We start from the raw sequence: 57,671 nt of genomic DNA on the forward strand, positions 1-57,671 counted from the left end.
CGTTGATAAGCTGCTGGACAAAGTACTGCATGTGTACATGGCTCCCCTGGAATGTCGCCACGAAGAACGCATTCCTTCTTCTTGTTGCCCTTCGGGTCTACTGGACCAGATGGCTCGTCTTGTTCCTTATCAGCCGCACCAGGCTGAGCGCCGCCATCTCGGACGACTTCGGATTGTCGTCGAGTGGTTCGTTGTCGATCCGAAGCTCGAGCCGGCCAAAGGCCCCGGAGGCGACGACATGGTGACAGTTGCGACGGACTTGCGGATCGGCAACCAGCGTCATTCTGGTCCGGTCCAGGCCCAGACCGGCGAGAGCGGAAATAACCGCCACATTGGCATTCTGCGGGAAGCGCGCGGCCGCCTCCCGCGCCGATCCGGTGAAGAACGTCACGGCACTCTCGATCGCCGCAAGATCCACAAGTTGCTCAGCCGGGCTGCCTCGCCAGGCCTGCGGCGATTTGATGATGGCGTGCGAGACCTCATCCAGTGGCAACGCCGAAGCGGCAACGAGCGCTCCGATATCGCCTAGAGCGCCGGAAGGAACTATGAGTTGCGCGCCGGTTTCCCCAGCCACCCGCAGCAACCGGGACAGCAAGGCATCGTCACAGAGCGCGCTGGTCGAGGAGATCGCCACGGACCCGCAATGCCTCAGCCCGGCTTCGGCCCAGACCGGCACTGCCGCCCTGCCGGCCGCCTCTACCAGTAAACCGATATCCAACCCGGCGAGCTCGTCGGGACTGGATAGCACGCGACATCCCGTCGGGAGGTCGTGGCGGGGCCTTGCGCCATCGCGCACGGCGACCGCCACAATCTCGATGGCGGCGCTATCGCGCAGCAACTCAACCGTTCGCCGCGCGATGGCGCCCCAGCCGACCAAACCTATCCGCAACCGTCCCTGACGCATGACATCCACTTCACGATGCTTGGGCTATCCCGGCGGGAACTCCACCGGGACGGCCAGCCCGCCACGTCACAGTCGCACCCAGCCCTCGGGCGGCACCTTGCCCGGGTGCAATGCCTTGCAATGCGGACATGTCCGCGCGGTCTCGTCGGCATAGAACGCCTTGTAGATGGGCGGCAGGTCCTCGACGATGCTTTCGAGGTCGACCTCGGCACGGTGCACGAGAGACGTGCATTCGAAGCAGTACCATTCGACCGCGTCCAGCAGCCCTTCGGCGCGCTTCGGCTCGATGACCAGGCCGACCGAGCCCTCCTGCGGCCTTTGCGGCGAGTGACGGACATGCGGCGGCAACAGGAAGATCTCGCCTTCGCGGATCGGCACGTCATAGAACCTGCCATCGTCGATGACCTTCAGGACCATGTCGCCCTTGAGCTGGTAGAAGAATTCCTCGACCGGATCGTCATGATAATCCGTGCGCTGATTGGGGCCGCCGACGACGGTCACCATCAGATCTGCATCCTTCCAGACCTGCTGATTGCCGACAGGCGGCTTCAGCAGGTGCTTGTGCTCGTCAATCCATTTCATGAAATTGAAGGCTCTCAGTTGTCCTTGCATCGCTCCGCTCCTTCCCAGGCGTTTCGGTTGCTAGTCCTATATCGAACGTCGAAGGCCGCTTTGTTCCAGTGCGGCTTTTGTCGCTGTCTGTTCCTCGCCGGTGAGTTCGAGCAAGGGAGACCGCACATGGCCGCCGACCTGTCCGAGCAAACCCTGCCAGAACTTCTGATGAGCGTGCGGCTTTTCCGGCGGTCGTGTCGACTTAAGCGCCATGCGGACGGGCTCGATACTGTCCCGGACGGCGCGGGCGGCAGCGACCTCGCCGGCAAAGGCGAGGTCCGTATACTCACGCATCCTCAGATCATGGCCGGTCTGCAGCAGATAGGGCGGCGAAGAGCATAGATAGAGCCGCCATCCGAGCTCGACGATGTTGTCCAGCCACTCCTCCTCGGAAGCGGTGCTGACCAGGATGCGATCGCCGGCAAGCTCCTGCAACTGCACATACATCGGGCGCGGCACGCTGTACTTGATGGCAACCACGTTGTCCAAATCGGCGAGCCGGTTGCACAGCTGCGGGCTCATCAGATAGCCGCTGTCGGGATGGCTCCAGAGCGCGATCCCGATATCGACCTTCTCCGAGATCGTGCGGTAGTAGTTGAACAGCGTCTCGTCCTGTTTGTGCAGGAAATGCAGGACAGGCGCATGCACCACGATATAGTCCGCGCCAATTCGCTGTGCGTGCCTGGCAAGGTCGATGACCACGTCGAGGTTCTGGTCGGAGCACGACATGATGGTCTGGGCACGGCCGGCGCAGGCGTCGACGGCAATCTCGAAGCAGCGTTTGCGCTCTTCGACGGACATCGAAAAGAATTCGCCCTGCTTTCCGGCAACGAAAAAGCCGTCGATCTTCAGGTCGGTGATCCAATGCTCATAGTTGCGACGCATGCCGCCTTCGTCGATCGTCAGATCCTGCGCGAACGGCACCAGGGCGGCCGCCCAGATGCCGCGCATCGTCTCACGCGAGTGGCTTTTTGCGTCCTTCCTGGAGTAGTTCATACTGTCCTCTCGGTCCCGACGGGCGAACCGTCCAAATTTTCAAATCGGATCGCGGCATCCGTCTCGGTCGGACGCCTCAAATCATCCGATGCGACACGTTCTTGACGATCGTGTAATTCAGGATCCCTTCGGCACCGCCCTCCCGGCCGAGCCCGCTTTCCTTGACACCGCCGAACGGCGTCTCGGCGATCGAGGCTTCGAGTGTGTTGATCGACAGATTGCCGGCCTCCACCCCCTCCACGAGCCTGTCCGCATTGTGCGCCGAATGGGTGAAGGCATAGGCGGCCAGGCCATGCGGCAGCGCGTTTGCCTTCTCGATGGCGTCGTCGAGCGACGAGACGGGATTGATCAGCGCCAGAGGTCCGAAAGGCTCCTCGCGCATCACGCGGGCATCGTCGGGAAGCTCCGTCAGCACAGTCAGCGGGTAAAAATAGCCGCTCTTACCTAGCCTTTCGCCGCCGGCACGGACACGAGCGCCCTTCGCCCTCGCGTCGGCGACCAGCGTTTCCATCGCCTCGATGCGTCGGCCATTGGCCAGCGGCCCCATCTGCGTGGACGGATCGAACCCATTGCCCACCGTTACCGCACGAGCCTTTTCGACGAATGCCGCCACGAAGGCATCGTAGAGCGTCTCATGGACGAAGAAACGCGTCGGCGACGTGCAGACCTGGCCGGCATTGCGAGCCTTGCGGGTGGCCGACATGGTGGCCGCGGCCACGGGATCGACATCGTCGCAGACGATGACCGGGGCATGACCGCCAAGCTCCATCAGCACGGGCTTCATATGGCGCGCCGCCATCCCCGTCAGCAGCTTGCCTACCGCCGTGGAGCCGGTGAACGCGACCAGCCGGATCGGGTCCTGCGGGATCAGGTACTCCGAGACCTCGGAAGGGACGCCGAAGACAAGATTGAGCACACCAGGCGGAAGGCCCGCATCATGGAAAGCGCGAGCAATATGAATAGCCCCCGCCGGCGTCTCCTCCGAGGCCTTGAGGATGATCGAACAGCCGGCCGCCAGCGCACCGCCGATCTTGCGCGCCGGCTGGCTCATCGGGAAATTCCACGGCGAGAACGCCGCCACAGCGCCGATCGGCCGATGGAGCACGACATACTTGATGCCAGGCTCGCTGGGGATCACCCGACCGTAAGTGCGCTGGCCTTCGGCGGCGTCCCATTCGAAGAATTCGCAGCCGCGGATCACCTCCAGCCGCGCCTGGGCTATCGGCTTGCCGTGCTCAAGCGTGATCGCATAGGCGATATCCTCGATCCGCTCGCGCATCAGCGCGGCTGCTTTGAGCATGATCGCGGCACGCTTTGCCGGTGAGGTGCGGCTCCAGATCCTGAAGCCGTCGGCCGCGGCGGCCAGTGCGTCGTCAAGGTCTGCCCTGGTCGCCAGGGGGACTGTCCCGATGACGCTCTCGTCGGCCGGGTTGAGGACCTGCCATCCGTCCACTCCGCGTGTCCAGCGGCCGCCGATATAGTGTTGAAGGTCGGGATAGGACGGCATGAAAACCTCGGCGGCGCAAAGAACACTAGTCAAGAACGAAATCGGCGGGATGTCGCGACGGCGTTCCCGATGCCCGAGAAGACCACGCCGATCATCTATATGACAATGAGGTTTTATCGTATTAATTTATCGCAATTATCGATATATGAGACATCATGAAGATCACCATCAAGCAGATCCAGAGCTTTCTCTCGGTAGCCGAGTCCGGAAATTTTTCGGCGGCTTCGAGCCGGGTGGGCCTGGCCCAATCTGCGATTTCACAGGCCGTCAAAGACCTCGAAGACGAACTTGCGGTGAGACTGTTCGACCGCACGACGCGACGGGTCGAATTGACCGATGCCGGCCGGGAGTTCCGGAACTCGGCCTCGAAGATCATGGAAGAATTGCAGCTTGCGGTCAGGAGCGTGCATGATCTGGCCGAGCGACGGCGTGGCAAGATACGGGTCGCGGCTCCCCCGCTGCTGGCGGCAGCGGTTCTCCCGCATGCGATTGCCGAATTCCAGAGCCGTTATCCCGGCATCACGGTCGAACTCGCCGATGTCGGCACCGAGATGATCGTCGAAAGCGTAAGATCGGGAAAGGCGGATTGCGGGCTCGGTACATTCCCACCGGCGGAAGCCGGGATCGAACGGATCATACTGGTTCGCGACACACTGATGCTGTTCTGCAGCGGCAAGAGCACGCTTGCGAGCAGTGAGACCACGTCGTGGACGGACCTCCAGCACCATCCCATCATCACCTTGACGCGCGATAGCGGTATCCGTCTTCTGGTGGAGGTCGGGTTCGAGATGGCGCAACTCCCCCTGAAGCCGGCTTACGAAGTCTCCCAGATCACAACGGCGATTGCCCTGGTTGAAGCCGGGCTGGGTGTCTCGGTGCTGCCGTCCTATGCCCTGACGGCCGTTGGAACCCGGGGCGGCGCGGTCGGAAAAACGCTGGTCGAGCCGAGCATTTCGCGCGACGTGGTCATGATCCACGCCACGGGCCGCTCCATCTCTCCGGCCACCTCGGCATTTGCGGCGGTGGTCAGGCGGTATGCGCAGAAACTCAGCCCCGGAAAGCAGTAATGCCTTGCCGATCCGGTAAGGGCTGGCGTGGCCGTGAGCGATGTCACATCGGTTTTGCCTTGATAGACATAACAACAAATGACGTAGGGATCGCGCCTGCAGGTTTAAAGATATTCCGCGCGGGAAATCGTATAAATCGCTGAAACGGCATTTCGCGGTACAATACGGCTCACTCCAGATATATACGCCAGAAGTGGATCTGAATCCGTATTACCAAATGACAGCGGAAAAGTGCTTCCTCGAGAGTGGCTTGCGATGTGGGGGTCTCCCGCTACCGAAATCACATGAAGCCATGCTGAAGTCGCGCCGGCGACAGGCCGGCGACGCGCGCCGGCTGGCCAGACTGAATGGCCGCCGGAGGCGCCATAGGTGGTCATTTGCCTGTTTCCGAACACGTCTGTTCCCGAGACTTGCGATGGCGAGTACGTGTTTGCACTTCAGGTGGGAAAGTGATAGCGCCTCGGCATGACAGCTGCGAGTTTTTAGACTGTCATTCCGACCAAGCCTCGCCATATCAGTTGTTCGGCCTACACGGCATTCGGAAGCACGCGACAAAGGATTGAGGGACTTGGCCGATCTCGACACCCATCTTGCGGATGCCGCGCCTGATCGGAATTCCCCGCGCGTCGTCGCGGTGCTTACGACACGAAACGAAGAACGGTTCATCGCCGGATGTCTTGAGAACCTCTTTCGTCAAGGTGTGCAGGTCTATGTCTGCGACAATCAGTCGACGGACCGAACGCTTGAGATTGCCCAACGTCACAGCGGGGCCGGATTGGTAGGATTCGAAAGCATCCCGCATGGCGGCTGGTATCGCTGGGAGCACCTTCTTCATCGCAAAGAGGAATTATTTCAGTCGCTCGAAGCAGACTGGTTCATGCATGTTGACGCTGACGAGATCCACCTTCCGCCGACTTCCTACTCGTCGTTGGTCTCCGCCATTGCGGCGGCCGATGCACTCGACTTCAATGCGATCGAGTTTTCCGAATTCACGTTCATTCCCACCAGTGAAAAACCCGATCACGACAATCCCGATTATCAAGACACGCTGCGCACCTACTACCCATTCCGGCCGGCCTCCCCACATTGCGTCCGTGCGTACAAGAAACAGGACGGTCCCGTGGAGATTGCTTGGTCGGGCGGCCATCGCGTACGCTTCGGGGGTCCGGTGAGGCTGTCGCCCGAGCGTTTTCGCATGAAACATTATCTCTTCCTGAGCGCGGAGCACGCCGCCCGCAAGTATGGTGGTCGCCGCTACTTGAGCGAGGAGGTCGATGGTCTTGGTTGGCACGGATGGCGACCCCGACTGCGACCAGAAGATATCCAATTGCCGGATGCTGCTCAGGTGTGCACCACTGCAACCGACGACGACCTGGACGAGGCTAATCCATGGTCGGCGCACTGGCTTCAGCGGTACGCCTCGTGAGCGGTGCGCGCCTCCCCCGCATCCTTGCGATCGCGGATCGACCCGGTTGGGCGATCGATAACAAGACCCAGAATCTCCGGCGCGCTCTGGAAGGAAGATTCGAGATCGTTCAACGATTTCAGCATGATGCGGCAGAATCCGACGTGAATGCGGCGGACATCGTGCTCATTTTCTATTGGCTCCAGATCGCAAAGCTACCCTTGCCGGAATCGGTCCTCGCCCGGCGGTCCGACAGGCTGCTCATCGGAATCTGCAGCCACAGAGAGCTGGAGGGCGAATTCCGCGAGCCCGGGCTCGCTACCCTGCACCGGCTGGCGCGGGCTGTCTTTGCGAACAATCGGCGGCTCGAGCACGAATACCGTCCTCTGTTGCATGTTCCGGTCCACTACACGCCCAATGGGGTCGATACCACATTCTTTTGCCCCTCGAGCGATCCCCAACCCTATCCTGGCGAACTCCGCGTCGGATGGACGGGAAGTCTCGGCAATCATGGTCCGGCACATCGCGGTTTCCACAACGTCATCGAGCCTGCGGTCGCTGCCGTCCCAGGCGTGCGACTACTGACAGCGATTCGGGAGCAACGCTGGCGCAACCGTGAGGAGATGCTCGACTTCTACCGGGATCTTGACGTCTATGTCTGTGCCAGTATCAGCGAAGGCACGCCCAATCCTTGCTTGGAGGCGGCGGCGTGCGGTGTCCCCGTGGTGACGACCCGTGTGGGAAACATGCCCGAGTTGATCCGGGATGGCGACAACGGGTTGTTCTTCGATGGAACTCCGGAAGGGCTTGCTAGCAAGCTCACCCTGCTGCGGGACACGCCATCGCTCCGGTCGCGGATGGCCGTCCGCATCCGCGAGACGATCAGAGAGTGGGATTGGGGCGTGCAGGCGGAGAACTACGCGCGCATGTTCGCCTCGTTGCTCGCGCGGCCAGAGCGATCGGACCTGTGAGAGGTTCCGGCTTCAAATGCGCCCGACCATAGCGCTTCCCCTTGGGAATTGCGTAAGAACGAGAGTTTGAGCGGTTCGGCGTTGCTATCAAACGCTGAACCGCTCAAGACTAATGCCGGATCATCCCGGCATCGACATTCAGCGTCTGGCCCGTTATCCAGCGCGCGTCGTCGGAGGCGAGAAACGCCACGACATCGGCGATATGCTCCGGCTGTCCCTTGCCTTTCATCGCCTGCAGCATCTCGACGAAGCCGAACGCCTCATTGTGCGGACTGGCCTTGACGCCGTCGCTCTCGATCAGGCCCGGCGTCACGGCGTTAGCGGTGATGTTGTATTTGCCGAGTTCGGTGGCGAGCGCCCGGGTGAAGCCGATGACGCCGCCCTTGGCCGCGACATAGGCCGCCATGTTGGGCGTGCCGGCGAAGAAGGTGTTGGAGGCGATGCTGATGACGCGCCCGGCCTTGCTGGCGGCGCGCATCTGGTCGGTCGCCGCGCGGGTGACGATGAAGGTTCCGGTCAAATTGACGTCGATGATCTTGCGCCAATGGTCGAGGTCGACATCGTCCCAGGCGATGAACGGCACGATGCTGGCATTGTTGACGAGGATGTCGACGCCGCTGGTGAGCTTCTGGATTTGATCAAACAGCGCCTTGACCGATGCCGAATCGGAAATGTCGGCGGCGATCGCCTTGGCCTTGCCGCCGATCGACGCGGCCGCCGCCTTGGCGCCCTCGGCATTGATGTCGCTGACGATGACGGTCGCGCCGTCGGCCGCCAGCCTGGCCGCGATCGCCTTGCCGATGCCTTGTGCGGCGCCCGTTACCAGCGCCGTCTTTCCCGCAAGCCGTTCAGTCATGAAATGTCTCCCTCGATCCCGTGATCCGATGATGTTTGTTCAGGCGTCGGCGTCGATGACGGCCAGCGCCGCGTCTATGCCCTTGCCGACGGCCAGCTTCTGGCCGGCCGCGTTCATGGCGCCGCCAAGCGCCGTCAGGGCCGCGATGGCGTAGATCGGCTGCGCGGTCGGACCCATATGGCCGATGCGCGTCAGCTTGCCCAAGGTCTCGCCACGGCCGGAAGAGAACACCACGCCGTAACGGGCGCGGGCGGCCGCCCGCATCGCCTTCTCGTCGACGCCTTCGGGCGTGCGCACCGCCGTGGTGCTGGGCGAGGCTATTCTGTCGCTGGCGGCCCAGATCGACAGACCCATGGCGACGACGCCGGCACGCATGGCCTTGGCCGTCAGCGCATGGCGCGCCCAGACCGCTTCCGGCCCCTCTGTAAGATAGAGATCCAACGCCACGTCGAGACCGTTCACTTCCGCCACCGAGGGCGTGAAGGGAAACGGCTTGTCGCGCGACCAGGCGTTCTCCCAGTCGACGATGCTGAGCATGGAAGCTCGCGGCGCCGCCTTGTTGGCCTTCATCTTGGCCCAGGCCCGTTCGCTGACGCCCATCAGCGTCAGCGCCGGCGGCGCTCCCAGGCATTTGCCGGGGCCGGTAACATAGATGTCGGCCTTGCAGTCTTCCGGATGCGTCTTCATGCCGCCGAAGGAAGAAACCGCGTCGACGATCAGATAGCCGCCATGCGCCGAGACCAGCGCGCCGATTTCATCGATCGGATTGATGGTGCCCGACGGCGTGTCGTGGTGACAGACGGAGACGATGGTGATCTCGGGATGCGCCTTCAGCATGGCCGCGACCGCCTGCGGGTCGATCGCCTCGTTATAGGGCACTTCGATTTCGAGCAGATGCGGCGAATAGCGTTTCGCCCAATAGCCGAAGCCTTTGCCGTAGACGCCGGAGGCGAGGTTCAGCACGACATCATCAGGCGTGATCAGCGACGCCGCCGCCGCCTCGAGACCCAGCACCGGCTCGCCGTGCAGGATGAGCGGCTTGTTGGAAAGCCGCATCGCCTTTTGCGCCTTGTCGACGACCTTCTCATAGAAGAGCTGGAAGGCCGGATCGTAGTCGTAGAGTACCGTGCGGGCGAGGCCGCGCAGCACTTCCGCATAGGCATTGACCGGACCCGCGGTCAGGGTGAGGACCGGATCGGCGTGATCGGAATAGCGCATCGTCTTGATCTCCGGATTGGCGGCTCAGCCGTAGAACTGGGTGCCGGTCTTGTAGGTCTTGAAGTTGTCCATGTCGTGCGAGTACATCAGCTCGGCGCCATGATCCTCGGCGAGTTTCTTCACCTTGCGCATCGAATTGACGCCGGCGACCGGGTCGATGTGGAAGGCAGCCTGGCAGAGCGTTTCCAGGCTCTTCTGCGTGTAGGCCGCATCGATGGTGAACATGATCGGCTTGCGCTTGGGGAACTCGACCAGCAGGCTGTAGTGGCCGATCGAATGGCCTGGTGTCGAGATCAGCTTGACGCCCTTGGCGAGATCGACGTCACCGTCGATGCCCTCGAAAGTCGAGTTGGCGCGCGTCGTTCCTGCCAAAAGCTGGGCGGTCGCGCCGCGCGCTTCCGCCGCCTCGGCCGAAAAACTCAGATCCGAATAGCCGAGATGTTCGAAGGGCTGCGGATCGCAGGCCTGCGGCACCTCGGAGCGGTGGCAAATCTTCTTGGCGTGCGGGAAATATTTGTTGCCGCCGCAATGGTCGAAATGGAAATGCGAGTTGACGACGACGTCGATGTCCTTCGGCTCGAGCCCGAGCAGGCCGAGCGCGCCCGGAATGGTCTGGTGCTTTTCCTGGATCGGCTTCTCGAATGGCAGCACCTTCATGACGTGGTCGTAGTCGTAGCCGGTGTCGATGAGGAAGCGGCCCTCGGCATGCTCGATCAGGATGGAATAGACGGGGAAACGCACCTCGCCGCCCGGGCCGCGATTCCAGAAGACATGATAGCCGTCGAGGACGAGCGAGCCGCCGTCGAGCAGGTAGACCTTGGTATCCGACATTGTTGCCTCCTGTTTGGCGCGGGTCCCACCGCGCTTTCGTTATCTTCAGCGCGCGCCGCGCTCGTATGGAATGCCGAGTGCCGCAGGCAGGCTCGCCCGCCGCCCGAACAGTACCAGCATGATCATCACCGCCAGGAACGGCAGCATCTGGATGATGTCGGTCGGGATGTTGATGCCCGCCACCTGCATGGCCGTGGTCAGCGACAGGCAGACACCGAACAGAAGCGCCCCGAACAGCACCCAGACCGGACGTCCGCGCGCCAGCATGGCGAGCACGATGCCGAGGAAGCCTGCGCCGTTGGTGATAAAGGGAATGAACAGGCCCGCCCCGACATTGGCAAGGTAGGCGCCGCCGAGCCCGGCCAGCGCGCCGGTCGACAGCACAGCGATGGTGCGGGTCCTGACGACGTCGATGCCGGCGACATCGAGCGCGGCCGGCTTGTCGCCGGCGGCCTGCAGATTGAGGCCGAGCTGCGTGCGCCGGTAGAGATAGCTCATGGCGAAGACCAGCGCGACCGCCAGATAGACGATCAGATGGTGCTTGAAGAAGGCCGGGCCGATCACCGGAATGTCGGACAGCAGCGGAATGACGGTCGCGTCCGCCGCCGGCAGGCGCGGATAGCTGCGTGAAAATTGGAAATGGTGAAGCAGGGCCGTCAGGCCTTCGAGCCCGAGCGTCAGCGCGATGCCGATGACGATCTGGTTCAGCCCGATGCGCACGCAAAGCAGCGCCATGATGAGGGCCACCGCGACGCCGCCGGCAGCCCCCGTGAGAAAGCCAAGCCACAGCGACCCCGAATAGAAAGCGCCGACGAAGCCGAGATAGGCGCCGGCCAGCATCATGCCCTCGATGCCGATGTTGAGCACGCCGGCCTTTTCCGACATCTGCTCGCCGAGCCCGGCAAGCAGCAGCGGAATGGCGGCGGTGACGGCGCCGAACAGAAGCGCGCTGAGAAAGACTTCGCTGAAGAGCCCGGTCATGTCTCAGGCCTTTCTCGACTGATGATAGCGGTGGTCGACATACTCGGCCAAGGCGAGCACGATCAGCACGATGGAGACCAGCACCAGGGTGAAGTGATTGGGCACGCCAAGCCGCCGTGCGGCACTCTCGCCGCCGATCGACAGCACCGAGAGCAGGAAGACGAAGCCGATGGCGGCAAAGCCGTTCATGCGCGCCAGGAACACTGCGGGGATGACCGCCAGCCCGTAGGCCGGGTTCCAGTCGGCGCGGACATTGCCCTGCACGCCGATGATGTCGACCGCGCCCGCGAGCCCCGCGAGGCCGGCGGAGATGGCGAAGACGGCAATAGTCAGCCCGGGCACACCCAGCCCCGCATGAACCGCCGCGCGCGGATTGGCGCCGACGATCCGCAATTTCAATCCGAAGGCCGTGCGCGTCATCACCAGATGCACGATGACGATGGCCGCCAGGCCAAGCAGAAGACCGCTGGTGATGGTGGTTTCGAACAGGCGCGGCAACCGGTCTTCCACCGGCAGGGTGCGGGTCTGCGGCACGGTCGTGCCGGGATCGCGAAACACCAGCTTGACCAGTACATTGGCGAGCGACGTGCCAAGGAAGGTCATCATCAGCGTGGTGATGATCTCGTTGACGCCCTGATAGGCGCGTAGCAGCGCCGGCACCAGCGACCAGACCATGGCCACCACCATGGCGATCAGGAATGAACAGACCAGCGCGAGCCAGGCCGGCATGATCTCGACCAAGACGGGAGCGCTGGCCGCTGCCGTGACCGCGCCGAGCAGGAACTGGCCGTCTCCGCCCAGGTTCCACATGCCGGCGCGGAAGGCCACGATCAGGCCGGCAGCGAGGAACAGCAGCGGCGCCATGCGCGTCAGCGTCTGCTGGATACCGAGCGGCGAGAACAACCCCTTCTCCAGCACGTAGCCATAGTAGGCGAGCGGGTCGACACCGACGGCAAGCAGGATGCAGCCGGCAATGACGAGAGCGGCAAGAATCGGTCCGATCGTCATCAGCAGCCGGTGCAATATGTCGCGGCGCGAGGCGGTGCTGCTCGTAGCGTCGAGTGCGGTGGCGCCGGCGGCGGGTGCGGTGTCGATGCTCATGCGGCAAGTCCGATCATCAGGCGGCCGACCTTGGTGCGGGCGTCGTCGGCATTGGCGACGGTGCCGACCAGCGCGCCATTGGCGATCACCGCGATACGGTCGCACATGCTGAGCAGTTCCTCGAGGTCGGTGGAGATCAGGAGCACGGCGAGGCCGCGCGCGGCGGTGTCGCGGATGCGCTGGCGCGAGGCCAGCGTGTTGGCGAGATCGAGCCCGTAGGTCGGCTTATTGAAGATCACCACCTTGGCGCCTTCTGCCAGTTCGCGCGCCAGAAGCACCTTCTGGATGTTGCCGCCCGAGAGTCGCGCCACCGGTGTCTTCAGGCTCGGCGTGCGCACATCGTATTCGCGCACCAGTTCCGCCGCACGTCTGTCGATCTCGGCGCGCTGCTCGACGCCGCCGCGCCAGAACGGCGCCGCGCCGACCTGCTTGAGGAAGAAATTGATCGAGACCGGGAACGTGCCGACGGTGCCTTCGCCCAACCGGTCGTCGGTCAGATAGCGCAGCCCGCGCTGGCGGCGCTCACCGACACTCAGCCCTTCAATGGCGGTGCCCTCCAGCCGTACGGACCCGCCGGTCGCCACGCGCTGGCCGGCCAATGCCTCGGCCAACTGCTTCTGGCCGTTGCCGTCGATGCCGGCGATGCCCAGTATCTCGCCAGGACGGATCTCGAAGGAGATCGACGACAGGCCAGGCGCATTGTCGGTCGGTGCGACCGCGAGATCGGCGACCTGAAGCAGCGGTGCGGCTTCGGCACGGACCGTGCGGATGGGGCGCTCGACCGCCTCAGGGTCGTCCCTCTGCTTGCCGAACATCAACTCCACGATCTCGGAAATGATCTCTTGTTCGCCGAGCGCGCGAAACCGCTCGGGCGGTATTTCGCCGACCTTGCGGCCGAGCTTCAGGACCGAGATGCGGTCACCGAACGTCGCCGCCTCCTTGAGCTTGTGGGTGATGAAGACGATCGCCAATCCTTGCTCGACGAGGCGCCGCATCAGCGCGCCAAGTTCCTCGATGCCCTTCGGTGTCAGCATCGAGGTGGATTCATCGAGGATCAGCAGGCGGCTGTTGCGCACCATGGCGCGCAGGATTTCGACCTGCTGCTGCTCGCCCAGCGAAAGTTCGGAAACCTTGGCATGCAGTTTCACCGTGATGCCGAGGCTGCGGGTGATCTCGGCAACGCGGGCCTCGAGCTCTTCGGTCCGGGGACGCTGCCACCACGGCCCGCCGAGAAGCAGGTTCTCGGCCACCGTCAGCGTCGGCACCAGCATCATGTGCTGGAACACCGTTCCAATGCCGAGCGCCAGCGCATGGCGCGGCGAGGTGATCGGCGTCGGCTTGCCGTCGACGAGGATGCGCCCCTCGTCCGGCTGCTGCAGGCCAGACAGCATGCCGATCAGAGTGGATTTTCCCGCGCCGTTCTCGCCGAGCAGCACATGCACCTCGCCGGGGCGGATCGACAGGTCGATGCCGTCATTGGCGACGATGCCGGGAAAGCGTTTGGTCACGCCTTCGAGCGCGACGATGTCGCTGATATCGACGGGCGATGGAGAAAGACTGCTCATGAAAGCCCAGCACTGAAAAACGGAAAAATACCCGGAGGGACGAATAATCGTCCCTCCGGCAGTCGACTTCAGGTCGCCTTACTGGGCGACGCTGGTCATCAGCGCCCTGACGGCGGCGGCGTCATAGACCGGTTCGACCTTGATCTTGCCGGAAATGACGTCCTCGCGCAGCGCCTGGATTTCACCCCAGACCTTGTCCGGGATGGCGGCGGTCTTCAGCAACTGCACGGAATCGTCCTTGAGGCCGATCGCGTAGTGCTTGGTGCCGAACGTGTCGGCCTTGATGTCGGCGATCATCGCCGCGTAGACCGGCTCGATGTTCCAAACCACCGACGACAGCAGGAAGCCCTTGTCGATCGGCGACTTGTCGCCGATGACGTCGATGAAATAGACCTTGCCGCCATCGGCCGCCTTGGTCGTTTCCACCGCCTGCAGCATGCCGAAGCTGGAGCCGTTGCCCTGGCCGAAGATGATGTCGGCGCCGGACGCGATCACGCTTTCGGTGACGCGCTTGCCGCCGGCGGCGTCACTATAGGCGGCCGGTCCGATCACCGCATAGGTGATCTTGACGTCCGGGTTCTCGGCTTTCACGCCCTGCGCGAACGCCGCCGACTGCGAGTTCCATGACGGGGGTTCGCCCGACACGACGATGCCGACCGACTTCGAGCGCGACATCTTGGCGGCGAGACGGCCGGCCAGATATGCGCCCTGGTGGCCGCTCAGCGTGTAGTCCGCGACGAGGCCCTTCTCCAGCCCGTTCGGCGTATCGACGATCGCCACCGGAACCTTCAATTCCTTGGCGATTTCAGGCGCCGAGGTGTTGTAGCCGCTGGCATGCGCGATCAGCAGGCTGGCGCCGTCGGACGCAAGCTCGCGCAGCGTCGGACGGACATCGCCGTAGCCGAGGCCCTGGGCCACGACCACCTCGACGCCGGCCGCTTTTCCGGCTGCCTTGGCGGCGTCGATGCCTTGTTGGTTCCAGCCGTAATCCGTGCCTTCTTCGGGCGTCAGGATGGCGATCGACTTGACTTCGCCGGCAAGTGCGCCGCCCATCAAGACGCCGCACAGTACAAATGCACTCACACTGCTCTTCAGAATCTTAAACATTTTACCCTCTCTGTTTGATTTTCCAATCAATATTCTTATTGTTATTGCGCCGAAGCGAGATAGACTGCCTGAGCAAATTTTACCCTTGGAGCTCAGGCAAAGTGAAAATCCGTTATGTCCTCCCCGTGATGCTGGCGTTCACATCGTTCGCCAACGCGGTAGAGTTGCACCAGGTGATTGTCCGCAAGGGCACCGACGGTCTCGACATGGTGCCGTTGACGATTTCGAATGCGGGCAAGCAAGGCGTTTCCTGCAACGCCGACTTTGCCCACTGGTATTCAGAAGGGATCGCAACGATAGAGCCGGGCAAGAGCGCTCGTGTCGAACTCTGGTTCGATCGCAAGACCGGCACTTTCACCCTACTCAACGACAAGCGCGAGAACCTGCCGGTCGAGCGGCTTTGGTGCGGCCTCTCCGGCCGCGCATATGCCACCCGCGTGCAGATCACGCTCGACCGGACGGATGCCGCCAAGGGCGAACGCGCGGTGTCCTGCGGCATGGAGCAGGACACCTTGGCGTGCCGGTAGGCGCTCATTGATCCGTCCGCCAGCGACATCGGCCCTTATTCCTTGGCCAGGAACTTGTCGCTGAAGACGTCGTCGGCCGACAGCGCCGCCTTGAGCACGCCCTGGTCGGTGAGCGTCTTGAGGGTTGCTTCCCACTGCGTCTTCGTCATCCAGCCGAGGCCATGCTCCTTGGTGTCGGCGCTGGTGAAGGTCGAGGCGATATCGGCGTTGATCTGCGCCAGCAGCACATCCTTCTTGTCGGCATAGCCAGGTGCGGCCTTTGCCGTGATCTCGGCGGCTTCCTCAGGATGGGCAACGACATAGTCGAAGGCTTCCCGATACGCCTTGACGAAGCGGGCAACGACGTCCGGCTTGTCCTTGATCATCTTCTCCGAGGTGAACAGGCCTGAGCCATAGGCCTGCCAGCCATGGTCGGCGCCCATCATGATGCTGAGCGAGCCGGGGCCGCCGGCCTTGGCTTCCAGCTCAGGCACCTCGGCGTCGACATAGCCAACCACCGTCTGCACCCGCCCCAGAAGCAGATAGCTTTCATAGGGCGGCGAAACGCTGTTCAGCGTCATGTCCTTTTCGGTCAGACCGTTGGCGGCCAGGAAGCCCTTGAAGAAGATGTAGGTTGAACCAGCCGGATGAATGCCGATGGTCAGGCCCTTGAGGTCGGCGGGCTTTTCGAGTTTCACCGTCTTGGCGAGCGAGATGATGGCCAGCGGCGAGTGCTGGTTGACGGCGGCCACCGCCACCACCGGAACGTTCTGCGAGCGCGCGACGGCGAGTGTCGGAAGATCGCCGAAGCCGAAATCGGCGTTCTCGTTGCCGACCAGCCTCATGGCATCCGGCGAGCCCGAACCCTTGCGGATTTCGGCGACGTCGATGTCGTTCTTGGCGAAGAAGCCTTTTTCCTTGCCGACGAAGAACATGGCGTGGTTGCCGCGCACCACCCAGTCGAGCTGGACATTGACCTTGTCCGCCGCCAGCGCCGCGGTCGAGAAGCCAAGCGCGCCGGCGAAGGCCGCTAGCGTGGCTACCTTGATGAGTGAGCGTCTCAGCATTTTTGTTCCCTTTTATTGGCTTGGTTGATCGAGAGGCCCTAGGCCTGGCTGAATTTGGGCGCCCATGGCACCACGATGCGTTCGAGAATTTCGGCTGCGTAGTAGAAGGCGATGCCGAGCACGGAGACGAGCAGCAGGGCCGCGAAGACCAGCGCGGTGTCGAGCTGGGTCGAGGCGAACTGGATGACGTAGCCGAGCCCGTCCGAGGCGCCCGCGAATTCGCCGACGATGGCGCCGATGACGCTCAGCGTGGCCGCGATCTTGGTTCCCGCCATCAGGTTCGGCAGCGAATGCGGGACGCGGATCCTGAACAGGATTTGCGTCGGGCTGGCGCCGACCGAATTCATCAGCGACAAGAGCGAGCGATCGACCGATTGCATGCCGGCCAGCATCGACAATGTCACCGGGAAGAAGGCGATGACCAGGATCAGGCCGATCTTGGGCGCGAGCCCATAGCCGAACCAGAGGATGAAGATCGGCGCCAGCGCCACCTTCGGCACGTTCTGGAACAGCACCACCAGCGGGTAGAGCGCCCGGCCCAGCCAGTCGAAGCGCACGATGACCAGCGCGATGGCGACGCCGACCACGACGGAGACGAGGAAACCGAACAAAATCTCGCCCGCCGTCACCAGTGTCGCCTGCATCAGCGTCGCCCATTGCGCGACCAGCGACTGCGCGATCTCGGACGGGGCGGGAATGATGAAGGCGGAAATGGCGAAAATCCGCACCACCGCTTCCCAGGCCGCGATCGTTGCCAGCAGCAGAATGACCGCCGGAAGCCAGCTGCTCGTCGCGGCGGCCCAGTTCGAGGCAAGCCGCGGCTCTGAGAGATTGGTGAAGGGTTGATCGCTCACGACGCGCCTCCCGGTTGATGGCTGGCGCGCAGCATGGTGCGCAACTGAACCACGAGCCGGACGAACTCCGGATCTTCGGTCACCGACAGGTCGCGCGGATAGGGCAGGCCGATGTCGAGGCTCTCGGTGATCCGCCCCGGCTTGATGCCCAGCACATGAACATGGCGAGACAGATGAATGGCCTCGTCGATCGAGTGGGTGACGAGAACGATGGTCTTGCCAGTGCGCTGCCAGATCTCCAGCAGCGACTGCCCCATGGAATCGCGGGTAATGGCGTCGAGCGCGCCGAACGGCTCGTCCATCAGCAACACCGCCGGATCGAGCGCCAGGGCACGCGCGATCGCGACGCGCTGGCGCATGCCGCCCGACAATTCGTTTGGACGCTTGTGGGCGCTGTCGCCCAGGCCGACCAGTTCGAGCATTTCCTGTCCGCGCGCCCGCAGCTCAGCGCGCGACAGCGACTTGTCGGCGATGCCGAGCAGCATGGATGCGTTGTCGACGGCGTTCTTCCACGGCAAAAGGTTGGCGTCCTGGAAGACCAGGCCGATCATGCGCTTGCGCGCCGCCTCGACCGGCGAAAGCCCGGCGATCGAAACGCTGCCACTGGTCGGATTGACGAGCCCGGCAAGAACCTTGAGCAAGGTGCTCTTGCCGCAGCCCGAAGGGCCGATGAGGGAGACGAACGACCCCTTCGGTATCGCAAGATCGATGTTCTGCAACACCAGTTGCCTGGCCATGACAACCGAAACGCCCTTGGCGGCGATCAGGTCGTCATCGTGGCGAATATGGGCCGGTCGGCCGCCTGCTGCTCGAATGGGTTCAATGCGCATGGCTACTCCCGGCCCTCCAGGATGCGCCGCACCGCGACGAGTTTGCGGGCCCGTTGGCCCTGCAGCGCCTTCGTCTGTTCGGGCGTGTAGGAGAACATGCCCTCCCCCGACTTGATGCCGAACTTCGACGCGTTGGTCTTTTCCAGCACCATCGGCGCGACGTCGTCGCGATTGGAAAGATCGGCGTTGAGGAAGGACGAGACGGATTTATAGATGTCGAGGCCAGCCATATCGAGCAGCGCCATCGGCCCGATCACGGCGATCTTGTAGCCGATGCCCCACGACACGCAGGTGTCGAGATCCTCCGGCTCGATGACACCGCGCTCGACGAGGTCGACCGCCTCGCGCAGCAGCGCGTAGAGGACGCGGTTTTCGACGAAGCCCGGCACGTCTTTCTTCACCACCACAGGCAAAAGGCCGATCGAGCGGATCAGGTCGCGGATAACAGTCACGGTCTGCGGCGCCGTCTTCTCCCCGGCGATGACCTCGATCATCGGGATGATGTGCGGCGGGTTCGACCAGTGCATGCCCACCATGCGCTCGGGATGCGAGATATGCGCCTGCAGCTTGGTGATCGGAATGCCCGACGTATCGGACGCAACGATCGTGTCCGGTGCGATCAGGCCGTCGATCATGCGATAGACATCGGCCTTGATCGTGATGTTTTCGGGAACGTTCTCGATGACGAGGTCGGCGCCCGACACCGCGTCGGCGATGTCGTCCGTGAAGCGAACCGTTCCGGCGCCGGAAGCGGGCGGCGTGATGCCAAGGGAATCGAGGACACCTTCGGCAATACCCAGCATGGTTCCCGCGCGCTCGATCGCAGCCGGGGCGACGTCGTAGGCGACGACCTGCAGGCCGCCTTTGGCAAGCCTTGCGGCCATGCCCGGTCCCATCGTGCCCAGACCGATGATGGCGATACGTTGGATCATCACGCTGCCCTGCTTTCCGTTGCTTTTGATGCCGCGATGAGGTCGGCGGCCTTCTCGGCAATCATGATCACTGCCGCATTGATGTTTCCGCAGACCAGGTCAGGCATGACGGAGGCGTCCACCACCCTGAGGCCAGTGACGCCGCGAAGCCGCAATTGCGGGTCGACGACCGAGGCCGCGTCGGCGCCCATGCGACATGTCCCGGCCGGATGATGCACCGTGATGGAGGTCTTGCGGATATGCTCGTCGATCTCGTCGTCGCTCTGGCATTTCGGACCGGGAAAGAATTCCGCCGCGATGAAGGGCTGCATGGAGGGTTGCGCCGCCAGATCCCTCGCCACGCGGAAACCGGCGCGAAGCGACTGCCAGTCCTTCGGCGAAGCAAGGAAATTCTGATGGATCAGCGGCGCCGCGAGCGGATCGGCAGAGGCCAGTTTCACGGCTCCCCGGCTTTCGGGCTGCGTCGCCACGATCCGCGTGGCGAAGCCGTCCGGAAATGGTGCCTTGAACGGCTTGAAATAAGGCCATGCGGCCAGCGGCGCCGCCGTGAACAGCAATTGCACGTCCGGCAACGGCCGCTCCGGCCCGCTTTTCAGAAAGGCAACGACGCCGCCTGGCACGTCGCCCGAGAAACCCCGTCCTGTCAGGTAGGTCTTGGCGAAATCCAGGCCAATCCGATCGGCGCGCATGTTGCGCAGGAACGGGCCCGGCGTACGGCGCCGGTACATCAGGATGACCGAGACGTGATCCTGCAGGTTCTTGCCGACCGCCGGCAGGTTGACCCGGGTCTGGATGCCATGCGCTGCCAGTTCCTCCGGCGCGCCGATGCCGGACAGCATCAGCAGTTGCGGCGTGTTGATGACGCCGCCCGAGAGCAGGACTTCCTTGCGGGCGAGGACCGTCCGTTCGCCGCCGCCATGGTTGATCACCACTCCGGTGGCGCGTGTGCCTTCCAGCGTGATCTTCGTCGCCGTCGCGCCGGTCAGGACGGTCAGGTTGGGCCGCTTCAGGACCGGCCGCAGATAGGCGGATGCGGTCGAACTGCGGCGGCCTTTCGAGATCGTCATCTGGAGGCGGCCGAACCCTTCCTGCCGCTCGCCATTATAGTCGTCGGTCTGTGGGTAGCCGGCCTGGACGCTGGCCTGCGCGAAGGCCTCGATCAGCGTGTCCTTGTAGCGGCAGAACTGGGTGCTGACCGGACCATTGCCGCCGCGGAACCGGCTCTCGCCGCCTTCCCAGCTTTCCTGCTTGCGGAAATAGGGCAGAACCTTTTCATAAGACCAGTCGTGCAGCCCGCTGGCGGCCCAGCGATCGTAATCGCCGCGATTGCCCCGCACATAGGCCATCGCGTTGGTTGACGACGATCCGCCGATCACCTTGCCGCGCGCGCACTCGACCCTGCGTCCACCGACATTGTCCTCGGGCTCGCAGAAATACATCCAGTCATGGCGGCGCTCGGTCAGGATCTTGCCCCATCCGAGCGGGATGTGGATCATCGGGTCACGATCCCAGCCGCCCGCCTCGAGCAACAGCACCGAACACGCAGGGTCGGCGCTCAGCCGGTTGGCCAGCACGCAACCGGCCGATCCGGCCCCGACGATGACGTAGTCGTAATTTTCCACGTGCGGCATGGTGCGTTTCATTGCCTTGGTCCGGCGCTCTTGCGCCAGGGAACTATTGAAACCTGGGCTGGATCATCCCGGCCAGAACCGGGATGGACCAGATATTCCTCGAAGCGGCCGGCACTAGGCCAGGCCGGCCTCCCGCAGACGCTGCGACCAGTGGTTCCAGCCTCGATCGATCTGGGCGCCGACGAGTTTTCCGGCCGTCTTTACCTCGCCCGGCGACAGATATTTGACGTTGCCGATCCGCAGGCCGGCCGTGAGCGCCTTCGCTTCCTGCTCGAGATAGAAGGCGCGGAAAACCACCTCGCGCACGGAGTTGCCGACATTGACGACGCCATGCCGCGCCATGAGGACCACGGTCTGGCTGCCGAGACTTTCGGCGATATCGGCGCAGACGCTGTGGCTGCCGCCGAAGAGATCGGTCTCGTCGCCATGCTTGTCGCGGATCTCGTAGACCGGCACGGACTCGCCGATGAAGGCGCCCATATGGGTGACCGGCCGCAGCGGCGTATCGACGAAGCAGTACGGCAGGACTGCAGGAGAGTGGGTGTGGAGCACACACTGAACGTCGGGCCGCGCTTTGTAGATTTCGCTGTGGATGTAGCGCTCGAGATAGGACGGGCGATTGTCCGACGTCTCGCCATCGAGACTGAAACGCTGGATGTCCTCGACGGTTATCAGGCTCGGAGCAAGCTTCTGCGCCAGGAAGAAGCTTTCGGGATCCTCGGGATCGCGGGCACTGATATGCCCGAACGTATCCATGATGCCCTCGTTCAGAAGGATCTTCGTCGCCGTGACCAGCTCTTCGAAGACCGTCCGATGCACTGGGTTGGTGTCTTTCATTTCCAATTCTCCCGTTGCGGCGTCAGCGACCATTCTTGTTGTTGTTATCGGTCGCCGGTGCCGCGGATTTCACTTGTTTTCGTAGAGGCCGACGATCCGGTTCTGCTCGATGATGTTGCCGGCATATTTCTGCAGGAATTCTTCCCGGGTGGGCGTGCCTTCGACCTTGGTGTCGAGGGCATAGACCCAGAAATAGTAGTGATGCTCGCCATGACCAGCCGGCGGCTGGGGGCCGTAGTACTGCTTGTGGCCGGCACCGTTGGGGCCGACGCGGAATTTCTCCTGCGCATCCGAAAGATCCGTGGCCGACGGATCGATGCCATAGACGACCCAGTGTGTGAAACCGTTGGCAAGCGGCGCATCGGGGTCATGGCAGATGACGGCCAGTTCTTTGGTGCCCGAGGGAACGCCGCTGACCGTAAGCCTGGGCAATACGTTGCCCTTGTCGCCGGCATGTTCGTCGCGCAGTTTCCCGAGCGGTTTGAAATCCACCGACGTGATCTTGAGGTCCTTGATATTGAGGGGCATGAAATTCGTCCTTCGCCAATTTCGATCGGATTAAACGCCGGCCTTGAGGTCGGCGACGGATTTGCCGCCGACGCGTTGATGCACGCGCGGACCCGAGGCGACGGCGACACAGATCAGAAGCTCGTCAGGGCGCGGGCCGTCCGGCACGGAGAAGGTGACGGCGTCATAGTGGGAACGGATGTAGAGTTCGTCCTTGTGGGCGAGCGGGATATCGATGGATGTGCCGGCGGCAGCGACCTTGCTGACCGACGAGATCCAGGCCTTGCCGCCCCCGACCTGCTGCCGCAGCGGATCCCCGAACACCGTTGTGATGCAGGCAACCACATGTTCCTGTTCGCCTGATGTGCCGGCAATACCGCCCTTGCCATAGCTTTCGACCGGCCTGTTGCCGAGCAGCGCCACGGCTCGCTCGCCGAGCGCATGACCGATAGCCGAACTCGGGTTGGTCAGTTCGGACAGTTCGGCGACGAACTTTCCGGCGAACGGATTGCGAATGACAACGCCGGTCGCGACCTTGACGAGGGTCTCGCCGGGCTGACCGCCATCATGCCGGCTTTCCTGGACCGAAGCGTACCAGCCCCTGACATCATAATCCCGTTCGACTTCACTGGAATAATTCATCTTTATCTCCTGAAGGGAGCGTGCGGCCTCCGCACGCGCCGATTAATTCGTTGATCGCCTGGCTGACGCTACTGCGGCCATGAAAAGACGCGGCGCAGCGGGTCGTAACGGGCAGCTTCGAGTGCTGCCGGCGTGAACATGTTTCCCTTCGAGAGCGAACGGTTCGCCGCGTAGTCGCCGGACAGGGCCTGGCAACGATCGGTGATCGGGCGAATGCGCTTTTCCCATGCCAGAAGCGCGTCCTCGACCGAGGAGCCCGTCTCCAGATCCTGCGACAGGCTGAAGGCATTGACCATCGCGCAACCAGCGCCCTGGGCGAGAGCCGGGCACATCGCATGCGCGGCGTCTCCCACAAGCGCGACCTTGCCCCTCGTCCAGCTGTCCAGCTTGGTCGTCTCGTATTTATCGTACCGGGCGGTTTTCAGCTTCGCCGCCTCGATCAGGCACGGCTCGAGGAAGGGGAACATCTCGACCCAGACCTCGAGGTCGATCGGAACCTGCGACCCGCGAGGATCGGCGGCCGGGGCCATGAGGCCGAGATAAAGCTCGTTCTCGTTGCAGGGCGAGTAGAGGATGCGCTGGACTCGCGGCCAGAAGTTCCACATGTCTATGGTGTTGTCCCACTCGCCGTGACCGAGTTCCTTCTTCTTGCGAGGAACGATCAGCCGGATGAGGCCGTCCTTGGAAACCCAGCGGTCCTGCTTGAAGCCGATGGAATCCCTCACCTTTGAGCCGACGCCGTCGGCGCCGACGATCAGGTCCGCTTCGAGAACCTCGCCGGTCTGAAGGGTCAGGCGGCCTTCCGGATCGGCGGCGACCGCCTCGGAGTTGACTGATATGTCGACACCCAGCGCGCGGGCGCGGTTGACCAGCGCATCGTGCAGGTGGCTCCGGGTCATGATACGCCAGGGAAGCCCGTTGAACGTCTCCTTCGAAACGGACTTGTTGTGCATCCAGGTCTCGTAGGTCGGAGGCGTGTGGGAACCCTGGAGAACGTCGTCCAGCGCGCCCAGTCCTTCGAGGACGCGAAGGCCGTTGTGCCAGAGATAGATGCCCGCGCCGAATGCACGCAGTTCCGAGCTCTTTTCATGCAGCCTGACGTCCCAGCCGTTCTGCTTCAAAGCGATGGCGGCTGTCAGGCCGGCAAAGCCGCCGCCGGCAACCTCGGCACGGCGCGCCTTACCCGAAGATTTGTTTACATTGGCCATTTTCTATCCTGATGCTGCGTACGGTAAGACGGCACTGAACCGTCAGGCGTCGATGAAATTGGTGATGGCTTTCAGCGTGATCTCGGGAGAGACCTCGTTGACGTAGTGGTCGGCGCCCGGGACGACGATCACGGGGAGATCGGGCCGCAACTGGCTTGTCCTTGCCAGCGCCGCCGCCGAAACCAGTTTGCTCGCCTCGCCCCGAACGATGAGAACGGGCTTCGTCACGTCGCGATAGGCAGGCACCAGGTCTGCCCGCAGGCCCTTGGCCGTCTGAGCCATCGCCGAGGGAGAGGCCAACGGCCGCAACCCGCCATCGACCCGGTGATAGCCGCTCTCGGCCCGGATCCTGATAGCGTCGGCGGGAATGTTCGTATAGCGGCCGGCAAGATAGGCCTCGACAGCCTTGACGTCCTCGAAGAGCTGGCTTCCCGCGTTGACGCGCGACTCCAAGGCGTCCAGCGCCTCGGTCTCGATGTAGGGGGTGAAATCGATAGCGACGACCGAGCGCACCAGGTCCGGATTTCGCGCGGCGGCCGTGACGGAATTTCTCGCGCCAAGCGAATGTCCTACGAGGATGGCGGGGCCGCGATCGAGCGTGCGGATCAGGCCGGCAATGTCGTCGGCATAGTCATTGGCCTCATAGCCGCTTTCCGGCTTGTCGCTGAGGCCATGCCCTCTCTGGTCGACAGCCACCGTCGTGAACCGGCCCGAGAGCCGGGCCATCAACGGCGTGAAGACAGCGGAGTTGGAGGTTATGCCGTGGAAGAACAGCATCAACGGGCCGCTGCCGCTCTCGCGGACATTGAGCGTGATGCGCCCCGTGTCGACGCGTAGCGATCTCGGCTGGCCGAAAGGCTTGTCTGTCGCCACGTTCATGATCCTCACCACTGCTACTCGTGTCACCCAAGAGGATCATAGAACCATGGGGTGCGTCAACAGGATTGTCTGACATTCTTTCAATCTTGAGAATTGACAATCAGACTATTCATGCTGTCCAATGCACGCGGTGTCGCATATGATGCACCCGATCGTGACCCTAACGCCCATGAGACGTAACCGATGCCGCCAGAGCTGAATTTGCGGATTACGCCACGAACGGTGCAGCAGGAGACCGTCGACAAGCTGCGGCTCGCCATCCTGTCCGGACTGTTCCAGCCAGGAAGCCGGCTTATCGAAAGTCAGCTCTGTGCGCAGCTCGGCATCAGCCGGCCCTCGCTGCGGGAGGCCTTGCGCAGCCTCGAGGCCGAGCGCCTGATCGAGATCGTGCCCAATCGCGGGCCGTCGATACCGGCGCTCTCCTGGGAAGTGGCGACCGCGATCTACGAGGTACGAGAACTGCTGGAAGTCGAGGCGGCGGGCCGGTGCGCGTCGAGAATTTCTCCCGCACAACTGCGGGAACTCGAGAGATCGCTTTCGGCCTTCGAAGAGGCGGCATCCAGCAAGGACAGCATCGCACAGGTGATGACCGCCGCGGACTTCTATTCGATCATTCTGGCCAATTGCGGGAATCCCATTCTGGAGGAAGTCCATCGCGGTCTGGTGGCCCGGATAAGCTTCTTTCGCGGACGATCGATGTCGTTGGAAGGCCGGGCGCAAAGCAGCTTGGCGGAGATGAGGGAGATCTTCGAATCCATCGCCGCCGGTGACGAGAAAGCCGCGCGCAAGGCCTCCAAGCAACACGTCCTGCGGGCGAAAGCGGCAGCGAAAATATCCATGGACAGCGATATCTGAGTTTTTCGAGAGGCTTGCTCCCGGCTGAGGACCCGAAGCCCTCACGGTGCCGCGGATCGGCAGTCCGCAGAACGCAGACTTGTATGTGGCGTCCATGCCGTCCCGCATGACACGTGCCGGCCATCCAGACGCGCAAGCGCCAGACGGAGTGACGATGACCAAAACCGATTTCGAGCGCAAACGGGATGCCGATCTAGTGATCGTCGGCGGTGGCTCGGCTGGCGCATTGCTGGCGGCACGGCTGAGCGAGGACCAGTCCCGTCGCGTCCTGCTGATCGAGGCCGGCGAGGAGGCTGATGACCCCGACATCTGGAACCCCGCCGCGTGGCCGGCGCTCCAGGGCCGCGACTACGATTGGGACTATCGCACGGAGCCGCAAGCCGGCACCGCTGGCCGTGTGCACCATTGGGCGCGCGGTCGCCTGATCGGCGGTTCGAGCTGCCTGCACGCGATGGGTTATATGCGCGGTTATCCCCAGGACTTCCAGGCCTGGGTCGATGCGACTGGCGATACGAGGTGGAGCTGGGACGGATTGCTGCCCGCCTTTCAGGCTATTGAAGATCATCCGCGGGGCGGCAACGGCCTTTACGGCAAGGGCGGGCCGATGCCCGTCCATTTGCCGGCGGATGAAGTCAGCCCGGTCGCGCGCGCGTTCATCGAAGCCGGCGCCTCGCTTGGCCTGCCGCGCCTTGAAGGCCACAACAGCGGACAGATGATCGGCGTCACGCCGAACTCCTTGAACATTCGAGACGGACGGCGGGTGACCGCGGCCGACGCCTGGCTCACGCCGGCTGTTCGGGGTCGTAAAAACCTGACCATACTTGCGGGATCCCGGGTGCTGCGGCTGCAATTGGCCGGCAATCAGGTTCGCGGCCTCGAAGTCGTGGGGCGGCAGGGTCCGATCGAAATCCTGGCGGATCAGATCGTGCTGTGCGCTGGCGCGCTCGAAAGCCCGGCTCTGCTGATGCGCTCGGGCATCGGTCCGCGCGACACGCTCGATGCCGCCGGCGTCGGCTGCGTGATCGACATGCCGCAAATCGGCCGAAACCTTCAGGATCACCTGCTCGGCGCCGGCAACCTCTACGCGGCCCGCAAGCACGTTCCCCCGTCTCGCCTCCAGCACTCGGAATCGATGGCCTATATCAGCGCTGCCGGTTTCACCGCCACCGGTCAGCCCGAAATCGTCGTCGGGTGCGGCATCGCGCCGATCGTGTCCGAACGCTTTCAGGCGCCTGCAGCTGGCACCGCCTATTCGTTGCTGTTCGGAATAACCCATCCGGCGAGCCGTGGCAGCGTCAGCATAAGCGGGCCGGAACTGGGCGATCGATTGATCATCGACCCTCAATATCTGCAAAGCGGTCGGGATCGCGAGCTGTTTCGCCAGGCACTCGAGGCGGCCCGGACAATCGGGCATCGCGACGAACTCGCCGACTGGCGAGAGCGCGAACTCCTGCCGGGTACGCTGAACAGCACGGCCGAGATGGACGACTTCATCGCCCGGTCTGTCATCACCCACCACCACCCCTGCGGCACCTGCCGGATGGGCAAGGACCAGGACGCCGTCGTCGACGCGGATCTGCGGCTCAAGGCGCTCGACAATCTTTTTGTCGTCGACGCATCGGTCATGCCCAGCCTCACCGCTGGACCGATACACGCCGCCGTTCTCGCGATCGCCGAGACCTTCGCTCGGGCCATGAATGCAAAATTTGGCTCTTAAGCCTCCCCGTGCGGCGCGCCGGGTGCTTTGCGGTCAGCCGGCGAAGCGCGGTTCCGCGACGCCCTTGATCCCAAGCCCGGTGATGGCGAACAGGCTGCCGCGCAGGACGCCGTCGCCGGGAAAGCGCGGCAGCGGCGGCTTGGCCATCGAGGTGACGTAAAGCGTATCGAGCTTCGGCCCGCCGAACATGACGCTGGTGATCTTCTTGACCGGCATGTCGATGATGCGGTCGACCGAGCCATCAGGCGCATAGCGCACCAGACGTCCGTCATAGACCAGCGCGTTCCACAGATAGCCTTCCGCATCGACGGTCGAGCCGTCGGCGGCCCCGCCCTTGCTGGTGTCGACGCGCACGAAGGTGCGGCGGTTGGTGGCGGCACCCGTGGCGATGTCGTAGTCATAGGCCCAGATTTCGCCGGTCCAGGTATCGGCGAAATAGAAGGTGCGGTCGTCCGGGCTCCAGCATGGACCGTTGGAGCAGATGATGCCTGTATCGATCTTGGTCACCGTGAAATCCGGATCGAGCCGGTAGAGCCCGCCCGAGGGACCCTCCTCCATCGTGTCCATCGAGCCGGCGAAGAAGCGGCCGCGCCGGTCGACCTTGCCGTCGTTGAGACGGTTCATCGGCCGGTCGGGTTCCGGATCGTGGATGAGCGTCACCTCGCCGGTGGCGAAATCGAGAAGGTGGAAGCCGCGCTGCAGCGACACCACGGCGCCGCTGCCGTCCTTGCGCAGCGCCATCGAGCCGATCTTCATCGGCACGTCCCAGCTTCGGATCTCGCGCCCGTCGGCGGTGGCGCGGAACACGCGCCCGTCGAAACTGTCGATCCAGTAGAGCCGCTCCTGCTCGACGTCCCACAACGGGCCCTCGCCCAGCGTCGTCTTCACGTCCACCACGACTTCGATCTTCATGTCATCCTCCCGTATATTGGTGTCTAGGCAGCGGTTGGTCGGGCCGCCTCAGAAGGCGACCTTGTCGCCGCCCTTCAAGGACAGGATCGCGCGCGCCTCGTCCGGCGTCGCCACCTCCATGCCAAGCCCTTCGATGATCTTGCGCGCCAGCACGACCTGTTCGGCATTCGACTTGGCGAGCTTGCCCTTGCCGGCCCACAGGCTGTCCTCAAGCCCGACCCTTATATTGCCGCCAAGGGCTGCCGATTGCGCCGCGATGCGCAACTGGCTGGCGCCCGCGCCAAGCACCGACCAGCGGAACTGGTCGCCGAACAGCCGGTCCGCCGTGCGCTTCATATGCGCGACATCCTCCGGATGCGTGCCGATGCCACCGAGCAGGCCGAACACCGACTGCACGAAGAAGGGCGGCTTCACCAGCCCCCGGTCGGCGAAATGAGCCAGGTTGTAGAGATGGGCGATGTCATAGCACTCGAACTCGAAGCGCGTGCCATTGTCGTAGCAGGTCGCCAGGATGTACTCGATGTCCTTGAACGAGTTGCGAAAGACGAGATCGCGGGTCGCTTCCAGATGCGGCTTTTCCCAGTCGAACTTGAAGGTCTCGTATTTGTCGGCGAGATGGTAGAGCCCGAAATTGATCGAACCCATGTTGAGCGAGGCAACCTCGGGCTTGAACTGGGCAGCCGGGCGCACGCGCTCCTCGACCTTCATGTAGGGGCTGCCGCCGGTGGTGATGTTGATGGCGGCATTGGTGCCTTGCTTGACGCGCGGCAGGAAGCGGGCGAACGCCTCCGGCGTCTGGTCGGGCTTGCCGGTCTCGGGATCGCGGGCATGCAGGTGCAGGATCGCCGCACCGGCTTCGGCCGCGGCTATCGCCTCGGACGCGATCTGGTCCGGAGTGATCGGCAGATAGGGCGACATGGTCGGGGTGTGGATCGCCCCCGTCACCGCGCAGGTGATGATGACCTTGCCCCTGGCCGCCGTGGCGCCGGGTTTGCGGCTGGTTTCTTTCATTGTCCGAACTCCTGATCCGATTTCTTCTTGTGCGCCGCCAGCGCCATCAGCCGGCGGTCGCGCCACACTTGCCGCTCACCCAGGCCCTCCCTGGGCAAGCGCTTGCTGCGCTCGGCCTCGACGGTTGCCATGACCTCGCCGGCCCAGTCGACCCGGCGCAGCATCTGCGGGAAAATGTTGGAATAGATGCCCTGGTAGCGGTCGACATAGTCGCGCACGCCGCCCGGAGCGTTGAGATCGATGGTCTCGAACGGCCCCATGAATGACCAGCGCAGCGCCAGCCCGTCGCGGATGCCGATATCGACATCCTCGACGCTGGCATAACCGTCGGCGACCAGCCGGAACGATTCCTCCAGCAGCGCGCCTTGCAGCCGGTTCATGATGAAGCCGTCGAGCTCGCGCTTCATCACCAGCGGCGCGTGGCCGGCCTCGATCAGGAAGGCGCGCGTTCTCTCCAGCGTCTCGCCCGATGTCCATGGCGCCGGCACCACTTCGGCGGCGGGAATGAGATAGGGCGGATTGATCGGGTGCACGACCAGGCAGCGATGTCGCCCCTTGAGATGGTCGGTGAATTTCGACGGCAGCAGCGCCGACGTCGAACTGGCGATCACGGCTTGCGGATCGGCGGCGGAGTCGATCAGCGAAAACACCTCACGCTTCACCTCGAGATTTTCCGGCGTGTTCTCCTGAATATGGACCGCGCCGGCAAGCGCTTCGCCGAGATCGGCGACAACAGCGATGCGATCGAGCACGGCGGCGGCGGACTGCCCGCGCAGCAACTCGTTGGCGGCGAGATCGCCGAGCACACCGGCAATGTAGTCGCGGGCGCCGCCGGTCGCGGCGGGCGACTGGTCCCACATGCGCACATCATGGCCGGCGCGCGCGAAACTGATCGCCCAGGCCCGCCCGATGAATCCGCTGCCGACGATCGCAACCTGTGCCATGGATCATACCCTCAAAGTGTTTCGACGTTGCCGTCGACGCCGAGCGACTGGCCGGAAATGTTTATCCCCGCATCCGAAAGCAGGAAGGCGACCATCGAGGCGACATCGTAAGGACTGGTCATGCGGCGCAGCGAGATGTTCTGCAGATAGCGCCCGGTCATCTCCTCGTGGCTGATTCCGACCTGCCTGGCGCGGGCCGAGATGACGCTTTCTATGCGGGGGCCCTCGATGATGCCGGGCAGGATGGCATTGACCCTGATGCCGTGCGGCCCGAGTTCCTTGGCGAGGCTCTGGGTGAAGCCGATCACGCCGAATTTGGCGGCCGAGTAGGGTGTGCGGAAAGCATAACCGTGGCGGCCGGCGGCCGACGACATCGAGACGATCGAGCCGCCGCCCGCCGCCTTGATCATCGGCACGGCGCGCCGCGCGCACAGGAACTGGCCGGTCAGGCAGATGTCGAGGCAGCGCCGCCAGTCGGCGGGATCGATCTCGTCGACGCCGCCGGTGGGGCCGGCAATGCCGGCATTGTTGATCAGGGCGTCCAGACCGCCGAGTTTTTCCCCGATCGTCTCGAACAGCCGGTCGACATCGTCGTCGCGCGAGACGTCGGCCTTGACCGCGGCCACCAGGTCGATCTTGCCCGGAGCGGCGGCCAGCGCCTCGTCGGAAACGTCGCAGACGACGATGCGCGCACCGAGCCGCGACAGCGTGTCGGCGATGGCCAGCCCGATGCCGCCGGCGCCAGCCGTCACCAGCACGCGCTGTCCTTTGAGGCCGGCCAGGAATTGCTCTGCCGTTTCAGGTGCCTTGGTGCTCATCATCCAGTCCTTTCAATGAGGCTGCCGTTCGCGCAGCGCCATGACGGCGCCGAGAACGACCAGCCCGTAGAGAATTGCCCGCGTCGCGTAGGGCAGCGTTGTGCCGGCCAGCAGCATTTGCAGCGCCGTCAACAGGAGCACCCCGCCGAGCATGCCGAGATAGTGGCCGCGCCCGCCGGTGATCAGCGCCCCGCCGACCACGACGACGGCGATCGACGGCAAGAGATAGTCGTCGCCCATGCCGAGGCTTGCCTGGCCGGAAAAGCCGGTCAGCATGATGCCGACAAGCGCGGCGCAGACGGCCGACAGCATGTAGACCAGGATCAGCGTGCGCTCGACGCCGATGCCGGACAGGCGCGCGGCGCGCAGCCCGTTGCCGATGCCGTAGACCCGGCGTCCGAACGGCGTGCGGCCGAGCAGGAGCACCGCTCCGGCCACGAAGACGACCATCACCAGGACGACCGGCGTCACAAAACCGAGCCGCGCGGTCATGAACCAGCGCAGCATCGGCGACGAGAAGCCGGCCGGCGTTCCCTGCGAATAGAGCAGCGCGAAGCCTTGCAGGATGCCGTTTGTGGCAAGCGTCATGACGATTGGCGAAATGCCGAGATAGACGATGCCGAAGCCATTGGCGAAGCCGATGGCGCAGGCCATCGCCAGCACGACAGGCAAGGCATAGACAGGGCCGCGTCCGAGCCATTGACCATGCCGGCCAGGATGATGCCGGAAATGCCGATCGTCCACGGCACGGAAAGATCGAGGCCGCCGGTCAGGATGACGGTTCCCTGCCCCAGCGCCAGGACGGCCAGGAAGGACGACAGCACCAGCAGCGAATTCCAGTAACCTGGATTGAGGATGGCGCGGCCGAGCCAGATCTGGGTGACGATGACGATGACAAGAAGACATGCATAGGCCGGCAGCGCATAGCGCAGGATCTCGGCATTGCGTCGATAGAGGGCGGGAGGCGGCGGAGCCGCATCCCGCTTGCCATGCGAGGGTCCGCTAAGCTTGAGACGCCGGTCCACGCGCTCGAGTTGCGAGGGCAGTATGCCGGCGCGCCAGGCGGCAAGCCGGGCGCGCGCCGCGCGAAGCTGCACGGCAAGCACCGACGCGTGGGACAGGGAACTGGCCAAGGCGGCCAGCACCAGAATGGTGCCTTCGGCGATGGTCGAATAGTAAGCCGATACGTTGAGCACCAGAAGGATGTTCACCACCATCATCAGGATGAAGGCGCCGAAGACGCTGCCAACCGGGCCGCCCTGCCCGCCGCCGAGGCGCGTGCCGCCGACGACGACCGCGGCGAACATCGACAAAAGCAGCGGATTGCCGACCAGCGGATCGCCGCTGCCGGTCTGCGCGCTGATGAACACGCCGGCCAGACCGTAGCAGCCGCCGGCGACCACATAGACGGCGAAACGCACCAGCACGACATTGATACCGACCGCGGCGGCCGAATCGGCGTCGCTGCCGATGGCGTAGAGCGCGGTCCCGAAACGGGTCCCCTTGAGCCAGAACCAGGCGAGCAGGACCACGCCGATCACCACCAGCGGCATTGGCAGCCAGCCGGCGATCGCATCGCCCAGATAGAAGGTGCCGAGATCGGGGGACACGAAGCCGCCGGGCTTGTCCATCACCAAGAGCGTGACGCCTTGCAGGATGAACATGGTGGAGAGCGTCACCACGATGGGCTGCATGCGCAGCACGGCAATGAAGAAGCCGTTGAAGGCGCCCACCGCCATGCCGACGCCGATGCCGACCGCCGTCCACAGGACGACGCTGGCGCCCGGCGCCATCGGGTCCATGCTCGATGCCAGCACGGCATTGACCAGCGATATCACCGCGCCGGCCGACAGGTCGAAGCCGCCCGACAGGATCACGATGGTCTGGCCGATGGCGGCGAGCGCCGAGGTCGCTCCGCCGCTGGACAGGAACGACACGTCGAAATAGGTCAGCGGCCCGGCGCTGATCCAGTCGACGATGAAAAGCAGGATCGCCAGCACGGCGGCGGCGATCAACGCGCCGCGATTGCGCGCCAGCGCGCGGCGCAGGCCGAAGCCGCTGGAACCAGGCGAGGAGGCCATGCTGCTCATGCCGCGACGTCCGTGGCATGGCCGAGCGCCGGCCGCATGATGGCGGCCTCGCTGATGGCGTCGCCCTCCAGTTCCGCGGCGATGCGCCCGTCATAGAGAACCAGCACCCGGTCGCATTGATGGACCAGCTCCGGAATCTCGGTCGAGTGCAGCAGGATGGAGCCGCCGGCGGCGACGTAATTTCGCATCATCACATAAAGCTCGTGCTTGGTGCCGACGTCGATGCCGCGGGTGGGATCGAACAGAAGCAGGATGCGGCTCTGCGCCACCAGCCATTTGGCGATGGCGATCTTCTGCTGATTGCCGCCGGAAAACGCTCCGGCCCGCGTCCACAGCGCCCGGCGGTCGACTTCGACGGCGGCGAATGCCTCTTCCACCGAACGCGTCTCTGCCTTGGTGTCGACAAGGCCGAACCGCGTGAAGCGTGACACGACAGGCAGCGTGGCGTTCTGGCTGCCCGGCAGTTTCAGGAACAGGCCCTCGGACTTGCGGTCCTCGGGCACGAGGCCGATCGCCATGTTGGGTCGAAGCGCATCCGCCGGAGAACCGAGCCAGACCTTGCGGCCATCGACGAGGACGTCGCCACGGATGATTTCAGCCATGCCGAAACAGGCCAGGAACAGGTCTTGCTGACCCATGCCTTGCAGTCCGGCAATGCCGAGGATCTCGCCCCGGCGCAGATCGAAATTCGCGCCATCGAGCTTGCCCCCGACCTTGAGATCGCGGACGCCCAGAACCGGCGCTCCGAAAGCCTGGGCGCCGTCGGGCTTCGGCGGGAAGGTCTGCTCGATCGAGCGGCCGATGATCTTCTCGATCACATCGGCGTCGGGGACCTCGGCGACCGGCGCCGTGACGATATGGCGACCGTTTCTCAGGATCGTCAGCGTGTCGCAAAAAGCCCGCACCTCGCGCATGCGGTGGGTGATGAAGACGATGGTGGTGCCTGCCGTCTTCAGCCTGGCGATGATATCGCCCAGCCAATCGACGTCGCGGCCGGCGAGCGTCGAGGTCGGTTCGTCGAGCAGCAGGATGCGCGGCTTGCGGTAGACGGCGCGCGCGATCTCGATCTTCTGGCGCACGGCAAGATCGAGTTCGCCGACCTCGGCATCGAGATCGACGGAGAAGCCGAGATCTTCGATATGACGACGTACAGCGTTGCGTGCTGCTTTGCGTCGGATCAGACCGGAAACGCCGATAGGGGCGTAAGGCAAAAGCATGTTGTCCAGCACGGAGAGATCGCGCACCAGGGTCATTTCCTGAAATGCCGTCTGCACGCCCAGCGCATGCGCCGCGCGCGGCGCGCCGTAACCGATCTCCTTGCCAAAGACCCTGACATGACCGGAGCTCGGCCGCACCAGCCCCGACAGCAATTTCACCAGCGTCGACTTGCCGGCGCCGTTCTCGCCCAGCAATGCATGGACGCTGCCGGGCGCGATGGCGAACGACACATTGTCGAGCGCGACCGTCGGCCCGAAGGCTTTGCCGATGCCATCGATCTCGATGGCGGGAAGTTCCAATTGCTCTGTCATGTCCTCGATCGCCGGGCTTTGGGCGTCATCCATCGGCGCGGATCGACGATGCACGGGAGGTATCCGTGCATCGTCGTCAGTGGCCTTGGGAGGCTTAGTTCTCCGGCTGGCCGACAAGGGCGGCGTTGAGGCCGACCTCGGGTGTCTGGTCCGAGAAGATCGAAGCGAACCAGCCGGGATTGGAGACCAGCGACGGCTTGAAGGCGTTACAGCCGGCCTTCATTTCCGCCCAGGTGCCTTCATCGCACAGCTTGATCGTCTCATTGGTGACGACCGGCAGCGGCAGGATCGTGGTCTTCGGCACGTCCTTGCCTTCGATCGCCTCGACGGCGAGTTTCAGCGCCAGCGCCCCGGAATAAGGTGGCGAGGCATAGGAAATGCGTTGCGCGCCGGCCGGTGCATAGGGAGCAGCCGCGCCTTCCACTTCGGTACCCTCCGGCAGCATCTGGATGCGGCCGCCATTGGAGCCTTCACCGGCGCATGGCAGGAGTTCGCTCGCCTTCTTGCCGGCTTCCATCTGCATGGAGTTGGCGGTGAAGCAGCCGACCTGCATCCACAGCCCGTTTATGTCGTTCCAGTTGCGGGTTGCCAGGATCTTCGAAAGCTCGGTGCGGGCGACCGCCTGGCTCCACATGCCGACAGCCTCGCCGACGATCTTGATGTCGGGATATTTGGCGAAGACTTCCTTGGCGGCCTTTGTCCGCTGATCGTCGACGGACGTGCCCGGAACACCCGTAACGGCGATGATGTTGCCCTTGCCGTTGAGCTTCTTGACCAGCCATTCGGCGGTCACCCTGCCCGCTTCCAACTGATCGATATGGACGTTGTAGGCGCAAGGTTCGGTGATTTCGGCGTCGTAGGCAAAGACCTTCACGCCCTTGTCGCAGGCATTCTTGACGACCTGGTTGAGCGCGGTCGGCGATATCGGATAGACGATGATCGCCTCGGCGCCGCTTTGCACCATGGCATTGATCTGCTGGATCTGGCGCTGCGCGTTCGGCCCAGCGACCTGGACCTGCAGATCGACCTTGTCGGCAAGGCTCTTGTGCGCGGCCATGGCCTTGACCATGTTTGCCGCCTCGGCCTGCCAGTCATTGCCGATATAGCTCATGCTCAGAAAGATCTTGTGCTTTTCGGCGGCTTCGACGACCGACACGCCAAGGGCGCAAACGGCCATGCCGGCCAGCAGCGCAAGCCGCCGGACTTTCAATCCGATACCCATGTGAACTCCTCCCAATCCGAACGACCGAATGCCTCCCAGGGGCACGAGACGTGGCCCCTGTCATTCGATGTCGGCGACCGTACCACTATTTGATCAAAGATCAATGATGAAATATCCTGTCGGACGACGGCGACGCTTGACGCCGTCGTCCGAACCTTGCATTTCGGGAAGATGCGCGGCCTTTGCGCGGGAAGGTTGAGGAGAGATGGCTGGAGCGGCGTTCAGGAAGCCTGGTGTCGAGATCACGCCGCTGTCCAGGGAGACCCTGCAGGACAGGGTCTATCGGCATGTCACCGAACTGATCCTCGACGGCAGCATCGTGCCTGGCGAGATGGTGACGGTGCAAAGCCTCGCCGACGCCTTTGGTGTCAGCCCGATGCCGGTCAGGGAGGCATTGCGGCGGCTGACCGCGGCCAATGCCTTGATGGTCGTTTCAGGCCGTTCGATCGGAATTCCGGCGCTCAGCCGCGCCCGCCTCGTCGATCTCCGGAATGTCCGCTTCGAGATCGAGGCGATCGCCGCCGCGTGGGCCGCCGAGCACATGGACGAGCAGGGCATTGCCCAACTCGGCAGGCATTTGGAAGTTCTCGAACAGGCCAATGCCGCGGGAGACGTCAAATCCTACCTGCGCGCCAACTACGCTTTTCATTTCTCCATCTACCGGGCAGCGGGCTCCGAAAACATCCTCAACATCATCGAGAACCTGTGGCTGCAGATCAGCCCCTATTTCAACATGCTGCATGATTCGGGAAACTATTCGACCGCCAACGAGCATCACCAGGAGATGTTCGCGGCACTGCGCGATCGCGATGGCGAGGCGGTCAAGGCCGCGGTCCGCGCCGATATCGACGCCGCCTTCAACGTGCTGGTCGGCCTGCTCAAATAGCCGTGCGCCCAAGCGGTGACCGCCGACATGGCCGGCAACATTGCCTTCTGCGGGCGCTCACTGGATAGTCCCGGCAATGTTCGAGACCCTGGCGACTCACTGGACCCAATTCCTGGCAATCATCTCGGTGGTGATGGCGACCATCGGCATTGCCCATGCCGTCATGACCAAGGAAGATGTCCGCGCCGCCACCGGTTGGGTCGGCGTCATGGTGCTGTCGCCGATCCTCGGTGTGCTGATCTATGCCGTGGCCGGCATCAACCGCATCCGTCGCGCCACGATCAGCGCGCAGCGCCCGCTTGCCGATGGCCTGGTGTCGGCCAAGCACGAGCGCGACGTCGCCGCCGAAGAGCTTCTCATCGTCGAGCGCTATGGACAGCGGTTCACCGGTCTCAGGACGCTCGGCGACAGGGTGGCGCGGCGCGCGCTCAACCCGGGAAACGCGATCGACGTGCTGGAAAGCGGTGACGAGGCCTATTCGGCCATGTGCGCGGCGATCGACGGGGCCGAGCGCAGCGTTTTGCTCGAAACCTATATTTTCGACAATGATGCCGTCGGGCTGCTTTTTGTCGAAGCGCTGGCCGGCGCTGTCCGGCGCGGCGTCACCGTCCGCGTGCTGATCGATGCCGTCGGCGCCCGCTATTCCGTGCCCAGCATCCTTGGCCATCTGCGCGGCGCCAACATCACCGCGGACGTCTTCAACGGCAACATCGTCATGGGCCTGCGCTTGCCCTACGCCAACCTGCGGACCCATCGCAAGATCCTGGTGGTCGACGGCACCGTTGCCTTCACCGGCGGCATGAACATCCGCAAGGGTTTTTCCGCCGAGTTCGCCGGCTCCAACAGCGCCAGGGACACGCATTTCAAGGTCACCGGACCTGTCGTCGCCGATCTCTTCTCCGTCGCCGCCGAGGACTGGCGCTTCGCCACCAATGAAGGCCTCAAGGGCGACGCCTGGCGGGTCGCCCCGCTTTCGCCGTTGGCCGGACAGCCGATGCTGGTCCGCGCGGTCGCATCCGGGCCGGATGCCAGCAATGAGACCAACCACAAATTGCTGATCGGCGCCTTCTCCGTGGCACGCAAATCGATCCGCCTGATGTCACCCTATTTCCTGCCGGATCGGGAACTGATCAGCGCCCTTATCACCGCGGCCAGGCGCGGCGTCGAGATCGACGTCGTGGTGCCGGCGGTGAACAATTTGTTCCTCGTCGACCGCGCCATGACCGCGCAATTCGACCAGATCCTGAAGAATTATTGCCGCATATGGCGCACGGAAGGCCCCTTCGACCATTCCAAGCTTCTGTCGATCGACGGCGTGTGGGCCTATGTCGGCTCCTCAAACCTCGACGCCCGCTCGCTGCGGCTCAATTTCGAAATCGATCTGGAAGTCCTCGACGCGGGCTTTGCCACCGAAATCGAAACCCGAATCGGGTCGGCGATCGAAACGGCTATCCCTGTCACGCTGGAGTCCTTGCGCGCCCGGCCGTTCATCATCCGCCTTTTCGACCGCATCCTCTGGCTGGGATCGCCCTATCTCTAGGAAAAGCCCTGTCTTTAACAAAACGACGTGTTTGCCCTATAGCGTGTCGCCAGCCATGGAACATCTGCCGAAAGACTCTATTTCTAGATGCATGCGAGAGCGGCAAGGATGATAGGCACGCGATGCGAATGAACGGGCGCAGCCTGCCGGCCAGCATGCTCCTGTCGATCCGCGACAGGCGCATGCGCAAGGCCAACGCCTTGTCGCCGATGAAGGCCGGCGCCACGGGGACGCTGGTTGCCTCCTACAACGTCCACAAATGCATTGGCGTCGACCGCAGATTCGATCCCGACCGCACCAGCCGCGTCATCCGCGAGATCGCTCCCGACGTGATTGCGCTGCAGGAGGCGGACAACCGCTTCGGCGACCGTGACGGACTTCTCGACCTGCACCGTCTCGAACTGGAAACCGGCCTCGTGCCGGTGCCGATTTCGGCCACGGGCAAGGGCCATGGCTGGCACGGCAACGTCCTGCTTTTCAAAAAGGGTGTCGTTCGCGACGTCCATCAGATCAGGCTTCCGGGTCTCGAACCGCGCGGCGCGGTGGTGGCGGAGATCGATCTCGACGGAAATCAGTCCTTGCGCGTCATCGCTGCGCATCTGGGATTGCTGCGCCGTTCCCGCTCGCAGCAGGCCCAGGTCGTACTGGATATCATGAACAGCCCCGACGAGAAGCCGACGCTCCTGCTCGGCGACCTGAACGAATGGCGGCTCGGAAACCGCTCCGCGCTGAACACGCTACACGCGACCTTCGGCCCGCAGCCGCCGGCGGTCCCCACCTTCCCGTCCAATCTGCCGCTGCTGGCGCTCGACCGGATCATGGCCAACCGACACGGCATGATCGCGACCGTCGAAGCACACGACACGCCACTTTCGCGCGTAGCCTCCGATCATCTGCCGCTGACCGCGTTCGTCCGCTGGTAGAGATTTTGCGTATTGGTCACGTCTTGATGTCCACAGCGTTGGAAAGCGTGTGGACCGGGCTTGGAACAGCCCGTCGTCTTGCGAGTTGATATAACTTAACCCGCAGGAGGACGAGACATGAGAAAGTTGATTTTGGCTTCCCTGGTGGCAATGGCCGCGACAGCGTCAGTCATCGCGCCGACCCAGGCTGCAAGCGTGACGATCCAGTCCGACGACGGCAACCAGTATTCGGATGACGATTCCGGGATCGTCGTTCGCCGTCATCACGACCGTCGCTACGACAACCGGTACGATGGCGACCAGAACGTTCAGTATGACAATGATGGCGAGTATCGGCGCCATCACCGGCATCACCGCTGCCACACCGAAACGGTCGTGCATTGGCGCCACCACCACAAGGTGATCGAAGACGTTCGCATCTGCGGCTGATCGGCGTCCCTGCCAGGCATCATCAAGCCGGGCATCTTTTCGCGAGCATGCATGGCTGCCGGTCCTCCAAGGCCGGCAGCCATGCTGCGTTGCACAATTTCACGGCCTTGCTCATAATGCGGGCATGGTTCCTGCCTCACTCGCCGTCCTGGTGATCGACGAAAACCGCATCCGCGCCTCGATAATTGAGGCCGGCTTGCGCGAGGCCGGCCATCAGCGGGTTACCGTCCTCCATGATGTGAGCGGCATTGCGCGGCGCATCGCCGAGATCGAGCCCGACGTCATCGTCATCGACCTCGAAAACCCCAACCGCGACATGCTGGAGAACATGTTCCAGCTGTCGCGCGCGGTGAAGCGGCCGATCGCCATGTTCGTTGATCGCTCCGACCAGGCCTCGATCGAGGCGGCGGTGGATGCCGGCGTCTCGGCCTATGTCGTCGATGGTCTCAGGCAAGAACGCGTCAAGCCGATCCTCGACATGGCGGTCAGCCGCTTCAACGCTTTCTCGCGCATGGCGCGCGAACTGGAGGAGGCCCGCAACGAACTCGAACACCGCAAGGTGATCGACCGCGCCAAGGGCATATTGATGAAGTCGCGCGGCCTCTCCGAGGAAGCCGCCTACACGCTGCTGCGCAAGACGGCGATGAACCAGAATCGCAAGATCGGCGATATCGCGCAAGCGCTGGTGACGACGGCCGGGCTGCTCGGACCGCTGGAGGACGAATGACGATGCGCGCCGAGCACCAGATCACCGCCGGCTTCATGCCGCTGTTCGACAGCGCGGTGCTGGTCGCCGCAGGCGAAATGGGATTTGCCGCGCGCGAAGGCGTCGAACTGGTGCTGCATCGCGAGACGTCCTGGGCCAACATCCGCGACCGTATCGCCATCGGCCATTTCGATCTCGCCCATATGCTCGGGCCGATGCCGCTGGCCTGCAATCTCGGCCTCACCCCGCTTGCCTCCGAGACGATCGTGCCATTCTCGCTCGGCCTCGGCGGCAATTGCATTACCGTCTCCAATGCGGTCTGGAACGGCATGGCGGCGCACGGCGCGGTATCGGATCTCGATCCAGCTCCCGCCGGGGAGGCACTTGGCGCCTTCATCCGCGATCGGGTAGCGGCCGGCGGCGAGCCACTTCGCTTCGCGGTCGTGCATCCCCATTCCGGGCACAATTACGAACTGCGCTACTGGCTGGCCGCCTGCGGCATCGATCCGGAGCGACAGATCGAGATCGTCATCGTGCCGCCGCCCTTCATGGCCGACGCGCTGGCCACTGGGCGCATCGACGGCTATTGCGTCGGCGAACCCTGGAACAGTGCGGCGGTCGCCGCCGGCATCGGCCATATCGTCACCGTCAAGGCACTGCTGTGGCGCAACAGCCCGGAAAAGGTGATTGGCGCGCGCAAGGCATGGGCCGAGGAGCAGCCTGAGGCGCTGGCGGCCCTGCTGCGGGCGTTGCACCATTCCGCCCGCTGGTGCCAGGACAAGGCCAACCGGGACGAATTGGCCGCGCTGATGGCGCAGGCCGGCTTCCTCGGCCAGAAACCGGCGCTCCAGATGCCGGCGCTGACCGGGCATCTGGCGCTCGGCGGCGGCGCGGAGCGGACGGTCGAGGATTTCTTCGTGCCCTTCGACAAGGCGGCGAACTTTCCCTGGAAGAGCCATGCATTGTGGTTCTACACGCAGATGGCGCGTTGGGGTCAGCTTGCCCATACGCCTGGCAATCTCGCCATCGCCCGCGACTGCTACCGCCCCGACCTCTATCGCGCCGCGTTGAAGCCGCTCGGCGTAGCGCTGCCCGGCGCCAATGCCAAGGTCGAGGGCGCGCTAAAAACGGCGACTCCGGTCGGTTCGGCAGGCGCCAGCCTCGTGCTTGGTCCCGACGGTTTCTTCGACGGTCAGATCTTCGATCCCGATGAGATCGATGCCTATATCGCGGCGCAAAATCCGGGTCGGTCGCCACAAATCAGGGAAGGCCGTTGATTGCCAGTTGATCGCTTCTACGACGACACATTTCTATCCGCAGTCTATGACGCCTGGCATCCACGGGCAGTACGTGACGACTATGATTTCTATCTGCCGCACATCCTGAAGGCGAGTGCTGTCCTCGACGTTGGGTGCGGTACGGGCACTCTTCTGCAGGAAGCTCGAAAGGCAGGTCACTCCGGGCGGCTTTGCGGCATAGATCCCGCGCCCGGCGTGCTGGAGCGCGCGCGTGCGTATCCCGGCATCGAATGGGTTCTCGGCGAATTGCAGGAACAGGATTGGGAGCATCGGTTTGATCTGGTTGTCATGACCGGTCACGCATTTCAGGCCATCGTCAGCGATTCTGACCTGCAAAGTTTCATGGCATCCATTAGCAAATCGCTGGTGCCGGGGGGCGTTTTCGCCTTTGAAACCCGCAATCCCTCCGCTCGCCCTTGGAAACGTTGGACGCCGGAAAATACAGCGAGCGTTGTGGTGCCAGACGGGACTTGCGTGCTTATCACAACTGAACTCAATTCCGATTTTGACGGTCAAACGGTAACGTTCACTCATACCTTCAGCGGTAATCATCCAAGCCTTCCGATGCACAGCCGCAGCACCTTGAGGTTCCTGAATACGGACGCGCTTCAGACCCTGATCGAGCAAGCAGGGCTGCATATCGAACAGCGGTTCGGCGACTTCGACGGGAGCATGCCGACCCCAACCAGTCCTGAAATCATAACTCTGGCAAGGCGCCCATGAACCTGGGTAGCTTTTCGCCAACTCCAATGCCACAGCGCTGATCATTCTCGCGCCATTCTTGTGCATTGCACAAAATTTATGCGCCACCTGAGTGACTTTGATCAATCTTTGACCGGATCGGCGGCTGGATCGATTCCGCGCGCTAAGCCATATGCTGTTGGATTATTTGAAATTCTCTGCCCGCGCCAAACTGGCACGGTTCCTGCTTTGAAATAAACGAGCCCCTAGGGGCAACGAAACAGGCGTCCAATGGCGGGCGCCACAGGCAAAGCTGCCGCTCAGGTCGATACGCGATCCCGGATGTACGGACGCGTTGAGCCTGGACGGCAGCTTTTTTGTTTTGGCCCGAACACGCGCCGATCCCAGGCGGCGCCAACCGGAGAGGATGATGACGAAGCGGATCGCAAATGCGACGACCCTCAAGGATTTCACGCGCCGCGATTTCATCGCCAGCAGCGTGCTGACGGCGGTGCTGTTTACCGCCGCACTGCTCTTGTTTCCCACCGACCCCAGAACAGAGGGCAAGCGCCCCGAATTGACCGTCCAAGGCCAGCAGCGCTGATCGAAGCGCCCTCGATCCACAAACACGCGGCACCCCCACCGCAATCCGGAGCATCAGATGACCGCAACCCTCCCAGCCGCGCCCAGCCAGGACAGTGCTCCCCGGCAGGCGCTCACAATGTCCACCATCGCCTTCACCGTCTGCTTCGCGGTGTGGACGATCTTTTCGATCATCGGCATTCGCATCAAACAGGAGCTTGGGCTGAACGAGACGGAGTTCGGTCTGCTCGTCGGCACGCCGATCCTCACCGGCTCGCTCGTGCGCATGGTGCTCGGCGTCTGGACCGACCGCTTCGGCGGACGGCTGGTCTACACCGCAACCATGCTGGCGGCGGCGCTGGCGACCTTCCTGCTCTCCTTTGCGCACACCTACGGGCAGATGCTGCTCGCAGCGCTCGGCGTCGGCCTTGCCGGCGGCTCCTTCGCCGTCGGCGTCGCCTATGTCTCGCGCTTCTTCCCCGCCGGCAGGCAGGGTACCGCGCTCGGCATTTTCGGTGTCGGCAATGTCGGGGCCGCGGTCACCAAATTCCTGGCGCCGTTCGTGCTGCTGGCCTGGGGCTGGCAGTCGGTGGCGCAGATCTGGGCGGCCGTATTGGTCGTCATGGCGGTCGTGTTCTGGTTCACCACCGGTGACGATCCGGTCATCCGCGAGCGCCGTGCCGGCAAAGCGGCACCGGCAAGAAGCTTCTGGCAGGAATTCGCGCCGCTGAAGAACCTGCAGGTCTGGCGCTTCGCCTTCTACTACTTCTTCGCCTTCGGCGCGTTCGTGGCGCTGTCGCTCTGGCTGCCGCGCTATTTGATCGGCGTCTACGGTTTCGGCATCGCCACCGCCGGCATGATCGGCGCGGCCTATTCCATTCCGGCCAGCATCTTCCGCGCCTATGGCGGCGTGCTTTCCGACCGCATCGGTGCCCGCACCGTGCTCTACTGGACCTTCGCCGTCTGCGCCGTCGCGACCCTGGTTCTGTCTCTCCCCTCGGCGGATTACGTCGTGCGCGGCATCAGCGGGCCGATCCCGTTCCATTTCGAGATCGGCCCGGTCGCCTTCATCGCGGTCGCCTGCGTGCTCGGCTTCTTCATGAGCCTCGGCAAGGCCGCCGTCTACAAGCACATCCCAGCCTACTATCCGCAGAGCGTCGGCGCGGTCGGCGGCGTCGTCGGCATGATCGGCGGCCTTGGCGGCTTCATCCTGCCAGTCGCCTTCGGCGCGCTGAACGACCTCACCGGCGTCTGGTCGAGTTGCTTCATGCTGCTCTTCGTCATCGTCGTCACCTGCCTTGCCTGGATGCATTTTTCCATCCGCCGCATGCGCGTGGCCGCAGCTGACGCCTCAAGCCTTTCCTTCGCCGCGGAGTGAGACCTGACATGACAAAGAAACTCGTCATCATCGGCAACGGTATGGCCCCCGGGCGCATGCTGGAGCATCTGCTGGAGAAGGCGCCCGGCCGCTACGCCGTCACCATCTTCAACGCCGAACCCAGGGTGAACTACGACCGCATCATGCTGTCGCCGGTCCTGTCGGGCGAAAAGGACTACGAAGAGATCATCATCCACGGCGATGGCTGGTACATCAAGCACGGCATCACCCTCTACAAGGGCCACAGAATAGTCGCCATCGATCGCACGGCGAAGACCGTCACCTCCGACCATGGCGTGACCGAGCCTTACGACAAGCTCGTCATCGCCACCGGCTCGGTGCCGTTCATCATCCCGGTGCCCGGCCACAATCTGCCGGGCGTGCTGACCTATCGCGACCTCGACGACGTCAGGGCGATGATGCTCGCCGCCCAGTCGCGTGCCAAGGCGGTGGTCATCGGCGGCGGCCTGCTCGGGCTCGAAGCCGCCGCCGGCCTCAACGCGCAAGGCATGGACGTCACCGTTCTGCATGTCATGCCGACGCTGATGGAGCGCCAGCTCGATCCCGCCGCCGGCTATCTCCTGCAGCGGGCGGTGGAAGAGCGCGGCATCAAGGTCATCACCAAGGCCAACACCCAGGCGATATCAGGCAACGGCAAGGTCGAGCAGGTCGAACTCGCCGAAGGCACCATCATCCCGGCGACACTGGTGGTGATGGCCGTTGGCATCCGGCCCAACGCGGCACTCGCCAAGGACGCCGGCATTGCCGTCAACCGGGGCATCGTCGTCGATGCCGGCATGCGCAGCAACGACCCCGACATCTATGCGCTCGGCGAATGCGCTGAGGTCAACGGCATGGTCTACGGGCTGGTGGCGCCGCTCTATGAGATGGCGCGGGTCACCGCCAGCCAGCTGGCCGGCGACGAGACCGCCGCCTTCGTCCATTCCGACACGCCGACCAAGCTCAAGGTCACCGGCATCGAACTGTTCTCGCTGGGCGACTTCGCCGATGGCGACGACCGCCAGGAGATCGTGCTGCGTGATGCTTCGGCCGGCGTCTACAAGCGCCTGGTGCTGAAGGACGACCGCATCATCGGTACCGTGCTCTATGGCGAAACGGCCGATGGCGCCTGGTTCAACGACCTGAAGAAGAAGCAGACCGACATTTCGCAGATGCGCGATACGCTCATCTTTGGCCAGTCATACCAGGGGGGTGCCCCGCTGGACCCTATGGCGGCCGTTGCAGCCTTGCCGGATGATGCGGAAATCTGCGGCTGCAACGGCGTCTGCAAGAGCAAGATCACGAGCACGATCACGGCCAAGGGCCTGTCCTCGCTCGATGACGTGCGCGCCCACACCAAGGCCTCGGCCTCCTGCGGCTCCTGCACCGGGCTGGTCGAGAAGCTGATGGTGCTGACGCTGGGCGACACCTACAACCCGGCCGCCGTGCAGCCCATGTGCTCCTGCACCGCGCTCGGCCATGACGAGGTGCGCCGGCTGATCAAGGCCAAGGGGCTGAAGACCATTCCCGCCGTCATGCAGGAACTTGAATGGAAGACCTCCTGCGGCTGCGCCAAATGCCGGCCGGCGCTCAACTACTACCTCGTCTGCGATTGGCCGAACGAATACGCCGACGACTATCAGTCGCGCTTCATCAACGAGCGCGTCCACGCCAACATCCAGAAGGACGGCACCTATTCGGTGGTGCCGCGCATGTGGGGCGGCGTGACCAATGCCGCCGAACTGCGCGCCATCGCCGACGTCGTCGACAAGTTCGAGATCCCGATGGTCAAGGTCACCGGCGGCCAGCGCATCGACATGCTCGGCATCCGCAAGGAGGATTTGCCGGCGGTGTGGGCCGATCTCGGCCAGGCCGGCTTCGTCTCCGGCCACGCCTATGCCAAGGGCCTGCGCACGGTGAAGACCTGCGTCGGTTCCGACTGGTGCCGCTTCGGCACGCAGGACTCGACGGGCTTTGGCGTGCGCATCGAGAAGTTCATGTGGGGCTCGTGGACGCCGGCCAAGGTCAAGATGGCGGTGTCGGGCTGTCCGCGCAACTGCGCCGAGGCGACCTGCAAGGACGTTGGCGTCATCTGCGTCGACTCTGGCTACGAGATCCACTTCGCCGGCGCGGCCGGCCTCGACATCAAGGGCACCGAAGTGCTCGGCCTGGTCAGGACCGAGGACGAAGCGCTGGAGCATATCGTGGCGCTGACGCAGATGTACCGCGAGCAGGCCCGCTATCTCGAGCGCATCTACAAATGGGCCAAGCGCGTCGGAATACCCGAAATCAAGCGCCAGATCATGGACGATGCCGAGAAGCGCAAGGCCTTTTACGAGCGCTTCGTCTTCAGTCAGAAATTAGCGCAGGTCGATCCGTGGTCGGAACGCGTCTCCGGCAAGGACAAGCACGAGTTCCGGCCGATGGCTTCGGTTGGTTTTGCGCAGGCGGCGGAGTGATCATCATGGACTGGATATCGATCGGCACCCTCTCCGACATCCCCCGCCGTGGCGCGCGCTGCGTCGCCACGCCACAAGGCAAGATCGCGGTCTTCCGCACCGCGGACGATCAGGTCTTCGCCATCGACGACCATTGTCCGCACAAGGGCGGACCGCTGAGCCAGGGCATCGTCCACGGCGCGGCGGTGACCTGCCCGTTGCACAATTGGGTGATCTCGCTGGAGACCGGCAAGGCACTCGATGCCGACGAGGGCGCGGTGCGCACCATCCCGGTCAAACTCGAGGGCGAGCGTCTGTTCATCGCCCTGGAAGCGCTGGCCGGCCGTGCTGCCTGAAATCATGGAGATCGACGAAGCGCGCGAGGTGAGGACCACCTGCCCCTATTGCGGGGTGGGCTGCGGCGTGCTGGCGAAGGTCGCCGCGGACGGGCAGGTGTCCGTCCGCGGCGATCCCGATCATCCCGCGAATTTCGGCCGGCTTTGCTCCAAAGGCTCGGCGCTGGCCGAGACCATCGATCTCGACGGCAGGCTGCTTTATCCGCAGGTCCATGGCCGCCGGACAGGCTGGGACGAAGCGCTCGACCTCGTCGCTTCGACCTTCTCGCGGACCATCGCCGAGCACGGTCCCGACGCGGTCGCCTTCTATGTCTCGGGGCAGTTGCTGACCGAGGACTACTACGTCGCCAACAAGCTGATGAAGGGTTTCGTCGGCTCGGCCAACATCGACACCAATTCGCGGCTCTGCATGGCCTCCTCCGTCGCCGGCCACCGCCGCGCCTTCGGCTCCGACACGGTGCCCGGCACCTACGAGGATCTGGAACTCGCCGACCTCATCGTGCTGGTCGGCTCCAATCTCGCCTGGTGCCATCCAGTGCTCTACCAGCGCATCGCCGCGGCCCGGGAAAAGCGGCCCGGGATGAAGGTCGTGCTCATCGACCCGCGCTGCACCATGACCGCTGATATCGCCGACATGCATCTGGCGATCGCCCCGGATGGCGATGTCGCCCTGTTCACCGGCCTGCTCGACTGGCTCGGTCAGCACAATGCGCTTGACCGCACCTATATCACCGCGCACACGACCGGCTTCGGGCAGGCGCTTTTCGCCGCTTCGAAGCTCGACCTTGCCGGGGTTGCCGCGGCCACCGGCCTCGACGAGGACGAGCTTGCCCGCTTCTACAGCCTGTTCGCCGAAACCGCGAAGACGGTGACGGTCTACAGCCAGGGCGTCAACCAGTCGTCGTCCGGCACCGACAAGGTCAACGCCATCATCAATTGCCATCTCGCCACCGGCCGCATCGGCAGGCCAGGCGCCGGACCGTTTTCGGTCACCGGCCAGCCCAACGCCATGGGCGGCCGCGAGGTCGGCGGCCTGGCCAACATGCTCGCCGCCCATATGGAGATCGACAACCCCGCGCATCGCGACCGGGTCGAGCGTTTCTGGAACGCCCCGGCGATTGCGCAGCGATCCGGGCTGAAGGCCGTCGACATGTTCGAGGCGGTGGCCGACGGACGCATCAAGGCGCTGTGGATCATGGCCACCAACCCGGTCGATTCCATGCCCGACGCCGGCGCGGTCGAAGCGGCGATCAAGGCCTGTCCCTTCGTCGTGGTGTCGGACGTGCTGGAAAGCACCGATACGGTGCGCCACGCCCATGTCCGGCTGCCGGCAACGGCCTGGGGTGAGAAGGACGGCACCGTCACCAATTCCGAGCGCCGCATCTCGCGCCAGCGCGCCTTCCTGGCAGCCCCCGGCGAGGCGCGGCCCGACTGGTGGATTACAGCCGAGGTGGCGCGGCGCATGGGGTTTGCCGAGGCGTTCGCGCATGAGACGCCGGCGCAGATTTTCGCCGAGCACGCCGCGCTGTCGGGTTTCGAGAACGATGGCGTGCGGGATTTCGACATTGGCGCGTATGGCGAGATTGATGCTGAAGCCTATGAGAGGCTGACGCCATTCCAATGGCCAACGCCGAGCTCGAGCCCAGAGATGGAAACTCAAGCCGAACATCAACCCGAGACGGTCAACTCGACCGAACGCCAGCCCATCCGCTTCTTCGCCGACGGCGCCTTCTACACCCCCGACCGCAAGGCCCGCTTCATCCCCGTCCAGGCTTCGGCTGAAACCCGCATCAGCCCCGACTTCCCGCTCGTCCTCAACACCGGCCGCATCCGCGACCACTGGCACACTATGACGCGCACCGGCAAAAGCCCGCGCCTGTCCCAGCACATCGCCGAACCCTTCGTCGAAATCCATCCCGTGGATGCACAACGCCACAGGATTGGCGATGCCGACATCGCACGGGTCTCATCTCCGCGCGGCGAGGTGCTGGTCCGCGTGCTGGTGACCACGCGCCAACGCCAAGGCAGCCTGTTCGCGCCAATGCACTGGACCGACCAGTTCGCCGCCAGGGGCCGGCTCGACACGCTGACGGCATCGCTCACCGATCCGGTGTCAGGCCAACCCGCGCTGAAGTATGTTGCCGTCCGCATCGAGAAATTTACCGCTAGGGTTTTCGGCTTCGCCGTGACACGCAAGAGACCGGCGACGATTGCCGCCGATTACTGGGCGGTGGCCCGATGCCGGGGTGGCTGGCGGGTCGAGTTCGCCCTTGCCCGCGACGATGTCGACTGGACGGCCTTCGCCACCTCGCTCTTCGGTGCCGTGGATGCCGAAGTCCTCGCCTACCATGACCGCGATGCCGGCCAGCACCGCATCGCGGCCTTCGATGGCGCGCAACTGGTGGGCGCCTTGTATGTCGCGCCGGACCCGGTCGCCGTATCGAGAGGCTGGGCAGCGCAGCAGCTCGAAGAGATCCATGCCAGCCAGCGCCAGCGCTTCAGGATCGTCGCCGGCCGTGCCGGTACCGAACAGCCCGATGCGGGCGCGACGGTCTGCTCCTGTTTCAATGTCGGGGTCAACCAGATCACGGCGGCCGCAGCGGCCGGCTGCATCACCGTCGACGCCATCGGCGTCGCGCTGAAGGCAGGCACCAATTGCGGCTCCTGCCGCTCCGAGATTCGCGCGATCATCGCGGCCAGCCGGGTTCAGGCCGCCGAGTGAAGGCGTCCGACCTTAACTGGCGAAGTGGCACGGCCTTGCGAAATCGGTGAGGTCTTTAGGGGTTCGAACCTGTCTAACAGTTAATTCGACTTCGCGGGGGTTCGGCCATATTGGTTGATGGGGGTGAAAGATGCCGCCATGGACCAGCAACTGGAAATGCCCCTGCAGACAACCGTCGCGCCACACCGTTCGCGCGGCTGGATTCCGTGGCTGATCTTCTTCGCCTTCGTCGTCGCAACCGGAGCCTATCTCTATGAGCGTCCGCCGACCCTGCCCAGACAACAGGGCAACCGGCGAAACGCGCAGCCCATGTCGATCGGCGCCGCTACCATCGACAAAGGCACGATGGACGTCGCCCTCGATGCGCTGGGCACCGTCACCTCGCTCTCCACCGTGACGGTCAAGACACAGGTCACCGGCCCCCTTCTCCAGGTGAATTTCAAGGAAGGCCAGGACGTCAGGAAGGGCGATCTGCTGGCTGAGATCGATCCTCGCCCCTATCAGGCGGCGCTCGCCCAGGCACAGGGTCAGCTCGCCCGCGACCAGGCAATGCTGAACGACGCCCAGCTTGACCTCGCGCGTGACAAGACGCTGGTCGACCAGGGAACGGTAACGCACCAGGCCTACGATGCCCAGGTTGCGCTGGTCGGTCAGGACGCGGGCACGATCGAGTACGACAAGGCCTTGATCCAGTCCGCCACGGTCAATCTCGACGACTGCCGCATCCTGTCGCCGACGGATGGACGGGCGGGCCTGCGCCAGGTGGACGAGGGCAACTACATGACCCCGGGCGACGCCAACGGCATCGTCGTCATCACCCGCATCCAGCCGATCAGCGTGCTGTTCACCGTGCCCGAGGATCAATTGCCCGCGATCGCGCAACGCATGCAGCAGGGCGCCACCTTGCCCGTCACCGCCTTCGACCGCGCCGGAGCCAGGAAACTCGCCGACGGCCAGCTCGAGACCTTCGACAGCCAGATCGACCCGAGCACCGGCACCATCAAGCTGAGGGCCGGTTTCGGCAACGACCAGCGCCTCCTCTATCCAAACCAGTTCGTCAACGTCGAGCTTCTCGTCGACCAGCACAAGGACGTGGCGATCGCGCCGGTCGCGGCGATCCAGCGCGGCCTGCCCGGCACGTTCGTCTATCTGGTCAATCCTGACAGCACCGTTTCCGTGCGCAAGGTTACGCTTGGTGTCACCAATGGCGAACGCGTCGAAATCCTGTCGGGGCTCAACCCCGGCGACAGCGTCGTCGTCGACGGTGCCGACAAGCTTCGCGACGGTGCCCACATCAACCTGCGCCAGGACGGTCAGGCCAACCCCGCACAGCCCTCGGCGACGGCCTCGACCACGGGGCAGGCAACACCGCCGGCCGAGACGGGAAACCCGGCAAGCCCACCGGCCCAGGCAAACGTGCCCGCGGATACGCAATCGGATGGACAGGCACCGGACGGCGCCACCCGCAAGCATCAGGGCCACAAGCACCGGCATTCGCAAACGGGACAGCCGGAGTCCGGGCAGACGCAATGAGCCCGTCACGCGCCTTCATCCTGCGGCCGGTGGCGACATCGCTGTTCATGGTGGCGATCATGCTGTCGGGCATGCTGGCCTACCGCTATCTGCCGGTCTCCGCCTTGCCCGAGGTCGACTATCCGACCATCCAGGTACAGACCTTCTATCCCGGCGCCAGCCCCGACGTTATGACGTCCTCGGTCACAGCGCCGCTGGAAGTCCAGCTCGGCCAGATCGCCAACCTCAACCAGATGAACTCGGTGAGTTCGGCCGGGTCGTCCGTCATCACGCTGCAGTTCAGCCTGGCGATCTCGCTCGATGTCGCCGAGCAGGAGGTGCAGGCCGCCATCAACGCCGCCGGCAACCTCTTGCCCGCCGACCTGCCGGCGCCGCCGATCTACGCCAAGGTCAATCCGGCCGACGCACCGGTGCTCACGCTTGGCCTGACCTCGGCCACCATGCCGCTGCGCGACGTGCAGCAACTCGCCGACACCAGGCTGGCGCAGAAGATATCGCAGCTGCCGGGCGTTGGCCTCGTCAGCCTCTCGGGCGGCCAGCGCCCCGCCGTGCGCGTCCAGGCCGACCCACGCAAGCTCGCGCCTACGGCCTCAATCTCGATGACCTGCGCACCACTTTGGGGAGCGCCAATGTCAACACGCCGAAGGGCAATTTCGACGGCCCCTCGCGCGCCTACACCATCAACGCCAACGACCAGTTGAAGAGCGCCGACGAATACCGTTCGCTGATCGTCGCCTACAGGAACGGCGCGCCTGTACGGCTGAGCGATGTAGCCGACGTGGTCGATGCCACGGAAAACAACCGGCTCGCCGCCTGGATGGACGCCACGCCGGCGATCATCCTCAACATCCAGCGCCAGCCCGGCGCCAACGTCATCGACGTGGTCGACCGTATCAAGGCGCTGCTGCCGCAGCTCCAGGCCTCACTGCCGAGCGCCGTCGACGTCAAGGTGCTGACCGACCGCACCACCACCATCCGCGCCTCGGTGCGCGATGTCGAGTACGAGCTTACGCTCGCCATCATCCTGGTCGTGCTGGTCATCTTCGTCTTCCTGCGCAGCGCGCGCGCCACGCTCATCCCGAGCCTCTCGGTACCGCTGTCGCTGGTCGGCACGCTGGGCGTGATGTATCTGTTCGGCTTCAGCCTCGACAATCTGTCACTGATGGCGCTGACCATCGCCACCGGCTTCGTCGTCGACGACGCCATCGTCGTCATCGAGAACGTCGCCCGCTATGTCGAGGAAGGCGCGACACCGATGCAGGCGGCGCTGAAGGGCTCGCAGCAGATCGGCTTCACCATCATCTCGCTGACCGTCTCGCTGATCGCGGTGCTGATCCCGCTTCTGTTCATGGGCGATGTCGTGGGCCGGCTGTTCCGCGAATTCTCCATCACGCTCGCCACCACCATCCTGATCTCCGCCGTGGTGTCGCTGACGCTGGTGCCGATGGCCTGCGCCAAGCTGCTCAAACCGCTCAAGGCGGTGCGCGAGAACGCCCTGCAGCGCGCCAGCCGCGAATTCTTCGACTGGGTGATCCGCGGCTACGGCCGGGCGCTGAGCTGGGTGCTCGACCGCCAGACGCTGATGCTGGTGGTGGCGGCGGCGACCCTGGTGCTGACGGCTGCCCTCTACGTCGTCATCCCCAAGGGCTTCTTCCCCGTGCAGGACACCGGCGTCATCCAGGCGATCACCGAAGCGCCGCAGTCGATCTCCTATGCCGCCATGGCGGATCGCCAGCAGCAGCTGGCCGCCATCATTCTCAGGGATCCCGACGTCGAGAGCCTGTCGTCCTTCATCGGCGTCGACGGCACCAACACTACGATGAATGTCGGCCGCATCCTGATCAACCTCAAGCCGCATGAAGAGCGCACCGCAGACATCACCCAAGTCATCGCGCGCCTGAAACAGGAAGCCGCTTCAGTGGCCGGGGTCACGCTCTACCTGCAACCGGTTCAGGATCTGACCATCGACGGCCAGGTCAGCCGCACCCAGTATCAATTCGTGCTCCAGGACGCCAACGCCGACGAACTGGGCGAATGGACGCCGAAGCTGCTCGCAAAGCTGAACACGCTGCCGCAACTCGCCGATGTCGCAAGCGACCTGTCGAACAGTGGCCTTGCCGTCTTTGTCGACATCGACCGCGACCAGGCCGCGCGCTTTGGCATCACGCCGGCAACCGTCGACAACGCGCTCTACGACGCCTTCGGCCAGCGCATGGTCTCGACCATCTACACCACGTCGAGCCAGTACCGCGTCATTCTCGAGGCAGCCCCTTCCGAGCAGGATACGCTCAAGGCGCTGTCCTCCGTCTATCTGCCGTCGTCGACGGGCGGCGCGCCGGTGCCGCTGTCGGTGGTGGCAACCACTCACATCGCCACCTCGCCGCTGCAGATCACCCATATGGGCCAATTCCCGGCCACCACCGTCTCGTTCAACCTGGCGCCCGGCGCGTCTCTGGGAGAGGCGGTCAGCGCGATCGAAAAGGCGCAGGTCGACATCGGCATGCCGCTCGGCATCATCACCAGCTTCCAGGGCGCGGCGCGCGCCTTCCAGGCCTCGCTCGACAACACGCTGTTCCTGATCCTGGCCGCGGTGGTGACGGTCTATATCGTGCTTGGCGTGCTCTATGAGAGCTTCATCCACCCCATCACCATCCTGTCGACGCTGCCTTCGGCAGGTATCGGCGCGCTGCTGGCGCTGATGATCGCCGGCCAGGACCTGACCATCATCTCGATCATCGGCATCATCCTCTTGATCGGCGTGGTCAAGAAGAACGCCATCATGATGATCGACTTCGCGCTCGATGCGCAGCGCAACGAGAGCAAGGCGCCGCGAGAAGCGATCTACCAGGCCTGCCTGTTGCGCTTCCGTCCCATCCTGATGACGACGCTGGCGGCGATGCTCGGCGCGCTGCCTTTGATGCTTGGTACCGGCGTCGGCTCGGAACTGCGCCATCCCCTCGGCGTCTCCATCGTCGGCGGCCTGCTGCTCAGCCAGTTGCTGACGCTGTTCACCACGCCGGTGATCTATCTCTGGTTCGACCGCCTTGCCGCCCGCATGCAAGGCATCGAACCCAATCCGCCCCGTGCCGCTCTTTCCGGTACCGCGCGCGCGGACGCAGCGCCGTGAACCTGTCGGTTCCCTTCATCCGGCGGCCGGTGGCGACCACCTTGCTGACCTTCGGCCTGCTGGCGGCGGGGCTGGTGGCGTTTCCGCAATTGCCGGTGGCGCCGCTGCCGGCGGTCGATTACCCCGTCATCTCGGTGTCGGCCTCACTGCCGGGCGCCAGCCCCCAGGTGGTGGCCAACACTGTCGCCAGCCCACTCGAACGGCATCTCGGCGAGATCGCCGATGTCAACGAAATGACCTCGTCAAGCAGCGTCGGCAGCGCCCGGATCACCTTGCAGTTCGGACTGGACCGCGACATCGACGGCGCCGCGCGTGACGTGCAGGCGGCGATCAATGCCGCCCGCGCCGACCTGCCGTCCAGCCTGCGTTCCAACCCGACCTACCGCAAGGTCAATCCCGCCGACGCCCCGATCCTTGTCCTGTCGATGACGTCGGACACTCTGTCCAAGGGCCAGCTCTTCGACGCCGCCAGCACCGTGCTGGCGCAGAAACTGTCGCAGGTCGACGGCGTCGGCGAGGTATCGGTGGGCGGCGCCTCGCTGCCGGCGGTGCGCGTCGAGCTCAATCCGCAGGTGCTCTACGACTACGGCATCGGGCTGGAGGATGTGCGCGCCACTCTCGCCTCGGCCAACGCCCATAGCCCCAAGGGCGCGATCGACGTCGGCGACCAGCGTTATCAGATCTACGCCAACGACCAGGCCAACCAGGCGGACGCCTATCGCCCGCTGATCGTCGCCTACCGCAACGGCGCGCCGGTCAGGCTTTCCGACGTCGGCCAGGTCAACGATTCCGTCGAGAACATCCGCAATGCCGGACTGGCCAACGGCAAGCCGGGTGTGCTGATCATCCTCAACCGCTCGCCCAACGCCAACATCATCGCGACGGTGGATCGGGTGAAGGCGCTGCTGCCGACGCTGCGGGCCTCGATCTCATCAGCCATCGACCTCTCGGTCGCGCTCGACCGCTCGACCACCATCCGCGCTTCGCTGAGCGAGGTCGCGCAAACACTGATGATCGCCATCGGCCTGGTGATCCTCGTCGTCTTCGCCTTCCTGCGCGACGTGCGCTCGGCGCTGGTGCCGATCGTGGCCGTGCCGGTATCGCTGGTCGGCACATCAGGCGCCATGTACCTGCTCGGCTTCAGCATCGACAATCTGTCGCTGATGGCGATGACTGTCGCCACCGGCTTCGTCGTCGACGACGCCATCGTCGTGCTCGAAAACATCGCCCGCCACACAGCGTCCGGCATGGGCCGCATGGAGGCGGCCATCAAGGGCTCCCAGGAAGTCGGCTTCACCGTGCTGTCGATGAGCCTGTCGCTGATCGCCGTCTTCATTCCGATCCTGCTCATGGGCGGCATCGTCGGCCGGCTGTTTCGCGAATTCGCCATCACGCTATCGGCGGCGATCCTGGTCTCGCTCGCCATCTCGCTGACCACCACGCCGATGATGTGTTCGATCCTGCTGCGCCCCCAACAGGAACGCGGTCATGGCCGGCTCTACCGCTTCAGCGAACGTATCTTCGAAGCCATGCTGGGCTTCTATCGCCGGTCACTGTCCTGGGCGCTCGACAACCCGCGGCTGGTCATGGCGGTTCTTGCGGCGACGCTCTGCCTCAATGGCTACCTCTACGTCACCATTCCGAAAGGCTTCTTCCCGCAGCAGGATACGGGACGGCTGACCGGCTCGATCCAGGCCGACCAGGCGACCTCCTTCCAGTCAATGCAGCACAAGCTCAGCCAGTTCGCCGCCATCGTCGGCAAGGATCCGGCCGTCGACACGGCGGTCGGCGTCACCGGCGGCGGCCAGACCAATTCAGGCTACATGTTTGTGTCGCTGAAGCCGCTGGCCGAGCGCAAGATCTCCGCCGACCAGGTGATCGCCAGGCTGCGGCCCAAACTGGCTGTCGTTCCGGGCGCCACGCTTTTCCTGCAGGCGGTGCAGGACATACGCGTCGGTGGCCGCCAGTCGAACGCGCAGTACCAGTACACGTTGCAAGGCGACAGTTTCGACGAACTGGCGGAGTGGGCGCCGAAGCTCGCCGCCGCCCTGCAAACGGAGCCCAGGCTCACCGACGTCAACAGCGACCAGCAGAACAAGGGCCTGGAAGCCGACGTCACCATCGATCGTGACACGGCAACGCGGCTCGGCATATCGGCAAGCGAGATCGACAACACGCTCTACGACGCCTTCGGCCAGCGCCAGGTGTCCACCATCTATGTCCAGCGCAACCAGTATCACGTCATCATGGAAGTGGCGCCGCAATACTGGCAGACCCCGGACGCTTTGAAAAAAGTCTATGTCAGCACATCGGGCGGATCGGTCGGCGGATCGCAGTCGAGCAATGCGGTCGCCGGCACCTTCGTCGTACCCGGCACGTCCACGACTGCCCAGTCGATCGCCGCCGACGCGGCGCGCAACCAGGCCAACAATTCCATCACCAGCACCGGCAGGAGCGCCGCCTCGACCGGTTCGGCGGTCAGCACCGGAGCCGAGACCATGGTGCCGCTGTCGGCCATCGCGCATTACGGTCCCGGCAGCACCCCGCTTTCGGTCAATCACCAGGGCCTGTTCGTGGCCACCACCCTGTCTTTCAACCTGGCACCGGGTGTCGCGCTCAGCGAAGGGGTCGAAGCCATCAACGCGGCAGCCGACCGCATCGGCATGCCGGCCACGATCCACGGCAGTTTCCAGGGCACGGCGCGCGTCTTCCAGGACTCGCTCTCCGATCAGCCGCTGCTGATCCTGGCCGCGCTGATTGCCGTCTATGTCGTGCTCGGCATCCTCTACGAAAGCTACGCGCACCCGCTGACCATTCTGTCGACCCTGCCGTCGGCCGGTGTCGGCGCATTGCTCGCCTTGTCGCTGTTCGACATCGAATTCTCGATCATGGCGCTGATCGGCATCATCCTCCTGATCGGCATCGTCAAGAAGAACGCCATCATGATGATCGACTTCGCG

Annotated in this window: 47 protein-coding genes and 2 pseudogenes (1 of these 49 running past the window's edge); 21 read left to right on the plus strand and 28 right to left on the minus strand. The window is 64.0% G+C overall.

The window, feature by feature from the left end:
- Positions 1–97: 97 nt before the first annotated feature.
- The 4 genes from FJ967_RS31040 to FJ967_RS31055 all read right to left on the minus strand — a co-directional run bounded on the left by FJ967_RS31040 (position 98) and on the right by FJ967_RS31055 (position 4,019).
- Positions 98–904, minus strand: a complete 807-nt coding sequence (locus FJ967_RS31040) for an aspartate dehydrogenase (protein ID WP_140736132.1) — start codon at positions 902–904, stop codon at positions 98–100.
- 66 nt (positions 905–970) lie between these two features.
- Complete coding sequence (locus tag FJ967_RS31045; protein ID WP_140736133.1) at positions 971–1,516, minus strand: 3-hydroxyanthranilate 3,4-dioxygenase; 546 nt, start codon at positions 1,514–1,516, stop codon at positions 971–973.
- Between the two features lie 36 nt (positions 1,517–1,552).
- A complete protein-coding gene (locus tag FJ967_RS31050; protein WP_140736134.1) occupies positions 1,553–2,512 on the minus strand; it encodes a dihydrodipicolinate synthase family protein in 960 nt (319 codons plus the stop codon).
- A 76-nt stretch (positions 2,513–2,588) separates the two neighbouring features.
- Positions 2,589–4,019 (minus strand): NAD-dependent succinate-semialdehyde dehydrogenase, encoded by a 1,431-nt coding sequence (locus tag FJ967_RS31055; RefSeq protein ID WP_140736135.1) that lies wholly within the window; start codon positions 4,017–4,019, stop codon positions 2,589–2,591.
- Positions 4,020–4,174: 155 nt separating this feature from the next.
- Between FJ967_RS31055 and FJ967_RS31060 the strand changes: the two genes are divergently transcribed.
- The 3 genes from FJ967_RS31060 to FJ967_RS31070 all read left to right on the plus strand — a co-directional run bounded on the left by FJ967_RS31060 (position 4,175) and on the right by FJ967_RS31070 (position 7,462).
- Positions 4,175–5,086, plus strand: coding sequence for a LysR family transcriptional regulator (locus FJ967_RS31060; protein ID WP_140736136.1), 912 nt, complete (start codon positions 4,175–4,177; stop codon positions 5,084–5,086).
- Between the two features lie 568 nt (positions 5,087–5,654).
- On the plus strand, positions 5,655–6,512 hold the full coding sequence (locus FJ967_RS31065; protein ID WP_246675446.1) for a glycosyltransferase family 2 protein: 858 nt from the start codon (positions 5,655–5,657) through the stop codon (positions 6,510–6,512).
- Positions 6,476–7,462, plus strand: coding sequence for a glycosyltransferase family 4 protein (locus tag FJ967_RS31070; protein WP_140736138.1), 987 nt, complete (start codon positions 6,476–6,478; stop codon positions 7,460–7,462). Before FJ967_RS31065 ends, FJ967_RS31070 begins: the two co-directional genes overlap by 37 nt.
- Positions 7,463–7,571: 109 nt before the next feature.
- Here the strand turns inward: FJ967_RS31070 and FJ967_RS31075 are convergent, their stop codons facing one another.
- From FJ967_RS31075 to FJ967_RS31105, 7 genes are all read right to left on the minus strand, one after another.
- The gene (locus FJ967_RS31075; RefSeq protein WP_140736139.1) at positions 7,572–8,318 is read right to left on the minus strand and encodes an SDR family NAD(P)-dependent oxidoreductase; all 747 of its coding nucleotides are present in this window, start codon (positions 8,316–8,318) and stop codon (positions 7,572–7,574) included.
- A 39-nt stretch (positions 8,319–8,357) separates the two neighbouring features.
- Positions 8,358–9,536, minus strand: a complete 1,179-nt coding sequence (locus FJ967_RS31080) for an alanine--glyoxylate aminotransferase family protein (RefSeq protein WP_140736140.1) — start codon at positions 9,534–9,536, stop codon at positions 8,358–8,360.
- A 24-nt stretch (positions 9,537–9,560) separates the two neighbouring features.
- Complete coding sequence (locus FJ967_RS31085; RefSeq protein WP_140736141.1) at positions 9,561–10,367, minus strand: 4-pyridoxolactonase; 807 nt, start codon at positions 10,365–10,367, stop codon at positions 9,561–9,563.
- Between the two features lie 45 nt (positions 10,368–10,412).
- On the minus strand, positions 10,413–11,348 hold the full coding sequence (locus tag FJ967_RS31090; RefSeq protein ID WP_140736142.1) for an ABC transporter permease: 936 nt from the start codon (positions 11,346–11,348) through the stop codon (positions 10,413–10,415).
- Positions 11,349–11,351: 3 nt separating this feature from the next.
- Positions 11,352–12,449: an ABC transporter permease gene (locus FJ967_RS31095; protein ID WP_140736143.1), complete on the minus strand. Its 1,098-nt coding sequence runs from the start codon at positions 12,447–12,449 to the stop codon at positions 11,352–11,354.
- On the minus strand, positions 12,446–14,014 hold the full coding sequence (locus FJ967_RS31100) for an ABC transporter ATP-binding protein (RefSeq protein WP_140736144.1): 1,569 nt from the start codon (positions 14,012–14,014) through the stop codon (positions 12,446–12,448). Before FJ967_RS31100 ends, FJ967_RS31095 begins: the two co-directional genes overlap by 4 nt.
- Before the next feature lie 78 nt (positions 14,015–14,092).
- A complete protein-coding gene (locus FJ967_RS31105) occupies positions 14,093–15,121 on the minus strand; it encodes a BMP family protein (protein ID WP_140736145.1) in 1,029 nt (342 codons plus the stop codon).
- Positions 15,122–15,222: 101 nt separating this feature from the next.
- On the opposite strand from FJ967_RS31105, the gene FJ967_RS31110 reads away from it, so the two are divergent.
- Positions 15,223–15,648: a hypothetical protein gene (locus FJ967_RS31110; protein WP_140736146.1), complete on the plus strand. Its 426-nt coding sequence runs from the start codon at positions 15,223–15,225 to the stop codon at positions 15,646–15,648.
- Between the two features lie 35 nt (positions 15,649–15,683).
- Here the strand turns inward: FJ967_RS31110 and FJ967_RS31115 are convergent, their stop codons facing one another.
- From FJ967_RS31115 to FJ967_RS31160, 10 genes are all read right to left on the minus strand, one after another.
- Positions 15,684–16,694 carry an ABC transporter substrate-binding protein gene (locus tag FJ967_RS31115; RefSeq protein ID WP_140736147.1) on the minus strand — a complete coding sequence of 337 codons (1,011 nt, stop codon included), beginning with the start codon at positions 16,692–16,694 and terminating at the stop codon, positions 15,684–15,686.
- Between the two features lie 38 nt (positions 16,695–16,732).
- A complete protein-coding gene (locus tag FJ967_RS31120; protein ID WP_140736148.1) occupies positions 16,733–17,548 on the minus strand; it encodes an ABC transporter permease in 816 nt (271 codons plus the stop codon).
- Positions 17,545–18,378 (minus strand): ABC transporter ATP-binding protein, encoded by an 834-nt coding sequence (locus tag FJ967_RS31125; protein WP_140736149.1) that lies wholly within the window; start codon positions 18,376–18,378, stop codon positions 17,545–17,547. The genes FJ967_RS31120 and FJ967_RS31125 overlap by 4 nt, the downstream gene beginning before the upstream one ends.
- Positions 18,379–18,380: 2 nt before the next feature.
- On the minus strand, positions 18,381–19,310 hold the full coding sequence (gene fhmpcd1 / locus FJ967_RS31130) for a 5-formyl-3-hydroxy-2-methylpyridine 4-carboxylate 5-dehydrogenase (protein ID WP_140736150.1): 930 nt from the start codon (positions 19,308–19,310) through the stop codon (positions 18,381–18,383).
- Positions 19,310–20,941 (minus strand): choline dehydrogenase, encoded by a 1,632-nt coding sequence (locus tag FJ967_RS31135; RefSeq protein ID WP_140736175.1) that lies wholly within the window; start codon positions 20,939–20,941, stop codon positions 19,310–19,312. The genes fhmpcd1 and FJ967_RS31135 overlap by 1 nt, the downstream gene beginning before the upstream one ends.
- 114 nt (positions 20,942–21,055) lie before the next feature.
- Positions 21,056–21,778, minus strand: a complete 723-nt coding sequence (locus tag FJ967_RS31140) for a class II aldolase/adducin family protein (protein ID WP_140736151.1) — start codon at positions 21,776–21,778, stop codon at positions 21,056–21,058.
- Positions 21,779–21,847: 69 nt separating this feature from the next.
- On the minus strand, positions 21,848–22,306 hold the full coding sequence (locus tag FJ967_RS31145) for a YbhB/YbcL family Raf kinase inhibitor-like protein (protein WP_140736152.1): 459 nt from the start codon (positions 22,304–22,306) through the stop codon (positions 21,848–21,850).
- 30 nt (positions 22,307–22,336) lie between these two features.
- Positions 22,337–22,927: an amino acid synthesis family protein gene (locus tag FJ967_RS31150; RefSeq protein WP_140736153.1), complete on the minus strand. Its 591-nt coding sequence runs from the start codon at positions 22,925–22,927 to the stop codon at positions 22,337–22,339.
- A 68-nt stretch (positions 22,928–22,995) separates the two neighbouring features.
- Entirely contained in the window at positions 22,996–24,135 is a 1,140-nt protein-coding gene (locus FJ967_RS31155; RefSeq protein ID WP_140736154.1) for an NAD(P)/FAD-dependent oxidoreductase, read from the minus strand.
- Positions 24,136–24,177: 42 nt separating this feature from the next.
- Positions 24,178–25,014, minus strand: coding sequence for an alpha/beta hydrolase (locus FJ967_RS31160; RefSeq protein ID WP_140736155.1), 837 nt, complete (start codon positions 25,012–25,014; stop codon positions 24,178–24,180).
- Positions 25,015–25,197: 183 nt separating this feature from the next.
- Here FJ967_RS31160 and FJ967_RS31165 point away from each other — a divergent pair, with 183 nt between their 5' ends.
- Complete coding sequence (locus tag FJ967_RS31165; protein WP_140736156.1) at positions 25,198–25,869, plus strand: GntR family transcriptional regulator; 672 nt, start codon at positions 25,198–25,200, stop codon at positions 25,867–25,869.
- A 154-nt stretch (positions 25,870–26,023) separates the two neighbouring features.
- Positions 26,024–27,586 carry a GMC family oxidoreductase gene (locus FJ967_RS31170; RefSeq protein ID WP_140736157.1) on the plus strand — a complete coding sequence of 521 codons (1,563 nt, stop codon included), beginning with the start codon at positions 26,024–26,026 and terminating at the stop codon, positions 27,584–27,586.
- Between the two features lie 33 nt (positions 27,587–27,619).
- Here the strand turns inward: FJ967_RS31170 and FJ967_RS31175 are convergent, their stop codons facing one another.
- The 7 genes and pseudogenes from FJ967_RS31175 to FJ967_RS31205 form a co-directional block, all read right to left on the minus strand.
- On the minus strand, positions 27,620–28,498 hold the full coding sequence (locus tag FJ967_RS31175; protein WP_140736158.1) for an SMP-30/gluconolactonase/LRE family protein: 879 nt from the start codon (positions 28,496–28,498) through the stop codon (positions 27,620–27,622).
- A gap of 48 nt (positions 28,499–28,546) precedes the next feature.
- Positions 28,547–29,509 (minus strand): 3-keto-5-aminohexanoate cleavage protein, encoded by a 963-nt coding sequence (locus FJ967_RS31180; protein WP_140736159.1) that lies wholly within the window; start codon positions 29,507–29,509, stop codon positions 28,547–28,549.
- Complete coding sequence (locus tag FJ967_RS31185) at positions 29,506–30,453, minus strand: 3-hydroxyacyl-CoA dehydrogenase (protein ID WP_140736160.1); 948 nt, start codon at positions 30,451–30,453, stop codon at positions 29,506–29,508. The genes FJ967_RS31180 and FJ967_RS31185 overlap by 4 nt, the downstream gene beginning before the upstream one ends.
- A gap of 11 nt (positions 30,454–30,464) precedes the next feature.
- On the minus strand, positions 30,465–31,271 hold the full coding sequence (locus tag FJ967_RS31190) for an SDR family oxidoreductase (RefSeq protein WP_140736161.1): 807 nt from the start codon (positions 31,269–31,271) through the stop codon (positions 30,465–30,467).
- A 12-nt stretch (positions 31,272–31,283) separates the two neighbouring features.
- Positions 31,284–33,361, minus strand: a pseudogene (locus FJ967_RS31195) (ABC transporter permease).
- Positions 33,358–34,890, minus strand: a complete 1,533-nt coding sequence (locus FJ967_RS31200) for a sugar ABC transporter ATP-binding protein (RefSeq protein ID WP_140736176.1) — start codon at positions 34,888–34,890, stop codon at positions 33,358–33,360. The pseudogene FJ967_RS31195 and the gene FJ967_RS31200 overlap by 4 nt, the downstream one beginning before the upstream one ends.
- A gap of 94 nt (positions 34,891–34,984) precedes the next feature.
- On the minus strand, positions 34,985–36,112 hold the full coding sequence (locus tag FJ967_RS31205) for a sugar ABC transporter substrate-binding protein (protein ID WP_140736162.1): 1,128 nt from the start codon (positions 36,110–36,112) through the stop codon (positions 34,985–34,987).
- A gap of 205 nt (positions 36,113–36,317) precedes the next feature.
- Here FJ967_RS31205 and FJ967_RS31210 point away from each other — a divergent pair, with 205 nt between their 5' ends.
- The 15 genes and pseudogenes from FJ967_RS31210 to FJ967_RS31275 all read left to right on the plus strand — a co-directional run.
- Positions 36,318–36,998, plus strand: a complete 681-nt coding sequence (locus tag FJ967_RS31210; protein WP_140736163.1) for a GntR family transcriptional regulator — start codon at positions 36,318–36,320, stop codon at positions 36,996–36,998.
- A gap of 76 nt (positions 36,999–37,074) precedes the next feature.
- On the plus strand, positions 37,075–38,538 hold the full coding sequence (locus FJ967_RS31215; RefSeq protein WP_140736164.1) for a phosphatidylserine/phosphatidylglycerophosphate/cardiolipin synthase family protein: 1,464 nt from the start codon (positions 37,075–37,077) through the stop codon (positions 38,536–38,538).
- Positions 38,539–38,660: 122 nt separating this feature from the next.
- Positions 38,661–39,461, plus strand: coding sequence for an endonuclease/exonuclease/phosphatase family protein (locus tag FJ967_RS31220; RefSeq protein WP_140736165.1), 801 nt, complete (start codon positions 38,661–38,663; stop codon positions 39,459–39,461).
- A 117-nt stretch (positions 39,462–39,578) separates the two neighbouring features.
- The gene (locus FJ967_RS31225) at positions 39,579–39,890 is read left to right on the plus strand and encodes a hypothetical protein (protein ID WP_140736166.1); all 312 of its coding nucleotides are present in this window, start codon (positions 39,579–39,581) and stop codon (positions 39,888–39,890) included.
- Positions 39,891–40,014: 124 nt separating this feature from the next.
- Positions 40,015–40,617, plus strand: a complete 603-nt coding sequence (locus FJ967_RS31230) for an ANTAR domain-containing response regulator (protein WP_140736167.1) — start codon at positions 40,015–40,017, stop codon at positions 40,615–40,617.
- Positions 40,614–41,873 (plus strand): CmpA/NrtA family ABC transporter substrate-binding protein, encoded by a 1,260-nt coding sequence (locus FJ967_RS31235; protein ID WP_140736168.1) that lies wholly within the window; start codon positions 40,614–40,616, stop codon positions 41,871–41,873. The genes FJ967_RS31230 and FJ967_RS31235 overlap by 4 nt, the downstream gene beginning before the upstream one ends.
- A complete protein-coding gene (locus FJ967_RS31240; RefSeq protein ID WP_140736169.1) occupies positions 41,874–42,617 on the plus strand; it encodes a class I SAM-dependent methyltransferase in 744 nt (247 codons plus the stop codon).
- A gap of 388 nt (positions 42,618–43,005) precedes the next feature.
- Positions 43,006–43,179 (plus strand): hypothetical protein, encoded by a 174-nt coding sequence (locus FJ967_RS33555; protein ID WP_181176211.1) that lies wholly within the window; start codon positions 43,006–43,008, stop codon positions 43,177–43,179.
- 57 nt (positions 43,180–43,236) lie between these two features.
- The gene (locus FJ967_RS31245) at positions 43,237–44,535 is read left to right on the plus strand and encodes a nitrate/nitrite transporter (RefSeq protein ID WP_140736170.1); all 1,299 of its coding nucleotides are present in this window, start codon (positions 43,237–43,239) and stop codon (positions 44,533–44,535) included.
- A gap of 8 nt (positions 44,536–44,543) precedes the next feature.
- The gene (nirB, locus tag FJ967_RS31250; protein ID WP_140736171.1) at positions 44,544–46,994 is read left to right on the plus strand and encodes a nitrite reductase large subunit NirB; all 2,451 of its coding nucleotides are present in this window, start codon (positions 44,544–44,546) and stop codon (positions 46,992–46,994) included.
- Positions 46,995–46,999: 5 nt separating this feature from the next.
- Positions 47,000–47,329 carry a nitrite reductase small subunit NirD gene (gene nirD / locus FJ967_RS31255; RefSeq protein WP_140736172.1) on the plus strand — a complete coding sequence of 110 codons (330 nt, stop codon included), beginning with the start codon at positions 47,000–47,002 and terminating at the stop codon, positions 47,327–47,329.
- A gap of 4 nt (positions 47,330–47,333) precedes the next feature.
- On the plus strand, positions 47,334–50,051 hold the full coding sequence (locus FJ967_RS31260; protein ID WP_140736177.1) for a nitrate reductase: 2,718 nt from the start codon (positions 47,334–47,336) through the stop codon (positions 50,049–50,051).
- 138 nt (positions 50,052–50,189) lie between these two features.
- The gene (locus tag FJ967_RS31265) at positions 50,190–51,584 is read left to right on the plus strand and encodes an efflux RND transporter periplasmic adaptor subunit (RefSeq protein WP_140736173.1); all 1,395 of its coding nucleotides are present in this window, start codon (positions 50,190–50,192) and stop codon (positions 51,582–51,584) included.
- Positions 51,581–54,711 (plus strand): annotated as a pseudogene (locus tag FJ967_RS31270) (MdtB/MuxB family multidrug efflux RND transporter permease subunit). Before FJ967_RS31265 ends, FJ967_RS31270 begins: the two are co-directional and overlap by 4 nt.
- Positions 54,708–57,671, plus strand: partial view of an efflux RND transporter permease subunit gene (locus FJ967_RS31275; protein WP_140736174.1) — the 5' portion only. 321 nt of this gene lie beyond the right edge of the window; only the first 2,964 of its 3,285 coding nucleotides appear in the window; the start codon lies at positions 54,708–54,710; the stop codon falls past the right edge of the window. Before FJ967_RS31270 ends, FJ967_RS31275 begins: the two are co-directional and overlap by 4 nt.

Origin of the sequence: Mesorhizobium sp. B2-3-4 (genome assembly GCF_006442315.1) — a bacterium.
Lineage (GTDB): Bacteria > Pseudomonadota > Alphaproteobacteria > Rhizobiales > Rhizobiaceae > Mesorhizobium.

Coding starts and splice junctions, on each gene's coding strand:
- FJ967_RS31040 (WP_140736132.1), bottom strand. CDS start 904: ATGCGTCAGGGACGGTTGCGGATAGGTTTGGTCGGCTGGGGCGCCATC.
- FJ967_RS31045 (WP_140736133.1), bottom strand. CDS start 1,516: ATGCAAGGACAACTGAGAGCCTTCAATTTCATGAAATGGATTGACGAG.
- FJ967_RS31050 (WP_140736134.1), bottom strand. CDS start 2,512: ATGAACTACTCCAGGAAGGACGCAAAAAGCCACTCGCGTGAGACGATG.
- FJ967_RS31055 (WP_140736135.1), bottom strand. CDS start 4,019: ATGCCGTCCTATCCCGACCTTCAACACTATATCGGCGGCCGCTGGACA.
- FJ967_RS31060 (WP_140736136.1), top strand. CDS start 4,175: ATGAAGATCACCATCAAGCAGATCCAGAGCTTTCTCTCGGTAGCCGAG.
- FJ967_RS31070 (WP_140736138.1), top strand. CDS start 6,476: ATGGTCGGCGCACTGGCTTCAGCGGTACGCCTCGTGAGCGGTGCGCGC.
- FJ967_RS31075 (WP_140736139.1), bottom strand. CDS start 8,318: ATGACTGAACGGCTTGCGGGAAAGACGGCGCTGGTAACGGGCGCCGCA.
- FJ967_RS31080 (WP_140736140.1), bottom strand. CDS start 9,536: ATGCGCTATTCCGATCACGCCGATCCGGTCCTCACCCTGACCGCGGGT.
- FJ967_RS31085 (WP_140736141.1), bottom strand. CDS start 10,367: ATGTCGGATACCAAGGTCTACCTGCTCGACGGCGGCTCGCTCGTCCTC.
- FJ967_RS31090 (WP_140736142.1), bottom strand. CDS start 11,348: ATGACCGGGCTCTTCAGCGAAGTCTTTCTCAGCGCGCTTCTGTTCGGC.
- FJ967_RS31095 (WP_140736143.1), bottom strand. CDS start 12,449: ATGAGCATCGACACCGCACCCGCCGCCGGCGCCACCGCACTCGACGCT.
- FJ967_RS31100 (WP_140736144.1), bottom strand. CDS start 14,014: ATGAGCAGTCTTTCTCCATCGCCCGTCGATATCAGCGACATCGTCGCG.
- FJ967_RS31105 (WP_140736145.1), bottom strand. CDS start 15,121: ATGTTTAAGATTCTGAAGAGCAGTGTGAGTGCATTTGTACTGTGCGGC.
- FJ967_RS31115 (WP_140736147.1), bottom strand. CDS start 16,694: ATGCTGAGACGCTCACTCATCAAGGTAGCCACGCTAGCGGCCTTCGCC.
- FJ967_RS31125 (WP_140736149.1), bottom strand. CDS start 18,378: ATGCGCATTGAACCCATTCGAGCAGCAGGCGGCCGACCGGCCCATATT.
- fhmpcd1 (WP_140736150.1), bottom strand. CDS start 19,310: ATGATCCAACGTATCGCCATCATCGGTCTGGGCACGATGGGACCGGGC.
- FJ967_RS31135 (WP_140736175.1), bottom strand. CDS start 20,941: ATGCCGCACGTGGAAAATTACGACTACGTCATCGTCGGGGCCGGATCG.
- FJ967_RS31140 (WP_140736151.1), bottom strand. CDS start 21,778: ATGAAAGACACCAACCCAGTGCATCGGACGGTCTTCGAAGAGCTGGTC.
- FJ967_RS31145 (WP_140736152.1), bottom strand. CDS start 22,306: ATGCCCCTCAATATCAAGGACCTCAAGATCACGTCGGTGGATTTCAAA.
- FJ967_RS31150 (WP_140736153.1), bottom strand. CDS start 22,927: ATGAATTATTCCAGTGAAGTCGAACGGGATTATGATGTCAGGGGCTGG.
- FJ967_RS31155 (WP_140736154.1), bottom strand. CDS start 24,135: ATGGCCAATGTAAACAAATCTTCGGGTAAGGCGCGCCGTGCCGAGGTT.
- FJ967_RS31160 (WP_140736155.1), bottom strand. CDS start 25,014: ATGAACGTGGCGACAGACAAGCCTTTCGGCCAGCCGAGATCGCTACGC.
- FJ967_RS31165 (WP_140736156.1), top strand. CDS start 25,198: ATGCCGCCAGAGCTGAATTTGCGGATTACGCCACGAACGGTGCAGCAG.
- FJ967_RS31170 (WP_140736157.1), top strand. CDS start 26,024: ATGACCAAAACCGATTTCGAGCGCAAACGGGATGCCGATCTAGTGATC.
- FJ967_RS31175 (WP_140736158.1), bottom strand. CDS start 28,498: ATGAAGATCGAAGTCGTGGTGGACGTGAAGACGACGCTGGGCGAGGGC.
- FJ967_RS31180 (WP_140736159.1), bottom strand. CDS start 29,509: ATGAAAGAAACCAGCCGCAAACCCGGCGCCACGGCGGCCAGGGGCAAG.
- FJ967_RS31185 (WP_140736160.1), bottom strand. CDS start 30,453: ATGGCACAGGTTGCGATCGTCGGCAGCGGATTCATCGGGCGGGCCTGG.
- FJ967_RS31190 (WP_140736161.1), bottom strand. CDS start 31,271: ATGAGCACCAAGGCACCTGAAACGGCAGAGCAATTCCTGGCCGGCCTC.
- FJ967_RS31200 (WP_140736176.1), bottom strand. CDS start 34,890: ATGACAGAGCAATTGGAACTTCCCGCCATCGAGATCGATGGCATCGGC.
- FJ967_RS31205 (WP_140736162.1), bottom strand. CDS start 36,112: ATGGGTATCGGATTGAAAGTCCGGCGGCTTGCGCTGCTGGCCGGCATG.
- FJ967_RS31210 (WP_140736163.1), top strand. CDS start 36,318: ATGGCTGGAGCGGCGTTCAGGAAGCCTGGTGTCGAGATCACGCCGCTG.
- FJ967_RS31215 (WP_140736164.1), top strand. CDS start 37,075: ATGTTCGAGACCCTGGCGACTCACTGGACCCAATTCCTGGCAATCATC.
- FJ967_RS31220 (WP_140736165.1), top strand. CDS start 38,661: ATGCGAATGAACGGGCGCAGCCTGCCGGCCAGCATGCTCCTGTCGATC.
- FJ967_RS31225 (WP_140736166.1), top strand. CDS start 39,579: ATGAGAAAGTTGATTTTGGCTTCCCTGGTGGCAATGGCCGCGACAGCG.
- FJ967_RS31230 (WP_140736167.1), top strand. CDS start 40,015: ATGGTTCCTGCCTCACTCGCCGTCCTGGTGATCGACGAAAACCGCATC.
- FJ967_RS31235 (WP_140736168.1), top strand. CDS start 40,614: ATGACGATGCGCGCCGAGCACCAGATCACCGCCGGCTTCATGCCGCTG.
- FJ967_RS33555 (WP_181176211.1), top strand. CDS start 43,006: ATGACGAAGCGGATCGCAAATGCGACGACCCTCAAGGATTTCACGCGC.
- FJ967_RS31245 (WP_140736170.1), top strand. CDS start 43,237: ATGACCGCAACCCTCCCAGCCGCGCCCAGCCAGGACAGTGCTCCCCGG.
- nirB (WP_140736171.1), top strand. CDS start 44,544: ATGACAAAGAAACTCGTCATCATCGGCAACGGTATGGCCCCCGGGCGC.
- nirD (WP_140736172.1), top strand. CDS start 47,000: ATGGACTGGATATCGATCGGCACCCTCTCCGACATCCCCCGCCGTGGC.
- FJ967_RS31260 (WP_140736177.1), top strand. CDS start 47,334: ATGGAGATCGACGAAGCGCGCGAGGTGAGGACCACCTGCCCCTATTGC.
- FJ967_RS31265 (WP_140736173.1), top strand. CDS start 50,190: ATGGACCAGCAACTGGAAATGCCCCTGCAGACAACCGTCGCGCCACAC.